Raw genomic sequence first — 56,545 nt, 5'->3', positions numbered from 1 at the left:
TGACGGGCGAAACGTGATGTCCTACGGCCCGCGCACGCTCGGCGAATGCAATGCCCCAGCCGCACGCGCACGCTCGGCGAACGTAATGCCCAGACCACAGGCTCGCACCTCGCGAACACGCAGGGCGGATATCGCATTGTGCTGCGGACCGGTGGCAGATGCTGGACCGATGGCGATTCTGCTTGCGCTGGTTTCGATGTGCTCGACGCTGGTCGGCGGGCTGGTGGCGGTGCGGATCGGCGACCGCAGACATCTGGTGCTCGGGTTGGCGGCGGGCGTCATGTTGGGGGTTGTCTTCTTCGACCTGCTGCCCGAGGCATTGGCGCAGCAGGGGCACAGCGCACTCGGGGTTCCGCCGGCGCTCATCGCCACTGTGGTCGGCTTCGTGACCATCCACGTGATCGAACGCGCGGTCGCCATCCATACCGGTCACGAACGCGAATTCGGTGCGCACAAGCACGGTTTCGAATCCGTCGGACTACTCGCAGCGGCCGGGCTGATCTTCCACAGCACCCTCGACGGCCTCGGCATCGGTCTGGGCTTCCAGGCCGGGGCCACCGTCGGCGTCGCGGTCGCCATCGCCGTCATCTGTCACGACTTCGCCGACGGCTTCAACACTTTCACCATCACCACCCTCTACGGCAGTGCCCGCAAGCGCGCCATCACCCTGCTCGCCCTGGATGCGATCGCACCGGTCGTCGGCGCGGTAATCGGCACCATCATCCGTCTTCCCGCCGAAACCGTCGGCCTCTACCTCGGCTACTTCGCCGGTTTCCTGCTCTACCTGGCCACCGCCGATATCCTCCCCGAAGCACACGCCGAACACCCCTCCCGCCTGACCCTCGCCTGCACCGTCACCGGCGCCACCTTCATGCTCGCGGTCGCCGCCCTGAGCCACTGAACCCCTCGCGTCGAACGCGCCACGGGATCAACGCCTTTCGAGTTGTGGCAGCACCTCATGGGCGAGCCAACTCATCGCGTCGGCGAATGCGGGAGCCGGTACCGGCAGCCAGACCGAGGCGGCAGCGGATAGCGCGCCGAGTTCGTCGGCAATGCTCGCGGCCGATGGTCTCGGGCCGCCGAGCAGCCGTCCGGGATCACGGTCGATGGCATCGAATCACCGGATCAACATCGGGAACCGGGCGGTTCATCCCGCACGCCGCGGTGGGGCAGCAATCAGTGGGCCAGCACGCGGAGCACGGCGTCGACCGATTGGTCGGCGAGGTGGTCGGTCAGCGGTAGGTGACCGAAGAGGGCTCGGTAGTAGATCGGGGCGACGAGGGCGTCCAGGACGAAATCCAGGTCGGTGTTCGGATCGATCTCGCCACGGCGGATCGCTGATCGCAGTGCGATAGCGGTGGTATGTCTGCGCGGTTCGAAGACCGTGGCCAGGAAATGCGCGCGTAGGTCCGGGTCATTGGCGAGATCGGCCACCAGCGCGGGCAATACGTGGCTCAGTGAGGTATCGCGCAGTGCCGCAACCAGATTCCGCACTGCGATGGTCAGGTCGGCGCGCAGGTCACCGGTATCGGGCGTTGGTTGCAGTCCCAGCAGGTCGGCCACGACATCGACAACCAGGTGTCGTTTCGATGGCCAGCGGCGGTAGATCGCGGGCCGGTGCAGACCGGCCCTGGACGCTACCCTGCCGATGGACAGTTCGGCATAGCCGTTCTCGTCCAATAGCTCTCGGGCCGCCGCGAGGATCGCGATATCGATTCGGTCTTCGCGGGCGCGGCCGGGCATCAGAACACCGGACGTGGCATCAGTACAACGCGCCAACCATCCGGATCGGGGAAGGTCAAGCCGCCATTGGCGGCCCAGTACGGATTCTCCGCGGGGACGGGCTGCACCCCGAATTCGCCGAGTCGCTGTGCCACGTCGAACATCTGCGATTCGTTCGAGAAGTACAGCACCAGTAGGTTTTCCGCACTGGGCGCCGTGCCGGGACTGCCGTCCACATGCGTGGTGAACTCCAGGTGATATCCGGTCCCGGGCAGTCCGAGCATTACTCCGTCATAGCCCGCGTGGTTTTCGAATCGGTAGAGCTCGCGCAGTCCTAACCCCTCGACGTAGAACCGCACGACCTCCGCCAGCCGATCGGTGGGCCGGGCAATACGAACCTGCGCCACCGGCAACGACTCGGGCCAAGCCTGATCAGCCATACCTCAAAGATACGGTACGAACCGTACCGATTTGAATATGTCGTCGATCACGCCCAGCGAAAAGCCGCCTCCATATCGCGAGATATGAAGGCGGCCTTCTTCTTCGGTGCTACTCCGCCTCGGCCGCCCGTCGCCTGACCCGGCGCGCCGCCGCGACCATATTGCGCAGCGAGGGCTCCAGCTGCCAGTAGTGGCGGGTCTTCAAACCGCCGTCCGGATTCGCCCACAGCCGTTCCGGCGTCACGGCTGCGGCTGCGGCGGTGAGCAATTCGTCGAGCTCGTCGATGTCGGGAATGCGCGCCGAACGGCTTTCGTAGACACCGGGACCGACACCGTGGCTCAGGCCGTGGCCCGAGGCGGAGTCCTCCTTGAGCGCCTTCAGCACCCATTCGATCGAGCGGGTGGCCACGATCGCGGTGACATCGGCATCGAGTTCCTCGATCGCATCGACCACCTCGGTGCGCCCGGAATAGCCGATATGCGTGTGGATCTGGGTCTCCGGCCTGACTCCGGAGGTGGCCAAGCGGAATGCCGCGACCGCCCAGCGCAGGTATTCGGCGCGCCCCGCCGGGCGCATGGGTAGCAGCTCGCGAATGGCGGGCTCGTCGACCTGGATGATCGAAATGCCGGCACGTTCGAGATCGACGACCTCATCGCGAATGGCCAGCGCGACCTGGTCGGCCGTTTCGAAGAGCGGCTGGTCCTGGCGCACGAACGAGCGGGCGATCATGGTGACCGGACCGGTGACCATGCCCTTGACCGGCCGATCGGTCAGCGACTGGGCGTAGCTGATCCACTCGACCGACATCGGCGCGGGCCGCGAGACATCGCCGTAGATGATCGGCGGTCGCACACAACGCGATCCGTACACCTGCACCCAACCGAAGTGCGTGGTCGCGAAGCCGTCGAGCAGCTCGGCGAAGTACTGGATCATGTCATTGCGCTCGTGTTCGCCGTGCACCAGCACATCGAGCCCGATGTCCTCCTGCAGGCGGATCGTGGCCTCGATTTCGGCCTCGATCTTCTTGCGGTATTCGTCGTAGGACAGTTTGCCCTGGCCGAGGTCGTAGCGGGCCTGGCGGATCCTGGCGGTCTGTGGGAACGAACCCAGTGTGGTCGCGGGCACCAGCGGCAGATTCAGCTTGCGCTGCTGGGCTTCGCGACGCACCTCGTAGGGTTCGCGGGTCCGCATATCGGGTGTGATCGCGTAAACCCGTTGCCGCACCGCGTGTTTCTGCTTGAAGTGCACCTCGGTCGGCCGTTTGCGCCACTTGTCCGACGGCCCCTCGGTGAGCGCCTTGGCCAGCGAAACCACCTCGCCCACCTTCTGCTGCGCGAAGGCGAGGCGGTCGGCGACATGGCCCTCGATGTCGTATTCGGCGAGCACGTCATAGGGCACGTGCAGCAGCGTCGTACCGGTGGACACCACCAGATCGGGGCACACCTCGGCCAGCTCGTTGAGGTATTCCAGCGTCACGTAGCGATCCGCGCGCCAGACATTGAGGCCGCTGATCACGCCCGCGTACAGGCGCTTGCGCCGAATGCCGGGAACCGCGGCGAGCTCTTCGGGCTGGATCCGATAGCTGGCCAGATCCAGTCCGATGGCCTCGACATTGGTCTCGGCCAGAATCCGCAGCGCCTCACCGAAATCGCCGTACTGCCCGGTGACCAGCATGCGCGGACGCAGCGCCGCCGTCGAAAGCCGTTGGTAGGCCCGCTCGAAAGCAGCCAGCTCGGCCGGGGTGCGCTCACTGGTGAAGCACGGCTCGTCCAGCTGCACACAGGTGGACCCGCGCTTGGCGAGGATCTCGAACAGCTCCTCGTACACCGGAAGCAGCTTGTCGAGCAGGCTCAGCGTGTCGAAACCACCTGCCTCACCGGGGATATGGCCCGCCTTGGACAGCAGCAGCAGCGACACCGGACCAACGACCACCGGGCGCAGCTCGATATCGCGAGCCTTCGCGCGGTCCCATTCGTCGAGCAAAGCCTCCGGGTGCAGCGAGAATTCGGTGTTCTCATCGAGTTCCGGCTGGCGGTAGTGGTAGTTGGTGCCGAACAACCGCACCAGCTCCAGCGGCGGCAGATCCGGGCGGCCGCGCGCCATCAGGAAGTAGAAGTCCAGCGGGTGCAATTCGTCCTGGAACGGCTTGAACCGCGCGGGCACCGCACCGAACAGCAGCGCATTGTCGAGAATGTGGTCGTAGAAGGAGAAGGTATTGCCCGGCACCTGGGTCAGACCGGTGGCGGCGAGACCGTTGTACTGCCGCTCCTGGATATCGCGCCCGACCGCGAGCAACTCGTCACGGGAGATCCCGCCGTGCCAGTAGCCCTCGAGCGCCCGCTTGAGTTCCCGATGCGGCCCGATCCTCGGGTAACCGAGAATGCTCGACCCGTAACCATCCTGAACGTTGACCATGAGCGGGGTACTCCCTTTCGATCACCTGCGCGGAGTCCTCGACCCAGACCCCGCAGCAGCGCTGCGCTCTCGGTGTTCAAAGCCGAGCCGCTGGTCGCGACCCGGCACTTCTTGCAGCTTATGCCGCATATTGCCTTGGCTCCGCTGAACCAGGGAGCCGGGTGATCCTCCGCATTCGAGTACCACCATGGAGCGAGTCTTACGAGCGACATTCGCGGCCGGCCCGTTTCCGAGCACTCGAAGCGCAGGCGCCGCAGGCGCGAGTCTCGAATGCTCGGAAACGAGCCTTGGGAGCCGCGAGCACGCGGCGCGGCACATCAAAAAACACAGCCGCGAATGCCCATCAACTCAAACCTTGTACTGGTAGAAGCCCGCGCCGGTCTTCTTGCCGAGCAGTCCGGCCTCGACCATGCGCATCAGCAGCGGCGGCGCCGAGTACAGCGGCTCCTTGAACTCCTGGTACATGGAGTCGGCAATGGACTTCACGGTGTCGAGGCCGACCAGGTCGGTCAGTGCCAGCGGCCCCATCGGGTGGGCGCAGCCGAGCACCATCGCCTTGTCGACGTCTTCCTTGGTGGCGAAGCCGGATTCGACCATCCGGATGGCCGAGAGCAGGTACGGCACCAGCAGCGCGTTCACCACGAAGCCGGAGCGGTCGGCCGAGCGCACGACCTGCTTGCCGAGCACATCGCTGGCGAAGGCCTCGGCGCGCGCGGACACCGCCGCGCTGGTCTTCAGCGTGGTGACCAGCTCGACCAGCGGCAGCACCGGCACCGGGTTGAAGAAGTGCATGCCGACCACGCGCTCCGGATTGGCGGTGGCAACCGCGATCTTCATGATCGGGATGGAGGAGGTGTTGGAGGCCAGCACCGCGTCCGGATCGGTGACGACCTTGTCGAGTTCGGCGAAGATCGCGGTCTTCACCTTCTCGTCCTCGAGCACCGCCTCGACCACCAGCTGGCGGTCGGCGAAATCGCCGAGGTCGGAGGTGAACCGCAGCCGCCACGCGGCCTGTTCGCGTTCGCGCTCGGTGATCTTGCCGCTGCTCACGCCACGGTCCAGCGAACGCAGGATGCGAGCGCGGCCCGCCGCGGCTAGTTCCCGAGTCTGCTCGTAGACGAGCACGTCGATATGCGCCCTGGCACACACCTCCGCGATTCCCGCACCCATCTGTCCGGCACCGATGATGCCGACGCGCTGAATCTTCTCGCTGCTCACGTCCCGCTCCTGCTGTTTTTGTCTGGCTGTCGGGTGGCTGGTGGCGAAGGACGCTCGGGTATGAGCGGCCTTCGATGGTCCAAGGTATAGGGATGCCCTCCCCGCTGGGGCTGTTCAGCGGGGAGGGCGGTACACCCCTAAAGGGGGCTATCGGCCTGCATTACTGCGGGCTGGTCGAGCTCAGTGGAACTGACCCTCTTCGGTGGAACCCTTCAGGGCCGCCGTCGAGGTGTTCGGGTCCACGGTGGTGGCGATGGTGTCGAAGTAACCGGCACCGACCTCACGCTGGTGCTTGATGGCGGTGAAGCCACGCTCGGCGGCGGCCTTGAACTCGCGCTCCTGCAGGTCGACGAAGGCGGTCATACCCTCGCGGGCGTAGCCGTAGGCCAGGTCGAACATGCCGTAGTTGAGCGAGTGGAAGCCGGCCAGGGTGATGAACTGGAACTTGAAGCCCATGGCACCCAGCTCACGCTGGAACTTCGCGATGGTCGCGTCGTCCAGGTGCGCCTTCCAGTTGAAGGACGGCGAGCAGTTGTAGGCCAGCAGCTGGTCCGGGAACTCGCCACGGACGGACTCGGCGAACTTGCGGGCGACCTCGAGGTCCGGCACGCCGGTCTCCATCCAGATGAGGTCGGCGTAGGGGGCGTAGGCCTTGGCACGCGCGATGCAGGGCTCGATGCCGTTCTGCACACCGAAGAAGCCCTCGGCGGTGCGGGTGCCGTCCAGGAACTCACGGTCGCGCTCGTCCACGTCCGAGGTGATCAGGGTGGCGGCCTCGGCGTCGGTGCGCGCGATGATGACCGAAGGCACGTCGGCGACGTCGGCCGCGAGGCGCGCGGAGGTCAGGGTGCGGATGTGCTGCTGGGTCGGGATCAGCACCTTGCCGCCCAGGTGACCACACTTCTTCTCGGAGGCCAGCTGGTCCTCCCAGTGCACACCGGCGGCACCGGCGGCGATCATGGCCTTCTGCAGTTCGTAGGCGTTCAGCGCGCCACCGAAACCGGCCTCGGCGTCGGCGACGATGGGGGCCAGCCAGTTCTGGACCGAGGTGTCGCCCTCGACCTTGGCGATCTCGTCGGCACGCAGCAGCGCGTTGTTGATGCGACGCACCACGGACGGCACCGAGTTGGCCGGGTACAGCGACTGGTCCGGGTAGGTGTGGCCGGACAGGTTCGCGTCACCGGCGACCTGCCAACCGGACAGGTAGATGGCCTTCAGACCGGCGCGGACCTGCTGGACCGCCTGGTTGCCGGTGAGGGCGCCGAGGGAGTTGATGTAGTCCTCGTTGTTGACGAGGTCCCAGAGGATCTCCGAGCCACGACGGGCGAGGGTGGCCTCTTCGACGACAGTGCCCTGCAGCTTCGACACCTGCTCGGCGGTGTAGTTGCGGGTGATGCCCTTCCAGCGCGGGTTGGTGTCCCAATCCTGCTGGATCTCGGCAGCGGTCTTCGGGGTGCCGACGTTCGACATCTCTGACTCCACTTCTTCGTTTCGGTGCCCCACGGTCGAGCATCACTCGAACTGCTGTGGCGGCAATTTGCAGGCTTGCTAGGCCCATGGGGTGTACTTCCACACGATGGCACACCAGGAAATAGCCGTCTACCTGTTGCAAGTGTGAATCCGAGCTAGGTTTCAACAGGTCTTTGCTAACTTTGCGAAATTAGCCTGTAAATTGCACGCGTGAAACCTACCCGCCGGTAGCGCTGACATGCGGTTTTAGCGTAACGCCCGTACTGTTAGCGACCGCGCCGGGTACGGCCATCCGACGCGCCCGGCATTCCGTGCTGTGAGGACCTTCACACGCACTTATGTGGCCGCCGCCACCTCCCAACGAGTGACCGAGCGCACGATCGGGCAGACTGGTGCGACATCCGAACTCTCGGGAGGCATCCAGTTCATAGGAGTGTCATGCGGAAACTGTGGTTCACCACGGCGATCGCCATCGCATGCGGCGCGAGCCTGCTGCGACTGCCCACGGCGGGCGCCGACCAGGCCGATCCCGGCGCCGTCGTATCCGTCGCACCACTTGCCGCGGTCGCCACGCTGCCCGGTTCGGTGAACTCCAGCCGCATCCTGTACTCGACCACCACCGTGAACGATGCGCCGACGGTGGCCGGCGCCGCGGTCTACTTCCCGCCCGGTCCGGCCCCCGAAGGTGGTTGGCCGGTGATCGCGTGGGCACACGGCACGGTCGGGCTCGGCGACAACTGCGCCTACAGCATTGCCGGACCCAGCGCCCTCGAACGGGACTGGGCGTATCTGGGGACCTGGCTGGCGCAGGGCTACGCGATCGTGGCCGCGGACTACGCCGGACTCGGCACGCCCGGCGAACATCCCTATCTGAACGGACGCGTGGAGGCGCACAACGTCGTCGACGCGGTCGAGGCCGCCACCGGGCAGTACCCGTCGCTGGCGAAGAAATGGGTGGTCGTCGGACAGTCACAGGGCGGCGGCGCGGCGGTGTCCACCGCGCGGCACGCGACCGAATTCGGCGGGCCGGAGCTCGACTACCGCGGCGCGGTCGGCACCGGTGTGCCCGCGTATATCGAGGATGTTCTGCAACTGCTCGGGCCGGGTGTGCCGCCGCTCGCGCTGAACCCGTTCAGCACCGCATACGTGCTCTACATCCTGAACGGATTGCGCACGACGCACCCCGAGCTGGATATCGAGTCCTTCCTGACCGACTCCGGACGCGCATGGCTCGCCCGGGCGCGCGAGGCGTGCATCCTCCCGCTGCGCGATGAACTCGGTGCCAGCGGCGTAGTGATCGGCGATCTGTTCGCACGGCCGCTCGCACAGATTCCGAACGTGCACGGACTCCTGTACGACTACCTTGGCCTGCCCGAATCCGGTTACGACAAGCCGCTGTTCCTGGGGCAGGGGCTGCGCGATACGGATGTGATCACGCCGGAGACGCTGCGGTTCGCGGCGGTGCTCGCGGCCAATCGGCAGCCGGTCACAGTGCGCATCTATCCGGAGGATCACGACGGGACGGTCAATGCGTCGCTGCGGGATTCGCTGCCGTTCGTCCACGGTCTGTTCGCCTGACACGGCTGTGCCGAATGGCCCGAGCTGCCCTGATTCCGCGGAATCCATGGGCACTCGGGCCGAAATCAGTTGGTGCGCACCGGTGGGTGGGTGTGGTGCCAGTGCTCGGCTATGTCTATGCGGCGGGTGATCCAGACGTCGTTGTGGGATTGGACATGATCCAAGAAGTGCTCGAGGGCAGCAGTGCGGGCCGGGCGGCCGACAATGCGGCAGTGCAGGCCGATCGAGAGCATTTTCGGGCTGCCCTCGGCACCTTCGCGGTAGAGGATGTCGAACGCGTCGCGGAGGTGGGCGAAGAATTGGTCCCCGCTGGGGAAGCCCGCCGCTGAGGCGAAGCGCATGTCGTTGGTGTCGAGGGTGTACGGGACCACCAGGTGGTTGCGGCCGTGCACGGTCACCCAGTACGGGAGGTCGTCGGCGTAGGAGTCGGAGTCGTAGACGAAACCGCCGTGCTCGACCACCAGTTCCCTGGTGTGCGGGGAGTCGCGGCCGGTGTACCAGCCGAGCGGGGCCGCGCCGGTCAGCTCGGTGAGGATGCGCACGGCCTCGGCCATATGCGCGCGCTCGGTGTCGCGGTCGGTGAGTTGGTAGGACTGCCAGCGCAGACCGTGGCTGGCGATTTCGTGGCCGAGTTCCTGAAAAGCGGCCACCGCCTCCGGATTTCGCTGCATGGCACGGGCGACAGCGAAAATGGTCAGTGGTAGATCGCGACGTTCGAAGGCGCGCAGGACCCGCCAGAGTCCGGCCCGGGAACCGTATTCATAGAGCGATTCCATGCTCATGTGGCGGTTCGGAAAGGCCTGTGCCGGAGTCATTTCCGAGAGGAAGGTCTCCGAATGCGGGTCGCCGTCGAGGACGCTGTTCTCCGCGCCCTCTTCGTAATTGAGGACGAATTGGACGGCGATCTTCGCATCGCCCGGCCATTTCGGATCCGGTGGCGTCGGTCCGTATCCGACGAAGTCGCGCTGATTCATGCCGGTGTCGCTCATCCCCCGAGCTCTCCGTACAGGCGCAGCCGCGCGAGACCGCCGTCGGGATAGATATCCAGGCGGACCTCCTCCACCGAGGCCGCCACCGGCGAAATCGCGAATCGGTGCCGGGTATCGGGCAGCAGTTCGGTGCGCGGCAGCAATTCGAGTTCGGTGCCGTCATTGGTGTGTCCGGTGAGCCGGGCGGCGCCGGGGCTGTTGCCGAGGAAGTACGCGGTGTCGATCTCGGCGAGCCGGATGAGCCCGGGACCGGCGAGCCGGATGCGCACCCAGTCATTGCCGTCGTCGCGGCGGCGGGCGGTTTCCCAGCCGTCGCCCATCTTCCTGGCCAGTCCGGGGTAGAGCAGTTGGTTCGGCGAACTGTAGAAGCGGTTGGAGCAGTCCAGGACCAGGGCGCCGTTCTCCAGCGCGGCCAGATCGAGTGGGCCGAGACCGAGCAGCCGCGGATCGGGCCTGCCCTCGCCGTGCACGCGCAGCCGGGCCACGCCGCCGTCCGGGTGCATGGTGAGTTTCACATGGGTCCACCGCTTTTCGTTCTCGATGACGACGGGATTGCGGCTGTCACCGGATACCGGAGCATGGTCGATCAGGGTCACCCAATCATCGCGGTCGGCAATGGCTTGCGCGGACGGATAGCCCTCGATCTCGAGTGCGGCGACCGAAACCGCCGGCGGATAGTTGCCTTTGAACCAGGCGGTGTCCACCACGATGCCGCGGATCACGCCTGACACGCCGAGGCGCACGATGGCGGAATCGTCGCCGGGGCGGCCGCGGTGCCTGCGGGTTTCCCAGCCGTCGTAGATCTGGCCCTTGTGGCCGAAGGTCGACGGCCGGTATTCCGACGGGCCCGGATTGATCAAATTCTCCTTTTCCGCGAAGAATTCATCGTTGGCCCAGATCACCGATCCGCCGAGCGGGCGGACGGCCAGATCGGGCAGTAGCGTGAAATCGTCTACGTCGACCGGGTCGCGCCCACCCGTCGCTTGGCCACCGCCGCTCATCGAATCGCTTCGCGATATTGCACTCATCGCACCTCCTGTTTCGCGAGGGAATCCCGCATCCGATTCGTGCCGCGCGCGACGTAACACCGACTGTCGCGCATTCGGTACCGATTGCCGCGGGCCGCCGAATGTTCAGTGCCGCACGAGGTCACCGTGCGGCCCACCAACAGCCGATCGTCGTATGGCCGCATTTCACACCGGTTCCTGCGGAATCGGCGCACGCGCGACCAGTGCGCGCAATACCTGCGGGGTCAATGCCGGTGCAAGCGAACGCAATTCGTCGGCGGTACGAGCACCGCAGTGCACGCCGCGCAATACCGTCGCGGCCAGGGCCTCCGCGGTGGCCGGCTCGTCCAGCACGCCACCGGAACGCCGATCGAGATAGGCCACCAGCCGCGGGACCGCGACATCGATGGCCTGCCGGAAGAACTCGTAGGTGGCCAGCCAGCGGGTGACCAGATGGCCGGGGTGCATATCCCAGCCCTGGTAGTAACCGAGGCGTAGGGCCCGGCCGACCAGCCGATGGTGGTTGCGCAGTGCGGCTTCCGGTTCGCCGTCCGGCACGATCTGGGTGGAGCCGTCACAGACCCACACGCCCGTTTGGGCCGCGGCGACCTGCATGACCGACTTCGCGTAGTCCGCGGCCGGATGGTCGAGCGCCTGATCCGGTGCGGCGATCCCGCATGCCGCCGTGTAGTCGTAGGTGCCGAAATGCAATGCACTGCAGCGCCCCTCGGACAGACCTAGCATCTTGGCGATCGGCGCGCTGCCATCGGCGGCGATGATCGCCTGCGGGCTCTCGATCTGCAGTTCGAAACGCAGCGTGCCCGCATCGAGTCCGAAACCGCGCTCGAATCCCTCGCACAATGCCACCAGTGCCGAAGCCTGTTCCGCCGCCCGGATTTTCGGCACGGTGAAGACGAAACCCGCTGGTACGCCGCCCGCCGCAGCCAATACCAGCTCCAGGGTGCGCAGCGCGCGGTCGCGTTCGGAGCCCGCCAGACCCTTCATCCGGATGCCCAGACTCGTCGGCCCACCGGGCAGCTTCGCCCACTCCGCGAGCACCGTGCCGGCAGTGGTCGCGGCCTCGTCCTCCTCGGTGTCGGCCCGGAATCCGTAGCCGTCCTCGAAGTCGATGCGGAGATCCTGGATCGGGTGCCGCTCGAGTTGTGCGCGCACGGTGGGCAATGCGTCGGTGTGGTCGAGTTCGGCGAGCAGATCGTAGTGGCGATCGAGGAGTTCGGTCGCCACCGCACCCCATTCCGCGGGGGTGTCGGCCGTAGCGCGGTCGGCGGGCACATAGGCGGTGTGAATCGGCTGGACCCGGCCGTCGGGGCCCGGATAGCGGATGCGCAGATCGGCGTCGACCGCGTCGAGCATCGCGTCGATCTCGGCGCGGACATGCTCGGGTAGGTGTGTCGGATTTGCGCCGCTCCCGGCCCCTCCGTGATTACGCACGCTGTCTCCTCCGAGCCTGACGCTCACGTCGCGGGTTGGATTTGCGCCGCTCCCGGCACCTCCGTGATTACGCACGCTGCCTACTCCGGGCCTGACGCTCACGTCGCGGGGAACTCACCCGTGATCTCCTTCCTGAAGGGCTCGCCAGATCCGGTCGGCCGTCATCGGCAAACGGGTCTGTCGTACCCCGACAGCATCGCGGATGGCATTCGCCAGTGCGGGGGCGACCGGGTTGTACGGCGATTCACTCATCGACTTGGCACCGAGAGGGCCCAGGTCATCAGCGGTTTCGGCGAAGTAGACCGCGGTGCGCGGCAGGTCGGCGAGCTGCGGGATGTGGTAATGCCGCAGCGTCTGCGTGGTTACCACCCCCTGATCGGAGCGCATGTCCTCGTAGAGCGCGGAGCCGATGGCCTGCGCGACCCCGCCCTCCACCTGGCCGCGGCACTGCACCGGATTGAGCACCGTGCCCGCATCGGCGGCCTGGACCGAATGCAGGATGCGCACCTCGCCGGTCTCCGGCCGCACGGCGACCCGGAATGCCTGCACATTGAAGCTGACCGAACGCGGGCTGCCCGCATGTTCGCCGTTTCCGGACAACTCGCCGTCGGCCAGCAGTTCCGCGACACCGATCAGCCGGTCACCACAGCGCACGTCCGTCGATTCCAGGACGCATTCCGCCTCGGGGCGATCGGTCAGTTTCGCCGCCCGGACCAGGATCTGTTCGCGCAAGGCCACCGCCGCCGCATAGCAGGCCTTGCCGGCGACCGTAATGCCGGTCGAGCCGAAGGCTCCGGTGTCGTGGCCGACGACATCGGTATCCGCCTGGCGAATCACGATGCGGCGCACATCGGTATGCAGTGCCGTTGCCGCGAGCTGGGCGTGCACCGTTGTCGTTCCGCTGCCGAATTCCACTGTGCCGACGCGGATCTCGTAGCATCCGTCGGGTAGCAGTGTGGCGGTCGCCTCGGCGCGGTGGCCACGCGGCGGGATGGTGGCGATCATGGCCAGTGCCATGCCGGTGCCGACCCGCCAGTCCGGGCCCGGTGCGGGAACCCCATTGCCGCGCAGTATGGCCCGCTCTGCCAGGTCGAGGCATTGATCGAGACCGTAGCTGCCGAATGCCAGATCGCCCTGGTCGACTTCGGCGCCGACGAACTCATCGCCGGGTACCACCACATTGCGTCGGCGGAATTCGAACGGATCGATGCCGAGTGCGCGGGCCAGGTCGTCCATGGCCGATTCGACACCGAAGATGATCTGTCCAAGGCCGTAGCCGCGGAAGGCGCCGGAGGGAACATTGTTGGTATAGACCGCTTTTGCCTGAACGCGCTTATTGGCGCAACGGTAGACCTCGACCGATTCGCCGACGCCGTGGAACATGACGCCCGCACTGTGATTGCCGTACGCACCGGCATCGGCGAGCACATCGATCGAGAGCGCGGTCAGCACGCCGTCGGCATCCGCGCCCGCGGTGACCGCGACCCGCATCGGATGACGGCAGGTGGCGCTGGTGAATTCGTCGGACCGGGTGAATTCGTACTGGACGGGTCGTCCGGTGCGCAGCACCGCCAGCGCGATCAGATCCTCGGCCAGCATCTCCTGTTTGGCCCCGAACCCGCCGCCGACCCGCTTGGCGAAGACCCGCACGCGATCCCGCGGCAGCCCGAACAGATGGCACAGCTCGTCGCGAACCAGGAACGGCACCTGGGTGCTGCATCGGATGACCAGCCTGCCGTCCGCGTCCAACCAGCCGATGCCGCCGTGGGTTTCCAGATGTACGTGCTGACCGCGCGGCGAATGCCAGATACCGCTGACCACCTGCGCCGCCGCGGCCAGACCCGCTGCCACATCGCCGACCTCGCCGTCCACCTCGGCGATCAGATTCCGCTCGGTATCGGCGATGCGAGCCGAATCCGGCTTTCCACCGTGCAGTTTCGGCGCTTCGGGAAGCAGTGCCCCGGCCGGATCGAATACCGCGGGCAGGATGTCGTACTCGACCGCCAGCGCACGGCAGCCCGCACGGGCGATATCCATGCTCTCCGCCACCACGGCGGCAACCCGCTGGCCGACGAATCGCATCGTGCGATCGAGCAGGTAGGTGTCGTCGGGATCGTCGGCGCGAAGTTCATGGCGCCCGGTCGAAAACGCGATATCCGGCGCATCGGCGTAGGTGAGCACGGCGTGCACGCCGGGCAGTTCCTCGGCCGCGGTGGTGTCGATGGAGACGATCCGCGCGTGCGGATGTGGGCTAGGTAGGACCGCGATATGCAGTGGGGCAATGGGCGGGGCATCCGCGGTGGTCGGTGCGTCCTGCGGCGAGACGTCGAAGGTGAACGGTTCAGTGCCCGTGACGATCCGAGGTCCAGCGGGTGCGCCGACGCCGGTGCCTGCCCGTCCGAACGCAGTGTGCTCCGCGGCCTCGGGAATCGTGCCGGTCAGCGCATCGGCGATCGGGCGATAGCCGGTGCAGCGGCACAGGTTGCCCTTCATGAGTTCGGGCAGCGCTCCCGCATCCGGGTGCGCCGGTCCGCCGCAACCGAGGCCAGCGGCGGTGACCACCATGCCCGCGGTGCAGAAGCCGCATTGGAAGGCGGCCGAATCCACGAATCGCTGTTGGATCGGATGCGGCTCCTCGGCGGTGCCCAGGCCGGAGGCGGTGGTGATGGTGCGATCGGCGGCGCGGTAGGCGGGAAGGATGCAGGAGTGCACCGGCACACCGTCGAGCTGCACGGTGCAGGCGCCGCAGTCCCCCGCATCGCAGCCCTTCTTCACCGCGAAGACGCCCTGCTCGCGCAGCAGCGTGCGCAGGCATTGGCCCGGTCGCGGATCGGCCTGCACAATTCTGCCGTCTACCTCGAATTTCATTGCGAATCACCGGCTTCGCCGCGTAGCTCGGCGGCCACCTCCCGCGCCAGCACACCGCTGACGTGACGGCGCCAGTCCGGTGCGCCGTGCGGATCGTCGAACCACAGCGTCGGATCGATGGCCTCGATCGCAGCCGATACTTCGTGATCACCGGGTGTCGCAGCGAAATCCAGCACAACGGGTCGGCCGGTGGCGGCGGTGATGGTGATCGCACATCGGCCATACTGCTCACGAAGCCCCATCACGACTGCCCCCGAACGACCGAGCGGGGCCAGCGCGATCTTCCGGAAGGCGGTGTGCGCGTGGAGGGTTCGAGTCGGAATGGTGATCGATCGCAATACCGCACCGGCTGTGAGCACATTACGTCCCGGCCCGAGCGTGAACTCCCGCAGCGGAATCCGCCGATCGCGGCCGTCCGGCGACCACACCAGCGCGACGCCGTCCAACGCCACCAGCGCACCCAGCACCGCACCCGCGGGCAAGGACAAACACACATTCCCGCCAACCGTCGCGGTTCGCCAAATCTTGTGCGATGCGAGCAACGCCCGGCACGCCTGCGCGAACAGTGCCGTCCCCGGCCAGTCCGCCCGCAACACCTCCACCCCCAGTTCCCGCCCCGGCATCGCCCCAGCGAACTCCGCCAACGTGCAGGTAGCCGCGATCTCCAGCCCCGCGCCCGTCTCCGTCAGCGCGGGCCAGCCGAACCCGGTGATATCGACCAGCCGATCCAACCCCGCCTGCGGCTCGGAGAACAAAAACGTCCCCCCGGCGAGCACCCCACATGCCTCACCAACAAAAGCCAGGTCAGCCCGCTCCCGAGCCACCACCACATCCCGAATCGTGTCCAGATCCACGCCACACCTCGCTCCACCGTTTCCCTGTCGCCAACCCTAGGAGCCGAGCGTTGCGTCGATATTTCACAACGCCCACCGCGGATTGCGCGGGGGTAACCACACCATCCTCCCTCGAGAACTATGCACAGGTCAGGGGTGGTCGATCTGGTGGATACGCGTCTGCGGCGGGGGCGCGTTTCGTCAGCGTCCGACGACTTCCCATCGGGCATTCTCAGCCGCGGGCGAAGGCGTTAACGCAGACGATCGAGTGCGGCACGCCGCACTCGATCGTCTGCTGTCGTGCTCATGTGGTTCGGTGTTCCGGTTCATGGTCGCCAAAGCGTCGGGGACCGGGCACGGCGGCGAGTTCGGTTACCGCCGTTGCAGCGACACCGCCGCCGGATGCCCGACACCGAGCAGGACTGCTGACAGGGTTGCAGGACACCGGTCAGGGCACGTTCCTCGTGACCGGCAAACTGGTCACCGACGCGGAAGCGTTGGAAATCATGCGGATTCCCGGAGATGAGGCCGCCGTCGAGGTGGAGATCGGACGAGAGGTGATACCGGATGCGGCTGTACCAGCGTGATGGGCTCGCGGAACTGTTCGCGGGCGCGAAGCATCGCGCGTTTCATCTAGAGACCCGCGACGAGTACCTGTCCTCGTCGGAACATTCCGCGATGACCGAGTTTCTCGCCGACGAGACGACCGACCCAGGCGGTCCATGGTTCGAACCGTGGGCGGCGCTGGTGTCTGCGACCACCGAGCGCGGCGTCGCCGTCGAGCGCGCCCGCATCGTGACCACTCCGCACGGCGCATACACGCGGTACCTGCTCGCGCTCACACCGCACAACATCACTGCGGGCGAAGAGGTTAGGTGGTTGCCGCGGCACGGGGCGACACCGGCCGACGCCGCAGCCGATGACTATTGGTTGATCGACGACGACCTAGTCGCCTATAGCGTGTTCGACGAAAATGAGTGGTGGTCCGGCGTCGCCGCGACCACCGACCCCGTGATTGTCAGATACGCCTGCGCGGTGCGCGATCGGGTGTGGGCGACGGCGACGCCGCATGAGCAGTATCAGCAGTGATCGGAGTCGAACAGGCCAGGCAGGCGCTCGGGGCGCGCCTTCGTGAACTACGCAAGGAGGCGCGCCTATCCGGTGCCCGCCTGGCCGACCTTGCCGGGTGGCCACCCAGCAAGGTTTCCAAGATCGAGCACGGTCGCCAGATCCCAACCGAGCAAGACCTCGCCGATTGGTGCCAGCTAACCGGCTCCGAGCTTGCTCTGCCCGACCTCGTCGCCACAGTGCGCAATGTCAATGCCGCGTACCTCGAATGGAAACGCATCGTTGCGGGTGGTCACGCCCGCCGACAGCGGCAAAGTATCGAGCTCGAGGGCGTGACGCGCCTGGTGCGCGGGTTCGATCCGTTGATTCCAACCGGGTTGCTGCAGACTCGCGCGTACGCCGAGACGATCCTGCGTCGCTGCATTGATTTCGTCGGCGGCACCAACGATCTCGCTGAAGCGGTCGAAGCACGTATGCAACGACAGCGCGTGCTACGCGAGGGCGTGCACCAGTTCCATTTCCTGATCGGCGAACCCGCCCTGTACACCGGCGTCGGTGACGACGCGGTACGCATCGAGCAGCTCGAGCACCTGCTCGAGTTGATGAGCCTTACCCGCCTGGTTCTCGGCGTGGTGCCAAAGACGGCCGAGTTCCTGTACACGGTCACCAACTTCGTCATGTACGACCGGCGCCGGGTTCACGTCGAGACCGCGACGGCGCAGCTAACCATCACGCAGCCGCGCGAGCTGGCCTACTACGACAAGGCGTTCGCCGCGCTTACCGAGCGCGCCGTCTATGCCAATGCCGCGCGAGATCTGATCACAGCGGCAATGGCGCCACCGTCCGGCGTCTCAGCGTAGGGGAGCGCACACTCGCGGACTCCGTCCACGAAACCCGATACTCTCGGGCCCGTCCAAACCCGGCGAAACCTGGTGTATCCCGAGTAACCGCAGGATACGGGCGCAGCGCGGTGCCGCAGGCCGACCGGCACTCCGGCCGCGGCCAGATCGGCGGTGCACACGATACCGGCACCGATCCGGGCATTCGACGTGGGGCAATGCGCCACAACGCATCAGCACCATAGGGGTGTGTATCCCGATCTCGACGTCGGAAATTGCGCCCACTGCCGTCGACCATCGCTTCTCGTACTCATGCGTTGCGGGAGAACCGATTTCGAAGCGTCGAGCACGACCCGACGATCACCCACACTCCACGTGCGCCGCTTCCCATTTACGACCTGCGCAGCGCATCCGGCGTCCACATCTGTGCGGAATCGGTACCGCCGCGCTGCCTATTGCCCGCCCGGTCCACGATCACGAACGCGACGGTCACGCAGACGGCGAGGTACATCGCCGCGGTCAGCGTGATTCCGACCGGGCCGAAGAGCGCGGCCCACACGCCTTCTCCGCGCACCCAGTAGCCGATATCGTTCAGGGTGTATACGACCGGCAGCGCGATCGCACAAAGCACCCCCAGCGCGCGCACGTAGTCGGGGTACGTTTCCGGGCCGATGAGCATGGCAGCCTGATCCGCATACAGCGTCGCCCGACGCGCGGGATCGCCCAGATCGGCGAGCGTCGCGTATTCGGCCTGGTCCGGGACCTCACCGAGTTCGACACGAGCTTCGATGTAAGCAGCGATCATCGCGCGTAACTTCTGCTCGACGGCAGGACGATGCTTATCGGATACCCGCCGCACGACGACGGCGACGTAGCGGTCGGTCAAGGTGGTGGTCACAATTCTCGTCCCTCCGAGTCGGCGCGCCCAGCACCGCAACGGCATTCGATCGAGTCGGTGTGCCGTCGCGGCAATGGTTCCAACTGTGTCCAATGTTCAGGTGACGCAGGCGGTTTCGGCTCCGCTCAGCTGACCTGGGTGCCACCGAAGCCGAACGCGAAGCTGTGGCCCTTGGACCGGCAGCTGAGTTCGGCACGGGCGCCGGAGCCGACACAGGTGGCTCCGCCGTAGCTGATGGTGGCGTTGCCGGGATACGGGTTGGTGGAGGTTGAAAAGTTACGCGCCTTCATTCTTCCTCCGCACAGGTATCGACTTCAGTGACATCAGAAACAATCGAAATTGCCAATCGCACAAGCACTCTCGACGCAGCACGGATCAGGCACCGCGCTCGCTACCGGAGACACCAGCTCAGACCTTCAGTCCTTTTTTGGTGACATAGACGGTGTGGAAGGTCCACAGCCCGGCAAGGACTACCAGCCATTGCAGGCTGCTCACCAGCGGCACCGAATCGATGGGCAGCGTGTAGGCGAGCGCGACACGCAGCAGCGCGTCCGCGGTGAAGGTCGCGCCCCAGACCGCGGTCAGCACCCGCAGCTGGCTGCGGAATTCGGAGTCGTTGTGCCAGCGGGCATCCCACTGTCGGTAACCTTCCTCGCCGATCTTCACGGTGACGATCGCGCGGGAAGTCGTGCGGATGAAGGGCTGCTGGGTGAACAGAGTGGCCAAGATCCACAGACCGAGCACTCCGAAGATCCAGCTGTCACGCACCATCAGCGTCCGGGGGTCGCCGGTCACCAGTGACATCACCGCACCCACCACGATCATGGTGAGCGTGAACAGCGCCACCGCGTCGACGCGGCGCTGCCGAATCGCCTGGTAGGCGAGGAACGGCACGGTGAGCACGGCGGGCGCGATCAGCGCCAGCCACGGATTCACCCCGGCCGCGCGCAACCCGTAGTAGCCGCCGATCGGCAGCACCAGTTCCACGATCAGCTGCCGCGCGATCAGGCGGCGCACAGCGGCGTTCTTCTGCCGCGACGTGCGATCCACCGCAATCGACTGCGGCTGGTTCCGCTCGGCTCCGGTCGTGATCACGATTGCCTCCGTGTGGCGTAATCGAATAGGTCGGCGAGTTCGCGTGCGCAGGCCGCGGCATCGAAGTCGGGGTCGACACCGGCTCGGGTAATCGCCGCCTCCCGCGCGCCCCGGATGGCCAGCACCATGAAGGTGGGATCGAAGTCGCGAAATTCCCCGGCCCGCTGGGCTTCTCGCATCCACCCCTCCTCGGCGCGGGTGATCTCCGCGAGATGCTCGACCAGGCCAAACTTTTGCGGGTCGTCGGGACGGATGTTGGCGACGATGCTTGCCAGCGCCCGCTGATGTCGGGGGTACTCGCCGAGCAGTGCCAAGTTGGCCACGAACCAGGCGCGCAGCTGAGCGGTATACCCGGTCTCGGCGTCGAGCTTGGCGACGACGAATTCCGTATTCACGCGGACGATTTCGGTGGCCACCGCGCGGATCAGATCATCCTTGCCCTCGAAGTGGTAGGAGATCATGCCGGTGCTACTCAGCCCCGCCTGCTTGGCGATCTTCGCAAACGACGCATTCGGATAGCCGACCTCGGCGATCACCTCGATCGCGGCCTCGACGATCTGCGCGCGGCGCGCGGTCTCGGTGAAGGTCCGCTCTCTGTGCTTACCCGAGCCGTCCATTGCTTGCACAAGCAAAACGATAGCGCGGCTTGCTCAGGTGAGCAAGAATTGATGTAGATGAGCAATGGGTGCCCTTGATGTGCGCAGTACGCTCACGCAGCACCCGCACCAGGTCGGCGGCTGAGAGGTGGACCGAGGCCGAATCTGCGATGCCCAGCTACGACGCGGCGTCGCCGCGGTCGCCAGGATCCGACCACAACAATCCATAGGTCGATACGAAGCCGTCACGCCGTGCGCATGGCTGAATACCGCCCCGCCAATAGCCCACGACGCCGATCACAACGTGCACCAGGCTCGCTCGATACGAAACGAACGCGACCGCCCGTGACGGCGCTATCCCGCCTTCGCCACCAGCGCCGCCTGGGCGCGAGCGACCTCGCCGCCGACCTTCTCCTCGTCGACGGTGCGCACCTCGCCATCGCGAACGACCGTGCGCCCGTTGACGATCAATGCGGCCAGCGGCGGCGCGGAGCCGAGGATCAATGCGGTCACCGGATCGTCGATGCCCGCGTGCGCGGGCGTATCGAGCCGCCACAGCGCGAGATCGGCGAGCTTGCCCGGTTCGATCGAACCGATCTCGGCAGCGCGCCCGAGCAGCCGAGCACCACCGATGGTGGCCAGTTCCAAAGCCGTTCGTGTACTGATCGCCCGCGGTCCGCCCTTGGCGCGGGCATAGAGCAGCGCGCCGCGCGGCTCCTCGATCATCGAACCGGATTCATTGCTCGCCGAGCCGTCCACCCCGAGTCCGACCGGCACACCGGCCGCGACCAGATCGGCGGTGCGCGCGATACCGGCACCGATCCGGCCATTCGACGTGGGGCAATGTGCCACTCCGGTACCCGTTTTCGCCATCGTGCCGATGGCTTCGTCATCGAGGTGGATGCCGTGCGCGTACCAGACATCCGAACCGAGCCAGCCCAGCTGCTCCATGTACTGCGCCGGTGTGCAGCCGAATTTCTCCGCGCAGAACTCCTGCTCGTCGATCGTCTCGGCCAGATGGGTATGCAGGCGCACCCCGAGATCGCGTGCCAGCGAAGCCGATTCACGCAATAGCTCCGTCGTCACCGAGAACGGCGAACAGGGCGCGAGCGCGATCCGCAGCATCGAGTCGTACGACGTATCGTGCCAGCGCGCAACGGCATCCGCGCTCGCGGCCAGAATCGCGTCGAGGGTTTCCACCACTTGGTCGGGCGGCAGCCCACCCGAGCTCTGCCCGAGATCCATCGAGCCGCGGCACGGCTGGAACCGCAATCCGACCTCCGCGGCCGCGGCGATCTCCGCGCCGAGCAGGTCGCCGCCCGCGCGCGGGAAAACGTAGTGGTGATCGGTGGTCGTGGTACATCCGGTGCGCGCCAGCGTCGCGAGGGCACCGGTCGCGGCGACGCGAACCGCGTCTTCATCGATGCCGGCCCAGATCGGGTAGAGCGTGGTGAGCCATTCGAACAGGGTGTTGTCCGGCGCCAGACCACGGGTGATCCACTGGTAGAGATGGTGGTGGGTATTCACCAGACCCGGCGTGAGCAGGCAGCCACGGCCATCGATCCGGTGCACATCCGCGCCGAGATCGGGCGCGTCGCCCGCGCCGACCGCCGTGATCCGATTGTCGACCACCGTGACATGCCCGCGGCGGTATTCGGTGCCGTTCGGATCGACGGTAGCCACGGCGCACCCGTCGATGACCGTCGTTGTCGTCATGCGCCTACGGTATCCATGCCGGTCCGGCTTCCGGGGCATCTTCGCGTCGCACGGTGGCGTGGATGAGTCCGTAGGGACGATCGTCGGCATGGTAGACCTCGCCGTGGTTCTCGATACCGAATCGGCCCAGGTCGTAGTCGAAGTGATGCTTATTGGGCGCGGCCAGCCGGATCTCGGCCAGCACCGGATAGGCGGCCAGCGCGGCCCTGCCCATCTCGAACAGCGTCTGCTGCAAGGCTTTTGAATGCAGCGTCGCGAAGATCTCGACCATCCGCTGCCGAACACCCGCGTACACCGCGTCCCAGTCCACCCCGGTGGTGCTGGCGAAGCGCCACTGCGCAATGAGAGAGGTCGCGAGCATCCGGTCGCGGGTCGGCGCGAGCACGGTGAATTCGTCGGTGAGGAAGTCGGCGAACTCCGAGCCGGTCGACTTGAGGATCACCAGATCCTTGACCCCGCCGATAACCCAGGCCCGCTGCTGGTCGCCCTTACCGGCCACGGTGACCGCCGCGGTCCGGACCTCGGGGCCTTGCCGCACCCAGGTGTGGTCGTGCTCGCTGCCGTCGACGGTGACCCGCTGCCAGGCATATTCATCGACCTCGATGCGCGCACTGTGCACCGGATCGATCTCATCGACGAAATGCGCGGCCAGCGCCAGCGCGTAGTCCTCGATCGGTTGCAGCCCAGGCTTTTTCGCGTACGCATACGCGGTCTGCTTCTGAGTATCGGTCGGCAGCACCTTCGACTGGTCGCCGGCGACATAGGCGTCGGCGAAATCGCCGCGCAGCACGGTGGATACGTTCACATCGCGGATCTCGTGGCGCGCATCGTCCCGGTAGATCCGGACGATTCGGTTCTCCGCCTTGCCGTATCGGTTGTCCGACAGCACGATCGGCCCGGTCAGCTCCATGGCTCAGCTCCCTCGATAGGTGGAAAAGGCGAAGGGCGACAACAACAACGGGACGTGGTAGTGCCGCTCCTCGATGACGACGAAGGTGACGCAGACCTCCGGATAGAACGATTCGATCCGGCGCGCGGCGAAGTAGGCGCCGGTATCGAACACCAGCCGGTAGGTGCCGGGCGGCAAGCCCGCGCCGAGCGTGGCGATGCGGCCATCGCCATCGGTGGTTCCCGAACCGAGCACCTCGGCGTCGCGATGGAGCACCACCGCGATACCGGCCGCGGGCGCACCCGCGACGGCATCGAGCACATGTGTACTCAGTGTGCTCATGGCTCCACCCCACTAGCGCTCGGTCCCGCCGCGACCATGCTCGTGGCTGTGCCCGTAGTTCGCGCGCTGCGCCCGCTCACGCCGGATCACCCAGCAACCGGCCCAGCCGAATCCGATTGATCTTCGCCAATTCCGTTCGCATAACCCGCCTTTCGGTCTCCGGATCATTGCCGAGCCGGGCGGTGAGCAATTCGAGCAGCTCCGCACCGGACTTACCGGTCGCGCACACCAGGTAGATGTGGCCGAACTTCTCCTCATAGGCCAGATTGCCCGCGGCGAGCCCGGCCCGCACCGCATCCTCGGCCCCGGCCACTCCGGCCTGCTCGCGCGCCGACGCCGCGGTATCGGGCCGGGCGCCGATGCGCGGATGTCCGTCGAGCGCGCGATCGATCTCGTCCTCGGACAATTCCGCGAGCACCGCATCGGCCGCGGCGCAGACCGCGTCGATATCGGCATATGGCCGTCCGGCGACCAGCGACCGGGACCAAAACGGCGACGAGCAACACCCGAGCACGATCGCGACGGCCGCCGACTCCGGCAGCCCATTGAACTCCGCGAGGCCGATTCGGTCGCCTGTCATCGGACCAGCATCGAATACCACCACCCCGGTCGCCAGTCGAACGAGATAGATCACTTCCGGCGTGTCGTTTACCCGCGATCGTCGATGTCACACCACCTTTCTGTAACCCATCGGCTACACGGCCGGACTACCGTCTCGATCATGGTGGTATCCGACGACACCGCGCCCGATCCGGTCTGCGCTGGCATCGTCCTGGCGGCGGGCGCCGGAACCCGGTACGGGATGCCCAAGGCGCTGGCCGAGGGCGGAGCCTGGCTGCGGTCGGCGGTGGCGGCGCTGCGCGATGGCGGCTGCGATCCGGTGATCGTGGTGCTCGGCGCGACCGGACCGGCGCCGACGGCCGTCGACCTTCCCGATGGCACCGATTACGTCTGGGCGGCGGACTGGGCGACCGGGCTCGGCGCCTCGCTGCGGACGGGCCTGCGGGCCGCGGCGCGCACGCACGCCGACTACGTGGCGATCATGCCGGTGGATACCCCCGATGTCGGCGCGGATGTCGTCGCCCGGGTCACCGCCGCCGCCTTCGCCGCGTCGACCGGCTTGGCCCGCGCTGTGTTCCACGCCACACCCGGACATCCCGTTGTCATCTCGAACAAGCATTGGACCTCGATTTATCAAGCAGCCGTAAGAGATTCCGGCGCGCGGACCTATTTGGCCGGTAATAACGATATGGTGTGCGTCACGTGCGACGATTTGGCGACAGGCGACGATCGTGACTTCCCGGCCACGCCGCACGCGTGAGCGGAGCTGAGCAGATGCGCGACATTGTCGACGACCTATTGCGGGTTTGGCATTCCGGCCGGACCGGCGGACTCGCCACCATCGTGCGCACTGTGGGTTCCGGACCGTTACCGGTGGGCACATCGATCCTGGTGGATGCCAATGGCGCGATCTACGGCTCGGTCTTGGGCGGCACCGTCGAGGCGACCGTGATCAATGCGGCCACCGAGGCCGCGCGCACCGGTAGACGTGGATTGCAGCGCTTCGGGGTGCCGCCGGGCGAGCCCGGGCTGGACTCCGGCGGCATGGTCGATGTTTTCGTGGAACCGTTCTCCCGCCGCGACTTTCCGGAATTCCCCACCGTCGCTGCGGAAATCGCCGCGCACCGCCGGGTCACGGTATTCACCGTGGTGTGGAATCCGGACCCGGATCTGATCGGGCAGCACCTGGTCACCCCGAAACGGCATGCGACCGAACTCGTCGCACTACCGGAATCCGATGTATTCGTCGCCTCGTTCCCGCCGCCACCGCGAATGATCATCTTCGGCGCCAATGCCTTTGCCGCGGCACTCACCGTGCAGGCCAAATTGCTCGGCTACCGCGTCACCATTTGCGACTCCCGCGACACCTTCGCAACCCCCGATGCCTTTCCCGGCGCCGAGGTGGTCGTCGACTGGCCGCACCGGTATCTGAATACGCTCGCGGCGGCTGGCGAGATCGATAACAGCACCGCGATCGTCGTACTCGGACACGATCCGAAATTCGAGATCCCACTGCTCACCGTGGCGCTGCGCCTACCCGAGCTGGGCTATCTGGCCGCAAACGGATCGTGGTCGGCACACATCCGGCGTATCGAAGACCTGCAGGCAGGCGGCTTCGACGACGCGACACTCGCCCGCCTGCACTCCCCTGCCGGTCTCGATATCGGGGCGCGCACCGCCGCCGAGGTAGCCGTGTCCATCACCGCCGAACTGCTTGCTGCCCGGTCTTATGAGACCGGGCAGCAGGCCACCGAAAAAGCCGATGCCGTACCGGAATTCGGCGCATATCCGGCCAATGCCTCAATAGCGCTCTAACCGCGAAGCACTACTTCAGACCGGGATTCTCCGCGTACACCTCGCGCAGCACCGACAGGTCGAACAGCTGGTCGGCCTTGATGTCGATCTTGGCACTGCGCAGCGCGGCGATATTCTGCTCGATCAGCTGATCGGTCATGGTCAGCAGACCGTTGGCGGTCGAATCCGCCGATACCACCAGGCCGTTCTGCGCGGTCGCCTCCTTGGTCTGCTCGGATAGATCGAGCTTCTGATCCTTGCCGTACACCTCGACCGCGAGCCGGGCGGATTCGGCCGGATTCGCGACCGCGTCCTTCCAGCCCTTGATCTCGGCGATCAGGAAGGCCTTCAGCTTGTCGCGCTCCTTATCGATGGTGGACTGCTTGACCGTCAGGGTCTCGGCGACCAGCGGCAGGTTGTAGTCGGCGAAGAGGAAGTTCGTATTCTCGAATCCCTTGGCGGTCAAGGTGATCGGCTCATTGGTCACATAGCTCACCCAGCCGTCGACTTCGCCGTTGGCCAGTGGTGTCGGATCGTATTGCGCGGGCACGATGGTGACATCGCTCGGCTTCATACCGTTGGCGCTCAGCAGGGCATTGAAGATCAGCTGGTTGGTGTCCTGCACACCGATCTTGCGGCCCTTCATATCCTGCGGGGTCTTGATCGGCTTGGCGGCGGAGCTGACGATGCAGAAGGGGTTCTTCTGATACGTGGTCCCGACGATCTTGGCGGGCAGGCCCTCCAGGATGGCGGGCGCGGTGGTCTGTGGCGCCGAGGTGCCGAGCCAGACCTTGCCGGTGTCCAGGCCCGCCTCGACCGAGGTGCTCGCGGCGCCACCGGCGACCAGATTCACCGAGCCGAAGCCGGCCTCCTTGTAGTAGCCCTTGGAATCGGCGAAGTACTCGCCCGCGAATTCGATGTTCTTCAGCCAGGACAGCTGGATCGCGACGGAACCGTACTTGGATCCGTCCGCCACCGACCCGCCGGAGGAGTCTTTCGAATCATCGCCACATGCGGCCAATAGGCTCGCACCGCCTAATGCGGCGCCAGCCAGCGCGGAGTAACGAAACAGGGATCGCCGGTTCAGGTTCGGCCCGAACGAAGAGCGTTGCACGGGTGTCATGGGCCGAATCTAAGGGGATTCCGTTTCAATTTCTTTACTTTGACGTTCCGAGCGCTGATTTGCGAAAAACTAACCGGTCAGCGGCGGCCCGCCTCGGGGCCGAAGCGGGCGAGCACCAGATTCTCGATGACGCCGACGATCGCGTACAACAGCACCGAGACGATGGTCACGATCACGATCGAGGCCCACAGTTTGTTGTACTGGAATGTCGGGATGGCGCGAATCAGGCTGGCCCCGAGCCCGGTTCCGCTGCCAAGCCACTCCCCGAGCAGCGCGCCGATCAGCGCGCCCGGCACCGAGATCCGCGCCGCCGCGAAGACCGAGGGCAATGCGGCGGGGACGGCGACCATGCGCAGCCCGGTCCAGCGGGACCCGCCGTAGGCGGCCACCAGATCCATGGCCTGACGCGGTGCGTTGCGCAGTCCGGCCATGATCATCACCAGCGCCGGAAAGAACACCACGATCGCCGCGAGCACCGTCACACCGGCCAGCCCGCGCCCGAATACCAGCACAATGATCGGCGTCAGCGCCACCAGCGGCACCGACCGCAACAGCATGGCGACCGGCATGAACGTCTGCTCGACCACCGAGAACGAGACGAACAGCGCGGCGACCACGAGCGCCGCCAGCATGCCGACGCCGAATCCGATGGCCGCATCGCGCAGGGTGATCTGCAGATCGTCGAAGATGGCCTGTCGTGCGGCATGCGCGCCCGCGGAGTCGAACAGGTACTTCCAGACATCGGTCGGCGTCTTGCCGACCCGCGGCCCGACCTGCGGGAATGCCTTCAGGAAGACGTACCAGATCACCAGCATGAGCAGTAGCGCGGTGGCCAAGGGGAACAGGAAGCGGCCGAGGCGGATCAGCACATCGAACGTCCCGGCGGCGGCACTGCGCTGGGGCCGCGTGCTCTCCGCAACGGCCGGGGTCACTTTGTCCATCGGCGCAAGTTCGTCAGCCATGGCACTCCTCCGAACTGGCCCCATAGCGGAGCGGGGTCTCGCACTCTTCTGCCCGCCGGGCACCTCCTGGCCCGACGCGCGCCGACTCACCGCCCGAATTCATCGGGCGACTGCGCGCGCGGGGCGCCAATTGTGCGCGGCTCATCTCGCCTCCTGCGCGGTCCACGGGGTGACCAATCGGGCGACCAGCGCGACGATCGCGTAGCCGAGCCCCGCGAGTGCGGCGGCGGCCAGTGCCATCCCCCAGGTCCGAGGCACGTTATATGCGGTTTGCGCGGCGGTCAGTGCGACGCCGATGCCGCTGTCCACGCCGCCGAGGTACTCACCGATGATCGCGCCCAGCACGGCCGAGGGCGCGGCAATCTTCAACGCCGCGAACATATTCGGCAGCGCCGCAATCGCCTGCACCCGGTAGAGCTGTTGCCAACGACCGCCGCCGTACGCTCGCACCAGATCGAGGCTGGCGACATCGGCCGAGCGCAGTCCGGTGACGGTTCCGACCATGGTGGTGAAGAAGCAGTACATCGCCGCGAGGAAGACCGTCGGGGTGCGCCCGCCGAAGACCACCAGGATGATCGGACCGAGCGCGAGCAACGGGATGCAGTAACTGAGGATGGCCAACTGGGTCGCCAGCGGTTCGATCCACGGGACCAACACGATGAGGAACGCGAGCCCGATGGCCAGCGCATTGCCCCACACGAATCCCTTGAACGCGCCCAGCGCGGTGATCCGGAAGTTGGGGCCGTAGAGATCCCAGCCGTCGGTGTACATGGTGTGTAGGACGGTCCACGGACTGGGGATCGTGCCGCCGGCGACCTCCATCGCGGCCAGCAGCCACCACACCGCGACCAAGCCGAGGACGCCGACCAGTCCACCGATCCTTTTCATGACGCGCCCCCTTGTCGGCGGGGGCATACCACCGCGCGCGGCGGCTGAGGTCGACCGACCCGCTGCCACCCTGGGCGTGCGTGGGCCAGGCATCTGGTCAGGTCATGTGATCGCGGTTCTCGGTTGTCATTCATGCCCGCACCTCACGGACCGTTCCGAGCGGGCGCTATGTGATTTGCTCATGCGACACCGCCCTTGCCGGACTTGCCGAACAACAACTCCGACAGATAGTCGTGCAACTTGTGGAATTCCGGGGTGCGCATCATCTCGGGCGTGCGCGGGCGCGGCAGATCGATCTTCACCAACTCCAGCACCCGGCCCGGCCGCGGGCTCATCACCGCGACGACATCGGAGAGGAATACCGCCTCCGCGATGCCGTGCGTGACCATCAGTGTGGTCGCGGGTTTCTCGGTCCAGATCCGCAGCAGTTCCAGATTGAGCCGCTGCCTGGTCATATCGTCGAGTGCACCGAAGGGCTCGTCGAGCAACAGCACGGTCGGCTTCACGACCAGGGCGCGCGCAATCGAAACACGTTGGCGCATACCGCCGGACAGCTGCGCCGGTTTGGCCTTTTCGAACCCCTCCAGCCCGACCAGCTCGACCAGATCCGCGATCAGCCCCGGATCCGGGGAGATGCCCGCGACCTGCAATGGCAACTTGATATTGGATTCGACCGACCGCCACGGCAGCAGCGCCGAATCCTGGAAGGCGATGCCGAGTTCATGGCGGCTGCGCAGCTGGGCGGGGGTCTCACCGTCGATGAGTGCCTTGCCCGCGGTCGGGGTCTCCAGTCCGGCCAGGATGCGCAGCACCGTCGATTTGCCACAGCCCGACGGGCCCAGCAAGGACAGGAACGCACCCTGTTCGGTATGCAGATCCACCGTGTCCAGTGCCTGCACCGTCTTCCTGCCGACCCGGAATGTCTTCGTCAAACCACTGATGTGGATGCCCGTCCCCCCGGTGGGCTCCTCGGTACCGCTCGCCATCATGACCAAAACACTAGGAGCAGGTCGTTGCACGGATATTGCAAATCGCCACCCCAGATTGCGCAATCGTTACGTGGACCGGTCCGCCGCACCTAGAACGCCCTACTCGTGTGGCGTTCGCCGTCATTCCGGTCGACAGGGCCGATCACTCGACGCCGCCGCCACAAGTGCTGGCACCACCGGATAGCAGCACCGTGCGAGCGCGCGGACGGCTCACTGTGCGAGATAGGCAAAGACAGCTCGCCCCGGGAATACGACCCGAGATCGTGAGCAACGACGATGCGTTGACCGACGCCGCGACTGCACGGCGCGTGGCTCGCAAACCTTTTTCAGACCTCGCACACCGACTCGCTGCGCGAAACGCCGTCGCCCGAACAGAAAGTATGCGTCAAGCCCGGTGCTGGATTCGGGTGGGCGCTTCGGGCAGACACCCGGCGATGGGCGGGTATTTCGATCGAGGTGCGTCGAATTCGCGGGTTGGGATGAGATGTCGACCGACTCGGGTTACAGCGTGGGTGAACGCATTCGCTGCGCTGCTGGACGCCAAGTTGGATATCGCGGGGTCGGAGATTCTTTGGCGCGAGGTTGTCGGCAACGGCTTCGGGCTGGCGGCGGCTGTTGGCGGGATGCGGCGGCGGGTGTGGGCGTGGCCGATCGGGGTCGCGGGCAATGCGTTGCTGTTCACTGTTTTCGTCGGTGGAGTCTTCAATACTCCGCAGCATCTGAATATGGCGGGGCAGGCCGGGCGGCAGTTGATGTTCATCGCGGTCAGTGTGTACGGGTGGTGGAGTTGGTATCGGCACGCGCGCGCCGAAACCGGACTCGAACACCGTGGTGTCGTGCCGCGCTGGGCCAGCGGGCGCGAACGCCTGCTGCTGGTGGCCGCGATGCTGGTCGGCACGGCCGCGTTCGCCCAGCTGTTCGCGCTGATCGGTTCCTACGGGCCATGGGCGGAGGCCTGGATCTTCACCGGATCGGTCCTGGCGACCTACGGCATGGCACGCGGGCTCGCTGAATTCTGGCTCATCTGGATCGCCGTTGATCTCGTCGGCGTACCGCTGCTGCTGAAGGCGGGCTACTACCCGTCCGCGACCCTCTACCTGGTCTATGCGGGCTTCGTTGCCTGGGGGTTCGTGGTCTGGGTGCGGACCATGCGCACACCAACGACACCCGTGGCAACCGAACTCGCTCCGGCCCGAAATTAGTTTCGCAACCTCCGATGAATCGGCGCCGCGGCGCCGGTATGTATCCGCACAACCCATCGGAGGAGTGCATTCACGATGAAAATGACTGTTGGACAGCGCTGGGTACTGGCGCTGACATCACTGGCGGCACTGATGATCACGCTCGACGCACTGGTCGTCACCACCGCATTGCCTGCGATACAGCGCGAACTGCATGCATCGATCGCGCAGTTGGAATGGACCATCAATGCCTATGGCCTGAGTTTCGCGGTGTTGCTGATGGCGGGCGCCGCGCTCGGTGAACGGTACGGCCGCCGACGCGTGCTGATGGTCGGGCTGGTGCTCTTCGGCGCGGCATCCGTCGGGTGCGCGCTGGCGCCGAGCCTGGGCTGGTTGATCGCGGCGCGGGCCGCACAGGGCATCGGCGCGGCGGTGGTGATGCCGGTGGCGATGTCACTGCTATCGGCGGCATTCGGGCCCGAACAGCGGACGCGGGCGCTCGGATTGTTCGCGGCCGTAACCGGTTTGGCCACGCTCGGCGGACCACTCGTCGGCGGCGCGGTGGTGCAGGGGCTGGCCTGGCAGTGGATCTTCTGGCTGAACGTTCCGCTCGGCGCGGTGCTGGTGCCGCTGATCGCCACCCGGCTGAGCGAAAGTTCCGGTGCGGCACGCGCATTGGACTATCGGGGTATCGCGTTGGTGAGCGTCGCGGCATTCGGACTGGTCTGGGGTCTGGTCCGGGGCAATGAGTCCGGCTGGGCCAGTGGCGAAGTCATCGGCGCGTTCGTGGCGGGAGCGGTGGCGCTGGCCGGGTTCGCGCGATGGGAGCTGCGTTCTCCCGCGCCGCTGATTCCGATGCGTTTCTTCGGATCCCGTGCGTTCTCGGCGGGCAATACGGTGGGATTCCTGCTGTTCGCATCGATCTTCGGCGGCGCGTTCTTCTTCGCCCAGTTCCTACAGTTGGTGCAGCACAATGGGCCACTGGGTGCGGGTCTGCGGTTGGCGCCATGGACGGTGACGCTATTCCTGGTCGCACCCATCGCGGGTAAGCAGGTCAACAGATTCGGCGAGCGACCGCTCGTTGTCACCGGATTGCTCATGCAGGCCATCGGATACGGCTGGATCGCCCTCACCGCCTCCCCCGAACTGCCGTATCCCGAGCTGATTCCGCCGTTCGTGATCTCCGGTATCGGCGTATCGATGGCGATCCCGGCGGCCCAGAGTGCCGTGCTCCGCGCCGTCCCGCTACCCGCCATCGGCGCCGCCTCCGGCACCTTCAATACCCTGCGCCAACTCGGCGGAGCCTTCGGCATTGCCGTGCCCGCAGCGGTTTTCGCGACCATCGGCGGGCTGGATTCGGAGCAGGCGTTCAGCGACGGTTTCGTCGGCGCTGTCGGCACCGCCGCCGCGCTCGCCTTGGCCGGGGCCGCGATCGGCCTACTGATTCCCCGCGGCGCGCCGACCCCGCAGGACATCCCCGCCAACACCGCCGACCGGATCGGAGCAGCCTCGTGACCAGCACCGATCACGGCGCATCCGCGGTAGGTTATGCCCCCATGACGGTCGGTGCGGATTTCGCGGCGCGCACAGCGTCATTGCGGCCCGAGCTGCTGGCGCACTGCTATCGGATGCTCGGCTCGATCCATGATGCCGAGGATCTGGTGCAGGAGACGATGCTGCGGGCCTGGCGCTCGACCGACCGCTATGACGAACAGCGCGCCTCGCTGCGCACCTGGCTGTACCGGATCGCCACCAATGCCTGCCTGACCGCGCTCGAACAGCGCGGCAGGCGGGCCCTGCCCACCGGACTGGTCGGTCCGAGCGACACCCTGATCACCAAACCGCAGAAACATCCCGAAATCCCCTGGGTGGAGCCGATTCCCGACGCCCTATTGGGAACTTCGGCCGACGATCCGGCGACCGTGGTCGCCGCCCGCAGCGGCATCCGGCTGGCGTTCATCGCGGCGCTGCAATATCTGCCCGCCCGCCAGCGCGCGGTGCTGATCCTGCGTGACGTGCTCGCCTGGTCCGCGGCCGAGGTCGCCGACCTGCTCGAAACCTCCACCGCCGCCGTCAACAGCGCATTGCAGCGCGCCCGTGCCCAATTGGAGAAGGACGCCCCGATGATCGACCTGATGTCGGAATCCCTGAGCCCGGACGAACGCGCCATGATCGATCGGTACATGGCCACCTTCGGCAATGCCGAAATGGCCGAATTCGCCATGCTTTTGCGCGATGACGTGGTGCTCGAAATGCCGCCCGCCCTGCTCTGGTTCACCGGACGCGCGGATGTGGTCGCATTCTTCGCCGATAAATGCGGTTCGGCACCGAACCGCTGGCGCGGCATACCGACCTCGGCCAATACCCAGCCCGCCGTGGCCTACTACGAACGCGACGACAATGACGTCTACCGAGCACACTCCATCCACCTGCTCACCCTGCGCGAGGCCGCCATCGACCGGATCACCGTCTTCGTCGACGCCACCCTCTTCCCGCGGTTCGGACTGCCCGCGATCCTGTGAATGAGAAACCGGTTTCCAACTGGAAACTCGTTGATGTATGGTCGGCTCATGCAAGAAGCACAGACACCGCAGCAGGCGCTGGACATTGCCGCCGCTACCACTCGGCAGGCGCATGAGGCCGCCGCTTTGCCCAGTTGGGGACCTTTCGCGGCCGGTGTGTTCGCAGGACTGTTTGTCACGCTGCTCGGTTTGGCCAACGCACTCGGATTCGACGACCCGATCGCATGGACGGCCGCAATCGGCGCAATCGCCTCGTACGCGGTGCATTACGCAATTGCACGGTGGCTGCGCCGAGTTCGGCGTGCGCGCGGGCTCATTCCGGTCCCGCTGGCGGAGTGGAAGTTCATCGTGGCGCTGCTTGTGGTGCTGCTCATTCCGGACCTCGGCATCGGAAATCCGAGCCTGGCCGCATGGCTACAACTGCCGTGCGGATTGATCATGGGCGGATGGATCTGGTTCGCGCAGGCACGACCACAGACCGCACCGTGGAAGACGCGACGCTGGATCGCACCATGGAAGAGCTGAATGAGCTGTTCGCCTCCCTGCCGCGCCTGAAACTCGCCGCATTCCTCGATGGCTGCACCGAAGCCGAATTCATGGTCGTCACCGATCTCTGCGAGCTGAACAAATCCACCCTCTCCAAGGCGATGACCGTCCTGGAGACCGCCGGATACGTCACCATCACCAAGGGCTACGTGGGGCGCAAACCGAAAACCTGGCTCGCCCTCACCTACAAGGGCCGCACCGCCTACCATGCCCACCTCGATGCTCTCACCGCTCTCACTCGCAAGGCCAGCGAGACCACCTCCGAGTCCTGACCGAAATTCCAGACACTCGCACGGGAGCGGTTCGGGTGCTGATCGGTCGGGCAATGGGGCGGCGGCAACCCCGATCCTCCAGTGGCGGACCGTAATTCGCCGCCGCCGACCCATCGATCGCCGTTTACGCGCAGCAGCGCATCAGGGAGATAGCCCCATTCCGGGTCAATCCCCGGCTGGATTCATACTGTTCTTCCTCAGCAAGGACGCGTCGCTCTCGGCGGGGTGCGTCGGTGAGCGTGGTTCAGTTCGGACTCGTGTTCATGATCGTCCTGCCGCTCGCGGTCATCGCGACGATCTTCTGCCCCTCCGACGACGACGAACGAAATATCAACGCCAGGAGCAATTTTCAAGACCGACCGCTCGCCGAGCTTAGTCATATGGTTGACAAAGCCGGGGCGACGACCATTCGACTACGCTCGACCGACTCCCGGACCTGGGGTCGATACGGCAGGAGCTATCTGGACGCGGCAATAGGTAGCCATGCGGGCGAATGTGTTGTGTGTATTTACGCGGGCACCACGCCGACCCGATGAGCCAACCGGCCGAGGTCGCCGGTAGTCAGGTCCCGCCGCGCCGAGCGCATCATGTGCCCGACGAGTTCGCGGACGTGGACCATGTTCCGAACGTGCTGGGGTGCGGCATGTTCGGCACGCAGAAGCGCGTACAGCGAGTCGCGGTAGTTGCGCTGCATGGCGTGCGCGCGGCCTATTTCCACAAAGTACTGAGCCCGGCGGCCCTCATTCGGCAGATCGGCCGGAGAAAGTTGCGGGGCGAGCGCGAGCACCTGGCCTGGTTCGCGCTTCTCCATCGCTGCCGACATCCGCCATAGCGTCACATTCGCCGGGCCGAAGGTCTCGTTGCGCGCCTCGGACGTGTTCGGCCGGGCCTCGGCGAGCCTGCCCGCTTGTTCGGCCGCTTCGGCAAGGTGTGGTTCCGGGTCGCTGCCCATCGTGGCGGCGACGAGCGACGCCTGTAGGTGCAGCATCCCGTACGTCTCGATTTCGCCGACCGTGTGGACATCGGCGGCGATCTTCTCGGCGGTTCCCATGGTCGTCGCCAGTGCGGAGGGAAGCGCGCCGGTGCGCGACAGCATTATCTGACCTTGACTGAACGCGGCGGCGGCGAGTGGGGCGGCCTGTCCAACGTGCGTGGCGGCGCGCTCGGCTTCCTGTGCGGCGATCCAGGCGAGCGCGTGATATCCGCGCGCTCGTAGCGCGGAGGCGACACCGTAGGCGACCGTGCCGAACACGTCCCACGCTTGCGCTGCGCGGGCGCTGTTGGCGTCCCGGATGTGGCGGTAGCCATCGGTAAGCATCGGGACGAGCATCGGGCCGAGCGTGGCGTAATCGCAGTTGTTACGAATTTTGGTGGCCGTATGTGCGAGTGCGGTCAACTCGTCGAGGCTGCGCGGCGGCCGGGTGTCGGTCACGTTGCCCCGTGACCACAACACGGTCTCGATCTCCGGGACCACCATATGGAACCCGGCGGTGGCCGGGTCGAGCTTCTCTTGGTCGTGGCCGGTGAGGTCGCCGACGGTGACCCCGAGCGCCGATGCGAGCGCGAGCAGCGTCCGGCGTGAGTCGATCGGCCGTTCGCCGTTCTCGTACTTGGCAATAGCGCCGCGAGACAACCCGGCCCGGTCGGCAAGTACCTGCTGCGACATCCCGCGCCGGGCGCGGATGGCGCGAACCTGACGGCCTACATAACGACTGTCATCTGACTGGAAGTCGCTCATATCCCCACTGTCCCACAGCGGGACGTGTTGCGGCAGTTGCGCTGTCAAGGTTCCTGTTCAGCCCCGCCGCTGGGTCGATGCGATGTCCCCGGCGGCGGGAGCTCGCCAAATGACCAGGGGATGAAGGGCAGGGGAATGGATGCGCTCGGATGGATGGACCCGTGTTCGCCGACACTGCAATGGGACGCGGCTCAGGTGCGCCGTTTGGCGCGGCGGTTGGGGTACACGCTGTGCTGGGCCGACGCGGGTTCGGTGCTGGGGCTGGTCGAGCAGGTCACCGCGTCGGGGATCGATGTGGTGCTGTTGCCGTCGTCGGCGCATGTGGACGCGGCGACGCTGGATCGGGTGATGGCGGTTGCCGACGTCGAATGCGCCTGCCCGCGTGCGTCATTCGGCCGCTGGTCCGCGCTCGGCGGCCTGCGCCGGTGAGCGCGGACCAGATCGGGCTCGTATTCGTGATCGGCTTACCGCTGGCGGTCGTCGTCGCAATGATCTTCTGGCCGTCCGACTACGACAACTGAAAAGCCGTGGCAGCGCCCGGGGGCCCGGCCGACTCACAGTCCCCGATGTTCCGAAGGTGCGGCATCGGGGGGCCGGATCGTCGGTGGGCCCTGAGAGGATGCCCGCGAACGTTGTCGAATATGGGAGAAGTGCATGACGGACAAGACTTTACGGGTCATCAGCGAGCTCATGGGTTCGGTGCCGCCGACGGGTTCATTTGCTGCGCGTCGGACGGGGTCGGCGGAGAACCTGGTCATCGAGGTAGCTGGGGTGGGGCCGATCCGGTTGCCGGTGACGCCGACTCAGGCGCGGCGACTGTGCGAGGTCGCGCGGCCGGCGCGGTATGGTCTGCGCGAGCAGACCCTATTGGACGCGAATGTGCGCGACACATGGGAGGTTCCGCGGGACCGGGTAACGGTCGACGAGCGGCAGTGGCGCGAGACGTTACTGCCCATGCTGGACATACTGCGGGCCGAGCTAGGTCTGGCGCCGGACTGCGAGTTGTCGGCGGAGCTGCATTCGATGCTGGTGTATGAGTCGGGACAATTCTTTCAGCGCCATCAGGATTCGGAGAAGGCCGACGGCATGATCGGCACGTTGGTGGTGACTCTGCCTTCGGCGTTCACCGGTGGGGAGCTGGTGATCGAGCAGCAGGGGACGAAGGTCACCGACCAGGGTTCGCCGGAGGAGCTGTCCTTCGTCGCGTTCTATGGCGACTGCGAGCATGAGGTGCTGCCGGTCACCGACGGTTTCCGGATCACGCTGACCTACAACCTGGTGGCGAAGGGGCGTACCGGCCCGGACGCCGCCGCTTTCGCCGTGCATCCGTCGGTCGCGCTACTGGCCGAGCAGTTACGCGCGCATATCACCACGCCGGTGGAATTGCCGGCGTGGCGTTCGCACCGCGAACCGGCGAAACGCCCACCTCATCAACTCGTCTACCTGCTGGATCATCAGTATTCCCAGCACGGATTCGGGTGGGATCAGCTCAAGGGCGGCGATGCTGCCCGTGCTGGGATGATGCTCGCGGCGGCCGACATCGCGGGATACGACACGTCGTTGGCGCTCGCGGAGGTCGAGGACACCTACGAGGAGGATTACACCTCGTGGATGGGGATCTATCGTCAGCGTTGGGAGCGCGTTGAGGACGGGTGGAAATGCGTCGAAAGCGCTGACATGGACTTCGATGAAGACGGGGAAATGGTGGGGCCTGTGCCCGATGACCCCGCGAGCCTTCCGGTGCGCTCGAGCCTTCCTTTGGTCCCGGGATCGGAAGATCTCGGCGAGCTGCGCTGGTCGGCCATCACATTGACGTGGCTGATCGACCGGTCAGGGGCGGCCGGTGAGCCCGCTGTGCGGCAGGTCTGGGATGAGGAGTTGTGTACGGGCGAATCGAAGTCGACGCTGGAGCCGTTCGCGTCGGAACTCGAGGGTTACATGGGCAATGAAGGAAACACCGCCAATTTCTGGTATAGGCGCGCGGCGATCATCATCCGGCCCCGTCAATAGAACGGCCCGGCAAGCAATCCCCGGCGTCATCCTTCGACGCGAGACGACCTGTCAGCCACGGGCTGACGAGTCGGCGGGCGGCCGCTGCCGCTGTTCGGCCGGAGCGTGGTCCGCTGGACACTCCAGATCCTTCAGTCCGAGGATGATCACCCAGCCGACGTCGCCGGGCTGGTACCAGCGTCCCGGCGTATGCAGCAGCTCTAGTACCTGGTCGAGCGACGGTGGCGATGTCACCTAGGCGCACACGGCTCGGTGGACGTCAGAGGCGATGACATCGCTGCCGGGTTCGATGACACCGACAACCGACTGCGGTTTGCCCAAGCCGCACCCCAAGCGCACTCACACGATGTCGACCCGAACCCCCGCCGCCCGAATCAGCGCCACCGCATCCGGATTCGCGTCGGTATCGGTAACCAGCACATCGACCTGCTCGATGCCGCAGATGCGGGCCAGTGCCGAACGTTCGAGCTTGTCGGCGGTCGCGACGACCATTACCTGACCCGAGCGCCGCACCATCTCGGTCGTCACCCCGGCTTCGTCGATATGGCGACACTGCGCACCGCCCTCCGCGGATATCGCGTTCACCCCGAGGATCAGTGCGTCCAAACGCAATTCGGCCAGTGCGCGTTCGGCCAGCGGGCCGTGCAGCTCATAGGATTCGCGCCGGGCCACACCGCCGAGCACGATGGTGCGCATATGCGGTCGCAGGACCATTTCCCCGGCGATATTGAGTGCGTTGGTGACGATGGTCAGCTGATCTCCGCTGGCATTCGCCAGATCGGCCCGTCCGGCCAGTGCGCGCGCCACCGCCGTGGTCGTGGTGCCGCCGTTCATTCCGACCACCGCGCTCGGTTCGATAAGTCCCGCAGCGTGTTCGGCGATCCGCTGCTTGGCCGCACCGCCGCCCTGCCGATAGCGGGCGGGCAGTTCGTAGGCGATCGACGTCGCGACAACGCCGCCGTGGGTTCTGGTCGCCAACTGCTGTTCGGCGAGCGCGGTGAAATCGCGGCGCACCGTTGCCGGTGATACGCCGAGGCGCTCGGCGGCCTCCTCTACCGAGAGCCGCCCGGAATCGGCGAGCAGTTCCAGCAGCCGGTTCCACCGCTGCGGCCGATCCGTCGCTCCGGTCATGAGATGGCCGTTGCGTGGAGACCCCAGGTTTCAGCCGTGGGGAGGAAGTGTGTTGAGTTCGCGCCCGACATGGCCGGTGTCGAAAACGATCCTGAAGCAGATGATTTCACTGTTTCACACCCTAACTTGTTAATGTGTGAGGCATGGGGGAGACGGTGGTGAAGCGGGCCTACAAGTACCGCTTCTACCCGACCGAGCAGCAGGAGCGGGAGCTTGTGCGCACGTTCGGATGTGTCCGCTTGGTCTACAACAAGGCATTGGAAGCCAGGACTACCGCGTGGCACGCCGAGCAGCGCTGCGTCAACTACAACGAAACCTCCGCGATGCTCACTGCGTGGAAGAAAACTGATGACCTGAAGTTCTTGGGTGAGGTGTCGTCGGTGCCGTTGCAGCAGGCGCTGCGGCACCTGCAGCGCGCGTTCGCCAGTTTCTTCGACAAGCGGGCGAAGTATCCGCGTTTCAAGTCGAGGAAGAAGTCTCGCCGGTCGGCCGAATATACGCGGTCGGCATTCAAATTCCGTGACGGGAAACTCACCCTCGCGAAGATGGCCGATCCACTGAATATCGTGTGGTCTCGGCCGTTGCCGGAAGGTGCGGAACCGTCCACGGTTACTGTGTCTCGTGACAGCGCGGGCCGCTGGTTCGTGTCGGTGCTCACCGAGACCGCGGTAACGCACCATCCGCTGACCGATAGCGTCGTTGGTGTGGATGTCGGGATCACCTCGCTGCTGGCGTTGTCGACCGGTGAGAAGATCACCAATCCCGAACATCAGCGGCGAGAACACGCGCGACTGGTGAAAGCTCAACGCGCCCTTGCCCGCAAGACCAAGGGATCGTTCAACCGGGATAAGGCTCGCCGGAAGGTGGCGCGTATCCACGCCCGTGTCACCGACCGCCGCAGGGACTACCTGCACAAACTCAGTACTCGGCTCGTTCGTGAGAACCAAACGATCGTGATCGAGGATCTGAACGTGGCCGGGATGTTGCGCAATCACAGCCTGGCGCGTGCCATCTCCGATGCCTCGTGGTCGGAGTTGCGTTCCATGCTGGAATACAAAGCCGCCTGGTACGGGCGTGCAGTGATCGCCGTGGACAGATGGTTCCCGTCGAGCAAAACCTGCTCGACGTGTGGGTCGCTGAACGACGCTATGGCGTTGCATGTGCGGGAATGGGTGTGCCGATGCGGGGTGGGCCATGACCGCGACATCAATGCCGCGAGGAATATTTTGGCCGCCGGGCTGGCGGTTGCTGCCTGTGGAGGCGGTGTAAGACCAACCCGACAGTCCTCGGCGCGGCAGTCGCCCGTGAAGCAGGAAACCCGACCTGTGAAGGTTGGAATCCCCAGCCGTTAGGTATGGGGAGGAAGTCAACTCACACCCTCCCGGCCCGTTTTTTATGCACGCGAACAATGTGACCACAAGCTTGCCGTAGAGATTCGGCGGCCGTATTGCTGAGCCGGACACCTGCATCACCGCGCTCGCAGCCCATCGAGCATGATCTCGACCACCCGACGGACCGCCTCTCCATACGATTCCCCCGCTCGGGTATAGATCTGCAGGGTCATCAGCGCCGCGATCTCGCCCGGCTCGATATCGGCGCGCATCACGCCGTCCGCCTGCGCCTGCCTGGTCATCTGCGAAATCAGCTCGACAATCCGCCCTCGCACCTCGTGCAATCGCGGATCCGCCTGAATCTCGGCATGCAAATTGGGTTCTATCGCCGAGGCCAGCCCCCCGACCCGCCGCTGCGCACAGTCGTGCAGAAACCGGGAAAGCGCGGGCCATGCCGCACTCTCCTCGGCCAACGCGGTGGCCGCCGACTGCGCCAGATCCGCGAGGTAGGACTGCGCGGTCTCGGCGATCAGCGCATCCCGGTCGGGAAAGTGCCGGTACAGCGTGCCGACACCGACACCGGCCCGGTCGGCGATCTCCTTCATGGGCACATCGACGCCCTGTTCTCGGAACGTCACCAGCGTCGCGGCGATGATCTGGTCCCGATTGTTCCTGGCATCGGCCCTCTTCAGCGCGGCCGTGGCCCTCACCTCCCAACTAAGTGGACGAAATCCTTCCGCTTACTGTACGCTCTCCATTAACCGGACGAAATTCGTCCACTTAACCGAAAGGTGATGTCATGAACAAGACGGTGCTGATCTCCGGCGCGGGTATCGGCGGATCGACGCTGGCGTACTGGCTGGCCGAGCGCGGCTGCCGGGTGACCGTGGTCGAGCGGGCCACGGGCCAGCGCTCGAGTGGGAATCCGGTCGATGTGAAGGGGCCCGCCATCGATGTGGTCGAGCGGATGGGCATCATGGCGCGCCTGCGAGCCGCGAGTTCGGCTGTGTCCCAGATGAATTTCGTCAATGCCAGCGGCCGCCGGGTCGCGCGCGTCGATCTGAAGGCATTCCAAGGATCGGCGGGCGACCGCGAAGTCGAGGTCCCCCGGGCCGATCTCGCCGCGATCCTGCTCGACGCCAGCAGCGACAATGCCGAATTCCTGTGGGGCGACACGATCACCGGACTGAGCCAGCACGCCGACGGCGTTGATGTCACCTTCGAACACGCCCAACCCCGCCGCTTCGACTTCGTCATCGGCGCGGACGGTCTGCATTCCGCGGTGCGGCGCTTGACCTTCGGCGACGAGTCCGAATTCGTCCGGCATATGGGCATATACATCGCGACGGTGCGGATCGATGAGCCATTCGGCAGTGACCGGGAGGTGCTCATCTACAACACACCGGGACGGGCACTGTCCGTGCATCCGACGAACGGGCGGGCGATGGCGGCATTCATGTTCCGACACAAGGGCGTACCGGGATTCGACCACCGCGATAGCGAACTGCACAAGCGGCTCGTCATCGAGGCATTCACCGATCAGGGCTGGCGCGTACCCGAATTGCTCGACCGGGTGCGCGATACCGATGACCTCTTCTTCGACTCCGTCAGCAAGGGCGAGCTGTCGCGGTGGTCGGATGGACGCATCGCACTGCTCGGGGATGCCGCGTCCTGCGTATCCCTGTTCGGCGACGGCTCCACTCTCGCGATCGCCGGTGCGTACACCTTGGCCGAGGAACTGGGGGCCACACCAGGGGAGCACGAGGCCGCGTTCCGGCGCTACGAGACCAGGCACCGGGTGTTGGTCGATCCCAAACTCAACGGTGTCACCACCGCGGCATCGATGCTCATTCCGGCGACGAAAGCCGGTATCGCACTGCGCAATACCGCGACTCGGGTCATCCCGGCCGTCACGGCGATTCGCAATAGGATGCGACAGATCGCGTGAACGGACCCGGCACCGATGAATTGCGCGAGCATGAGGAATTGCAGATGGTGCCACCGTTGACCGGCGTGCCGTCGATCCGGTCCGAGACGACGGGCAATGGGAATTGCGACGGAGCGACCGGGCGCCGAATCAGGTCAGGCCGAGACCGGAATTCACGAAATGCGCTATCTCCTCGCATATTTCATCCAGCGATACCTCGGCATCGGGCAGGGTGGTCCGCGCCAACTCCTGGGCCAGCGAATTCACCGCCCCGATCACCGCGAGTGCGAACAGATCGAAGCGCCGTTGCTTGATCTCGCCCCGCTCTACAGCGCGTTCTGCCTCGCTGATCAGCAATGATGACAGCAGACGGCGCTGCTGTCCGCGCCAGTCCTCAACCGCCGGACTGACACCGACAACCTCGACATAACACACTCGCGCCGACCGTCGATCCGCACAGGTCACCTCGAGATAGGTACGGAAACTATCGCCGATCCGGGCGGAAAGCGGTTGTCCCGCCGTCCGCGCCATACTTTCCAGCGACCGTTCGACCGCATGCGAGGTAATGCGATTGACCAGTGCGATCAATAGCGCCTCGCGACTGCCCATATCTTCGTAGAAACTGCGCGTCGAGACATTCGCGACGGTACACAACCGCTCGATCGAGGTGGCCGCATATCCTTGGGTACCGAACAATTCCAGCGCGGCATCGATAAGTCGCGCCTGCCGCTGGGCCACCCGCTGCTCCTTGGATAGCCCGCCGTAGCTGCGGCCCTCCCTTGGTTCGTCATCCTGCCGTGCCACGGATTCGATGCTACCGGGCGGAAGCGCCTACCCCGGGCCGCGGACATCCGGATGAACGCGGCAGAGCAGTTGCCACGCATCGACATTCAGCTGCACCAGCCCTACCCCGACTCGGACAGCTGGCTCGCAACACGAAAAGGCGGGTGGCACACGGCCACCCGCCGTTTCCGGGCGATTACTTGACGCTGCCCGCGGTCAGCCCCGCGACCAGGCGCTTCTCGATGAATGCGAACAGGATGACCACCGGAACGATGCCCACGGTCGAGATCGAGAAGACGTACTGCCAGGCCGTGTCGTACTGCCCGACGAATTTGGTCAGCGCCACCGACAGCGGCTGATTCTCCGGAGTGGTCAGCACCACCAGGCTCGCCGCGAACTCGTTCCAGCAGGCCACCACGACGAAGATCGTCGCGGTGACAATGCCCGGCCACACCAGCGGCAGACTCACCCGGACCAGGATCTGCCAGCGACTCAGACCGTCGAGCTGGGCGGCCTCCTCGATCTCCACCGGTACGGCGGCGAAGAAGCTGTGCAGGATCCACACCGCGAACGAGAGGTTGAATGCCGCGTTCACCAGGATCATCGCCAGCCAGGTGTCATTGATGCCGAGGGTGAAGAACTCCCGGATCAGGCCGGTCACCAGCACCGTCGGCTGCAACATCTGGGTCACCAGCACCAGCGCGAGGAATACCGCCCGGCCCGGAAACTTGTGCCGCGCCGTGTAATACGCGGCCGGAATCGCGACGACCAGCACCAGCGCGGTGGCACATACCGAGATGATGATGGTGCTCGCCAGATTGAACGGCAGCGGCGTCTCCGGGGTGTTCCACATGGTGGCGTAGTTGTCCGGATGCCATGTCTCGGGCAGATAGGTCGGTGGGATGCGCAGGATTTCCGCGCGGCTCTTGAGCGAGCCGAGCACCATCACCACGAACGGGGTCAGGAAGATGACGGCCAGCACCACCCCGACCGCGGTGAGTTCCCAGCGCCGCCGCCGCGTCCGCCCGCTCGGCGCCTCGACAACCGTGGTGTCCGGCGGGATTTCCACACCGTCGATGTGTATATCCGCCTGCGTGGTCATCGGCTCACCTCGCCTCGGTAGGTACACGTCAAGCCTGGGTAGGCGTACATCGACCGGGGAAGCGGAGCGCCCCCGGTCGAATTCCAGCGTCGGATGCTCATCAATCCACCTGCTGCGTCGGCTTGATGATCTTCACGTAGATCGCGATGATGACCACGATCAGACCGAAGTTGAGCACGCTCATGGCGGCGGCGGTATCGAGCTGTTGATTCTGCCGAATCAGCTTGAAGGTCAACGTCGTTGTCGTATCCGCACCGAAGCCCGCGATGCTGCCGGTGATCACTTGGAGAATGGGCAGCGAGTTGAACACATTGATGATGTTGATAATGGTCGCCACCGCGATCGCCGGACGCAGTTGCGGCAGGGTGAGATACCGGTAGCGCTGCCAGGCGCTGGCACCGTCGACCCGGCCCGCCTCATCGATCTCGGCCGGAATCGATTGCAGCCCAGCCAGAATCGTGTAGGTGGTGAACGGAATCGAGACGAAGACCGCGACACCGATCGCCACCAGGAATGCGGGCGTCGGCTGTTTGGTGAAGCCGTAGCCGCGATCCAGCAGCCCGATATCGACCAGGAACCGGTTGGCGATGCCGACATCCGGATCGAGCATGTAATAGAAGATGGTCGTGGTCATGACCACCGAGGCCGCCCACGGCACCAGGATCGCCATGCGCACCGCGGTGCGTCCCGGGAAATCCTTGTTCAGGAACTGCGCGAGCCCGGCCGAGAGCACCAGGGTGATCAGCACCACGCTGACCACCCAGACCACGGTATGCGCCAGCACCGATCCCAATTCGCTGATATCGAACAGGTTTCGGTAGTTGGCCAGCCCGGCCGGACCGCGATCCTGCCCGTAGGCGCTCAGGTCCCGGGTGCTGGTCCAGACCATATAGCCGACCGGGAACGCGACAATGGCCGCGATCAGCACCAGGGCGGGCCCGATCCACGGGGCCGCCCGCAGCGTCGAATTCTTCGCTATCCGCACCCGAACCGCTCCACTCGATTCGCGGCCCACCCGGGCCTCTGCGTGGTCAAGCGCGCCACGCTACTTCGTTGCTTCCTGAATACGCTGCAACACCTGGCTCGGGTCCACACCCTGGGCGATGGTGCCCATCTGCTGATGCATGGCGCCCTGCGCCGCGGCCCACTTCGGGTTGTTGCTCGGATAGAACTTGGCCACCGGCAGGGTCGCCGCGAAGGCCTTGGTCACCGGGTCGTCGGCGAGCACCGTGGTGGCACTGGTGGTGATCGGGATGAAGTGCTCGTTCTTGACGAAGTTGGAGTACACATTCGCCGAGTAGAAGAAGTCGAGGAACTTCTTGATCGTCTCGGCCTTCTTGCCGTCCTTCTTGAAGGCCATCAGGTGATCGGCCACCCCCAGGGTGACGGGTGTGCCGTCCTTGGTCGGTGACGGCGCGGTGCCGTACTTCAGATCCGGATTCTTGTCGGCGATCTGGGCGATGGTCGGCGGCAGACCCTCGATCATGCCGATCTTGCCCTGGATGAAGGCATTGATGACGTCCTTGCGGTTGGTCGCACCCGGATTCGGCTGGGTGACCCCGGCATCGATGATCGCGCGCATGGCCTTGACACCCTCGAGGTTCTGCGGGGTGTCCACGGTGATCTTGTCGCCCTCGGACCAGTTGCCGCCCGCCCCGAAGGTCCACAGCGAGGTCTCGGCCTGCGATTCCTCACTGCCCAGCGGCAGGCCGTAGCCGGAGATGTCACCGCCGAGCGCCTGGATCTTCTTGGCGGCATCGGTCAGTTCGGCCCAGGTCTTGGGCGGCGTAGTCACCCCGGCCTTGGCGAAGAGGGCGGTGTTGTAGAACAGGGTGCGGGTCGAGGCGAACAGCGGCATGGCGTACTGCGTGCCGTTCAGCGAGGCGTTCTTGGCGAAGCCGGGCTGCACGTCGGCGAGCACGTTCGGCGAGACCACCTCGGACGCCGGGTAGAGCATGCCGTCACCGGCGAAGCTGGCATACGCGTCGATATTCAGCAGGTCCGGAGTGGTGGAGGTGGACTGCAGCTTGGTCTTCACCACATCGTTGATCGAATCCCACGACTCCAGCTGCAGGTTCACCTTGTAGTCGGGGTTCTGCTTCTGGAAGTCGCTGATGATGCGGTCCCAGAGCGCCTTGGTGCCGTTGGCGCCGTCGCTGTAGCTGGGGGCGAGGAAGTTGATCGTCTTCTCCGAGTCGGCCGAGTCTTTGGAGCCGAAGCCGCAGGAGGAGACGGCGAGCGCGAGGCCGGTAGCCATCGCGATCCCCGCGAGTACGCCGTGGAGGGATCTTTTCACGAGCAGAACCTTTCAAATTTTCACTCCGGGCGTGACTGAACCGCCGATGATGGAGCGAACGAATCGACTGCCCAACAATCTAGACCCCATAGTGATCACATGTGACTGATTCGCTCGTAAATTTGACATGAACGATCACATGGGGTGATTCTGTTGTCGTGCCGATCTCCGCTCACTCCACCCCCGTGACTCATCTGGCCGCCGAAGTCGCCACCCAGCCCGACGACTGGGTCCGCGCCGAGACCATTGCCGCCGAAAACCGCGCCGTACTCCCCCAACCGGGCGAGCGCGTCGCCGTCATCGGTTGCGGCACTTCGCTGTTCATGTCCCGCGCCATCGCGTCACTGCGCGAGGCCGCGGGCCAGGGCCTCACCGACGCCTGGCCCGCCAGCGAGGTCCGCGGCGGTCGCGATTACGACCGCTACCTCGTCATCTGTCGCTCCGGCACCACCACCGAGGTGGTCGATGCCATGCGGGCGATCCCGGACGACATTCCGCGCACCGTCATCTGCAGCAGTCCGGGCACCCCGGTGCTAGACCTCGGCGATGCGATCCTGATCGACGAGGTCGACGAACAGTCTGTGGTGCAGACCCGCTTCGCCACCACCACACTGGCCATCCTGCGCTGGCATTTGGGCGAGGACCTGCGTCCGGCCATCGAACAGGCGCGGGCCGTACTGGCCGAAGACCCCGCGCAGGCCTTGGCCGCGGTGCGCCGGGCCGAGCAGATCAGCTTCGTCGGGATGGGCTTCGCGGCCGCGATCGCCGAGGAGGCGGGGCTCAAACTGCGCGAATCCTGCCAGTCCTGGACCGAGTCCTACCTGCAGACCGAATACCGGCACGGACCGATCAGCATCTCCGCGCCGGGCCGGGCCGTCTGGGCCTTCGGGCCGCTGGTCCCGAATTTCGCGGCCGATGTGGCGGTCACCGGGGCCACCTTCGAACACCGCGATATCGACCCGATGGCCGATCTGGTCCGCGTCCACCAGCTCTGCGTGCTGCGCGCCGCCGACCAGGGTCTGGATCCGGACCATCCGCGCAACCTCAACCGTTCCGTCGTGCTGGATCAGTGATCGGCCGGTAAACGGGAACTACTGTGCCGAAGATGGGAACCGAACAGCCTCCGACCACCGTGCACCGCGACGATCTCGCGGACCGCACGGACGCGGTGCGCTCGGCGGTGCCGGACGCCGCAGCGACACCGGGATCGGTTGTGGTACCGCCGCAACCGGTCCCGGTGTTGGGCGAGGATCTACTGGTGCTCGGACTCGATGTCGGCGGCACCACCATGAAGGGCGAGATCACCGACGCCTCCGGTACGGCGCTGGCCGCCGGCGTCGTGGCCACACCGCAGGGTGCGGCGGCCTTCGAAACCATGGGCGCCCTCGGCGATCGGTTGCTGGCCGAGTTGACCGATGACCAGCGTGATCGCGTCGCGCGGGCGGCCGTACTACTGCCCGGCATCGTCGACCCGGTCCGCTCGATCGCGGTATTCAGCAGCAATGTCGGCTGGCGCGATGTGCACATCGGCGATCGGTTCACCCGCCGCTGGGGCATGCCGGTGCTGATCGAACACGATGTCGCGGCGGCCGGATGGGCCGAATGGCGCTATGGCGCCGGACGCGGGCACGACGATGTCTGCGTGGTCATTCTCGGCACCGGTATCAGCGGCACTCTGTCCGTCGGCGGCCGTCTGGTGCGCAGCGGCTACGGGCAGACCGGCGAATACGGCCATATCCCGGTTCGGCATGCGGACGGATTGCGCTGTCCCTGCGGCAATATCGGCTGCGTGGAAACCGTCGCGTCGGGCGGCGCCATCGCCCGCGCCTACGCGCGGCGCACCGGACACGAAACGGCGAGCGCGGCCGATGTCTTCGCACTGCTCGATACCGATTCCGATGCCAAAGCCGTAGTCGGCGAGGCGATCAGCGCGCTGGCCGATGGACTGCTCGGCCTCATCCACGCGGCCTGTCCGGAGTTGATCATCCTCGGCGGCGGACTGGCCGGAGCCGGAGCCGCCCTCACCGAACCACTGCAGCACACCATTGCCGAGCGCCTGCGCGTCGTACCGGCACCGCGGGTGGTGCTCGGCGAGTTCGGCGCTCGCGCGGGACTCATGGGTGCGGCCCTGTTCGCCAGGTCCGGAGCTCTGACGTGACCAGCGTCGAGACGAGCGCCGGTGGCCGCATGACGCTGGAGATCCGCGGACGGATCGTATCGGCGACCTCGAGTTTCGACGACGGCGTGGTGTCCGTGCGAGCCGGGCGGATCGACCGCGTCGCATCGCTCGCGGACTGGGTTGCCGCGCATCCGGATTCGAGCGTGCCACCGTTTTTGGGCACCGTGCTGCCCGGACTTGTCGACATTCACAACCACGGCGGATTCGGACATCGGTTCGACACCGTCGACGCCGATGAGGCGCGCGCGGCCGCCGAGTTCCATCACCGGCACGGATCGACCACGGTGCTGGCCAGCGTGGTCACCGGCGCCGCGGCGGATATGGTCGCGCAGGTCGCGACGCTGCGCGAACTGGCCGTCGACGGCACCATCGCCGGAATCCATGCCGAGGGACCGTTTCTGGCGGCGGCACGGTGTGGCGCGCAGGATCCCCGATATCTGCGCGATCCCGATCTCGAGCTGACCGATCGACTCCTCGCGGCCGCCGACGGTGCGCTGCGGATGATGACGCTCGCCCCGGAGCTGCCCGGATTCGACAAGGTGGCCCAACGTCTTTCCGATAGCGGCGTGGTGGTGTCACTGGGCCACAGTGATACCGATTTCACCCGCTTCCAGCAGGCCATGCGCCCCCATGGCTTCGGCACGCTGGTCACTCACCTGGCCAACGGAATGCCGCCGCTGCACCACCGAGACCCCGGTCCGGTGGCCGCGGCGCTGGTTGCCGCGGCGCGGCGGCAGGCCGTCGTGGAATTGATCGGCGACGGTGTACATATCGACCCTGGTTTCGGTGCATTGGTTTTCGCGACCGCACCCGGACAGGTCGCACTGATCACCGACGCGATGCAGGCCGCGGGCATGCCCGATGGCGAATATCGGCTCGGCCCGCAGGTTGTCCGGGTCACCGATGGCGTGGCCCGGGTGGCCACCGGATCCATCGCGGGCGGCACCGCTCACCTCCTGAAATGCCTCATCTGGGCGGTCGACGCCTGCGGTGTGCCGCTGCGCGACGCTGTGCTCGCCGCCACATCGGTACCGGCCGCCGCGGTGGGATCGACCGATGTGGGCGACCTCCGTGCCGACATGTTCGCCGACTTGGTGATAGTCGATGACAATCTCCAGTTGCGCCGGGTGCTCAGACGTGGACAGTGGTTGACGTGATCCTCACCGTGACAATGAATCCCGCCTATGACATGACCTACCGCGTGGAGCATTTCGAGCGCGGCCAGGCGCACCGGGTCCGCTCGGTCGAACAGCGCCTCGGCGGGAAGGGCATCAATGTGACGCGGGTGCTCAATCAGCTAGGAAAGTACGCTCGGGCAACGGGTTTCTCCGACCATGCCTTCGCCGCCGCCGCCGAACTGGAGATGCCGGTCGATTTCGTGCACGCACTGCCCTGGGTCCGGCGCACGGTGGTGATCAGCGAATCCGGCGACGGCACCGCGACCGCATTATGGGAGCCGGGCGCGCGGGTCTCGAATCCGCATGCCGCCGAACAGCTCTCGGTCCGGGTGGCCGGAATGCTGCCCGATATCAACGGCCTGGTCATCTCCGGATCACTGCCGGGCGGCATCGCGCCCGGCCTGCCCGCGGAAATCGCGCGCACCGCCATTACCGCGGGCGTGCCGACCATCTGTGATGTCGACGGCGAAGCACTGCGCCTGGCCGCCCAGGTCCCCGGCATCATCCTGATGCCGAATACCGAAGAGCTGGAACGTCTCACCGGACGCGTCCCGGTGACCCCGGATGAGGTCGCCACGGCCGCACGGCCGCTCATCGAACGTGGCGTGCGCGCCATTATCGCCACCCGCGGCGCGGAGGGCATGGTGGTGGTCACCGCCGAGGGCGCGTGGTCAGCCGTACTGCCCGAACCGCTCGCCGGAAATCCCACCGGTGCGGGCGATGCCGCGACCGCCGCGGTAATCGCGGCCCTCTCCGATGCGGATGGCCTGCCGGACTGGTCGGCCATCCTCGTCGATGCCGTGGCCACCTCCGCGGCCGCGGTCGTCATTCCGGTCGCCGGTGAGATCGACCGCTGCCTGCGCACCCGCATCGCACCCACGGTAGTCGTCGAACGACTAACCACCCCGCAGGAGAAACCCGCATGACAGCCAGACCCGTCCCGGACCTGATCACCGCCGCCCGCCCCGGCGGCCTTGGCGCCTTCAATGTGATCACGCTCGAGCACGCCGAGGCCATCGCGGCAGCCGCCGAAGCGGCGAAACGGCCGGTGCTGCTCCAACTTTCGGAAAATACCGTGCACTACCACGGCGCCCTGGCCCCGATCGCACTCGCGTGCCTGCGCATCGCCGCCGACAGCACCGCCGATATCGCCGTACATCTGGACCACGCCACCTCGTTCGAACTCATCCGCACAGCTGTCGAACTCGGCATCCGCTCGGTCATGTACGACGGATCCACCCTCGACTACGCCGAAAATGTCTCCGCCACAGCGGATATCACCCGCTGGTGCCATGACCGCGAGGTCTTCGTCGAGGCCGAACTCGGCGAGGTGGGCGGCAAGGACGGCGCACATGCCCCAGGGGTGCGCACCGATCCGGACGAGGCGGTCGAATTCGTCGCGACCACCGGCGTGGACGCCCTGGCCGTCGCGGTCGGCTCCTCGCACGCCATGCATACCCGCACCGCCGAATTGGATAATGACCTGATCGCCAGGCTGGCCGCGAAGGTGCCGGTCCCGCTGGTACTGCACGGCTCCTCCGGTGTCCCCGACGCGGGACTGCGCACCGCCGTCGAGCACGGCATGACCAAAATCAATATCGCCACCCGGCTGAATGTCCTTGCCACCGAGGCGATTCGGACCACCCTCGCCGATGGTCCCACGATCGTCGATCCCCGCAAGTACCTGAAACCGGCACGCGCAGCGATCCGGTCAGAGGTCGAGCATCTGCTGCACGTGCTCGCCGGATAGACCTCACCACTCGGGGGGAAGTACGGGCAGCCATCGGCGGTCAGTAATGATAGGCTGAATTGCTCTTAGTTTAGCTAAAGGTTTGCTGTCCGTTCGAGCTGTATCACCTGATGAAGGAATAACAACTCCATGGCTGTCATCCTGCAATCAGGAGAACAGCGCGCTGTTGGTGTGGGGACGCAGCAGAAGGCCCCGCACAAGTTATCGCTCAGTGCCGCAATCGTATTCGCATCCCTGTCCATCGGCGCCTGGCTGGTGTTTCTACGGCCGAACTGGCAGATGTACTGGCACCAAATAGATCTACAAGTCTATATGTGGGGCGGTACCGTCGCAGCGACGCATCCGACGTTGCTGTACGACGGCCGCGGCCCACTCGGCCTGCCCTTCCTCTACCCCGTATTCGCCGCGTGGATCTGTGCCGAACTCTCCCGCTTTCCGATCAACTACATCGGGACCGGCGTCACGATTCTGACGATGACGTCGCTGTTCGTGAGCGTATGGAGCGCCGCGCGGCTGCAGCAGCATCGGCGCGGACCGGGTCTGCTCGCGATAAGCATCGCGGGCACCGGGGCCGCGATCTGGTTGGAGCCGGTCCAGCAGACCCTTCGATTCGGCCAGCTCAGCGCCATCCTCATGGCATTGGTGCTGGCAGATCTGGCCATCCCCAAGGAAAGCCGGTATCGGGGCATCCTCATCGGCATCGCCACAGGGTTGAAGCTGACACCCGCGGTCTTCATCGTCTACTTGTTCATAACCCGCCAGTACCGCGCCGCCGCAACGGCCGCCGCGACCTTCGCCGCAACGGTCGCGATCGGCTTCTGGTACCGGCCGACCCAGGCGCTGCAGTTCTGGACGACGACCACGACCTCGCAGAACCGAATCGGCTTCGCCTATGTGCAGAATCAGTCGATCAATGGCATGTTCGGCCGTCTGGAATGGTCGAGCTGGGACGACACCACATCCTCGTTCGTCTGCGCCGGTCTGCTCGCACTCGCCGGAATCGCGGCGGCGCGCATCGCCCACCTGCGCGGTGACGAATTGCTCGGTGCGCTGCTCGCGGCCACGGTCATGCTGCTGGTCTCGCCGATTTCCTGGACCCATTACTGGGTATGGATCGTGCCCGCGCTGCTGTGGGTGATCCACGCGCTGCGCCATCGCTCGCTCACCATCCGGATCGGCATTCCCGCGGTCATCTATCTGTTCGTCTTCGCGTGGCCGCTACAGGTCGATCGGGTCGGATCATGGGATCCGGAGCTGCCACTGCTGCCCCAGGGGCTGATCTGGCTGGTACCGCAGACCGATGGTCGGGAATTCCGTTGGACGCCATGGCAATTCCTGCTCGGCGACTCCTACACCCTGCTCGCCACCATCGCGCTCGTCGCCGCGATCGTCTGGCTGCTCCCGCTGAAACCGCGGTCACCGCAAGCCTCCGACGAGGTTATTGCGGACCGGCGGCGCGAGCGAGGGATCGACGCCGCCGGTCAGCGGAAAGACGGTCCGAGCAGTGAACCGCCGGGGTCGAACGAATTGGAAGCCGTGGGGTAAGGCTCTGTCCGCGGAGCCCGCTTCCGTTCGCCGACATAGTCATACTGCTCGGACAACCTCGAGATAATTGACGTTCCAGCTGTGAATCGCCTGGGAAATGGTCAGTTGCCGCTGCCGGTGGACGGACGGGCCTGACGCTGCCGCTCGCATTCCTCGTGGTTGGCATCGGGGCGGTCCGGTCCCTGCACGCTGCAGCCCAGTCGGTCGTATCCCGCCGCGTCACGGCCCCAGCGGTCGTAACCCCACAGGTCGTAGCCCAAGCGGTCGTAGCCGAAGCGATCATGGCCCGCACGGTCGTAACCCCATGTGTCATAGCCGCTGCTGTCGTAGCCGAAACGGTCATAGCCGAAACGGTCGTAGCCCGAGCGGTCATAGCCCGAGTGGTCATAGCCTGAGTGGTCATAGCCTGAGTGGTCGAAACCGGAGCGGTCGTAGCCATCGGGACCGTAGCCGTCCGAACCGTAGCCGTCGGACGGCGGGGTCGGCAGCGGAGCCGGGCTCGGCGTGGCGGGCTGCGTCGGTGCGGGTTGGGTCGGCGCCGGAGCCTGAGTGGGAATCGGAGCCTGAGTGGGAATCGGAGCCTGAGTGGGAATCGGGGCGGGAGTTGGCGCCGCTGTCGGGGCGCCGGTGTCCGGCGTTGCGAACGCGGGCGCGATTGCCGTTGCGGGAGCGATTGCCAATGTCCCGGCGACAACGGTCTGCATCAGCAGCCGCTGTACCGTGCGTGAACTCCTCGTCCATCGCACCATGATCGACCTCCTTCTCGAATCGGAGCGCGGCGTCGCGCTCCGATCGGACTATCGGTCGATCGTCCGGTATTGCTACCTGTCATGAGACCAATGCCACAGCGAATGTCGTTCCACCCGAATGAAACTCGACAGTGACAGTCCGCTCACGAGAAGCTATTACGTTACCGGACAATGGGATTCGGTATCCGGCCAGTCGTTGGCCATGAGCACACCCCGACGGCCCTCATGCGCGATCTTGGTGATCATCTCCCGGTAACGGCGTTGCCAGCGGCCAGCCGCCTGCCGCCAGATGTGAAGCGACCCTGGCGATATCGTGCGCGTCCGGCTGTTCCATCGCCATCCGCGCGATCGCCGCTTCGATATCGGCGTGGCTGATCAGGCTGTCCGGATTGGAGTCCACCAACTCCTCGGCGATCGCGACCACCTCGTAATCGGTCAGATGCCGGTGCAGCACCGCGAACAGGGCGACATAGTCCGACCGCGGAATCCCCTGCGGATATCCGGCCCGCAGCCAGCCGATGACCCGGCCGAGCAGATTCGGCCGCACCTGAGCGGATTTCGCTGGATCGGTCACCGCCACACCTCGCTGCACTCGGTCACGATGCACCCTTTCCTACTGTCCGAACAGATGAATACCGAATTTAGCGGCCAGGAACGCCTTCGCGGTGTAAAGAATTCCGGTGACAATAGCGGCGATGATCAGCGTGAAGCAGGCGTAGGCACCGGCGAGCGCGGGGTAGTTGCGTTGGGCGGCACGGCCGTCCACATCGGCGGCCGACCAGAGCCGCACCCCGACGGCGAAGACGATCGGCAGCCCCGCGCCGAGCAGCAGACCCGCGAGAGTCACCTTCCACAGCGCGTTCAAATTCGTGACGAGTGTGTGCACGGTGCGCCTCCTCAGACCTGAGCCGAACGGCTATCGGATGTGTTGGACTCCGTCGGGAACGACCCGGCGGGCGGCGCCGATCCATCGGCGGTCACCTCGTGTCGCCCGTCCCCAGCGACCGGCGCGGCTGCGGCGGTGTCCTTCGCAAGCTCGGCAGCGGCGTCGGGCGTGTCGGCCCCGGCCGCACCGCCGGGCCACTCGTTGACATTGCCGGTATGCACCGGATCGCGCCGCGACCGCAGATACATCAGCACCGACAGCACGATCAGCAGTGCGAACACCACCAGCACTCCGGGCAGCCCGCCGATGGTATGCGCGATGGCCCAGCACACCGCACCGACGACGCCTGCCAGCGGCAGCGTCAGCAGCCAGGCAACGGCCATCCGGCCCATCACGCTCCAGCGCACCTCCGCACCCTTGCCCAGTCCGGTACCGAGGATCGATCCGGTGGCGGTCTGCGTGGTCGACAGCGGCAGCCCGAAGTGCGCGGAGGTGAGGATGATGGCGGCGGAGGAGGATTCGGCGGCCAGCCCCTGCGGCGAATCGATCTCGACCAGCCCCTTGCCGAGGGTGCGGATGATCCGCCAGCCGCCGAGGTAGGTGCCCGCCGCAATGGCGACGGCGCAGGCCGCCATCACCCACAGCGGCATCTCGTCGTTCTTGTTCAGCGTGCCGTGCGCGACCAGGGCGAGGAAGATGACGCCCATCGTCTTCTGCGCGTCATTGGTGCCGTGTGCCAGCGAGACCAGCGAGGCCGAACCGATCTGCCCCCAGCGGAAACCCTCGTTGACCTTGTCGGGATCCGAACTCCTTGTAATCCGGTAGATGCCCCAGGTGCCGATCGCGGAGACCAGCGCGGCCACGATCGGTGCCAGCAGGGCGGGCAGCACGATCTTGGTCAGTACACCGTCCGCGCCGTGCGCCCAGATCACCCCGCCCCAGCCGAGTGCGGCGATGGTGGCACCGATGAGGCCGCCGAACAGCGCGTGCGAGGAACTCGACGGCAGACCGAACAGCCAGGTCAGCAGATTCCACAGAATGCCGCCGACCAGACCGGCGAACACGATGGTCAGCAGCGCCTCCCCCTGGACCGCGTCGAGCCGGACAATGCCCTTGGCCACCGTCGCGGCGACCGCCACGGATAGGAAAGCGCCGATCAGATTGAGAACTGCGGACACGGCGACCGCGACTCGTGGTCGCAGTGCGCCGGTGGCGATGGAGGTAGCCATCGCATTGGCGGTGTCGTGGAAGCCATTGGTGAAATCGAATGCGAGTGCCGTGACAATGACGATCAGGAGTACCAGGAGGTCCGCGGTCACCCCTCCAGTGTGCGGCACTCGCGATCAGGATTGCCACGCGGTTGCCGCCTATCGGGACCGATTCCGGGTCCGTTACCGTGGAGCCGGCCGCTACCCGCCGCAGTCCGAGCAGCCGACCGGTGTCGGCGTACCAGCGTGCACCTGGAACCGAACGCCATGGTCCGCATATTGATTCGGATAGGCCCGATTGCGACAGCAGCACACCATCACGGCAGCGATGCGCAATCGCGACTGCAGCGCACCATCACGACAGCAGCGCACCATCACGACAGCAGCGCACCATCACGACAGCAGCGCACCATCACGACAGCAGCGCACCATCACGACAGCAGCGCACCATCACGACA

General features: G+C 65.9%; 57 protein-coding genes and 1 pseudogene. 24 read left to right on the top strand and 34 right to left on the bottom strand.

The annotated features are described in order from the left end of the window. Window positions 1–169: 169 nt before the first annotated feature. Window positions 170–901: a ZIP family metal transporter gene (locus ABZ293_RS10910; RefSeq protein WP_355179421.1), complete on the top strand. Its 732-nt coding sequence runs from the start codon at window positions 170–172 to the stop codon at window positions 899–901. Window positions 902–1,176: 275 nt separating this feature from the next. On the opposite strand, the gene ABZ293_RS10905 is transcribed toward ABZ293_RS10910, so the two are convergent. The 5 genes from ABZ293_RS10905 to aceA form a co-directional block, all read right to left on the bottom strand. Continuing rightward, a complete protein-coding gene (locus tag ABZ293_RS10905; protein ID WP_354956841.1) occupies window positions 1,177–1,743 on the bottom strand; it encodes a TetR/AcrR family transcriptional regulator in 567 nt (188 codons plus the stop codon). Further along, complete coding sequence (locus ABZ293_RS10900; protein WP_354956839.1) at window positions 1,743–2,162, bottom strand: VOC family protein; 420 nt, start codon at window positions 2,160–2,162, stop codon at window positions 1,743–1,745. The genes ABZ293_RS10905 and ABZ293_RS10900 overlap by 1 nt, the downstream gene beginning before the upstream one ends. A 109-nt stretch (window positions 2,163–2,271) precedes the next feature. Further along, the gene (gene metE / locus ABZ293_RS10895) at window positions 2,272–4,578 is read right to left on the bottom strand and encodes a 5-methyltetrahydropteroyltriglutamate--homocysteine S-methyltransferase (RefSeq protein WP_355179419.1); all 2,307 of its coding nucleotides are present in this window, start codon (window positions 4,576–4,578) and stop codon (window positions 2,272–2,274) included. A 348-nt stretch (window positions 4,579–4,926) separates the two neighbouring features. Next, window positions 4,927–5,796 carry a 3-hydroxybutyryl-CoA dehydrogenase gene (locus ABZ293_RS10890; RefSeq protein ID WP_355179417.1) on the bottom strand — a complete coding sequence of 290 codons (870 nt, stop codon included), beginning with the start codon at window positions 5,794–5,796 and terminating at the stop codon, window positions 4,927–4,929. Window positions 5,797–5,976: 180 nt separating this feature from the next. Then, window positions 5,977–7,266: an isocitrate lyase gene (aceA, locus tag ABZ293_RS10885; RefSeq protein ID WP_355179415.1), complete on the bottom strand. Its 1,290-nt coding sequence runs from the start codon at window positions 7,264–7,266 to the stop codon at window positions 5,977–5,979. Window positions 7,267–7,704: 438 nt separating this feature from the next. Between aceA and ABZ293_RS10880 the strand changes: the two genes are divergently transcribed. Then, window positions 7,705–8,844: a lipase family protein gene (locus ABZ293_RS10880; RefSeq protein ID WP_355179413.1), complete on the top strand. Its 1,140-nt coding sequence runs from the start codon at window positions 7,705–7,707 to the stop codon at window positions 8,842–8,844. A 65-nt stretch (window positions 8,845–8,909) separates the two neighbouring features. Here the strand turns inward: ABZ293_RS10880 and puuE are convergent, their stop codons facing one another. The 5 genes from puuE to ABZ293_RS10855 all read right to left on the bottom strand — a co-directional run bounded on the left by puuE (window position 8,910) and on the right by ABZ293_RS10855 (window position 16,014). After that, window positions 8,910–9,818, bottom strand: coding sequence for an allantoinase PuuE (gene puuE, locus ABZ293_RS10875; RefSeq protein WP_355179628.1), 909 nt, complete (start codon window positions 9,816–9,818; stop codon window positions 8,910–8,912). A gap of 11 nt (window positions 9,819–9,829) precedes the next feature. Beyond that, window positions 9,830–10,834, bottom strand: coding sequence for an allantoicase (gene alc, locus ABZ293_RS10870; RefSeq protein ID WP_355179626.1), 1,005 nt, complete (start codon window positions 10,832–10,834; stop codon window positions 9,830–9,832). A 192-nt stretch (window positions 10,835–11,026) separates the two neighbouring features. Further along, window positions 11,027–12,214, bottom strand: coding sequence for an aldolase/citrate lyase family protein (locus tag ABZ293_RS10865; RefSeq protein ID WP_355179624.1), 1,188 nt, complete (start codon window positions 12,212–12,214; stop codon window positions 11,027–11,029). Window positions 12,215–12,406: 192 nt separating this feature from the next. After that, window positions 12,407–15,160, bottom strand: a complete 2,754-nt coding sequence (locus tag ABZ293_RS10860) for a molybdopterin cofactor-binding domain-containing protein (RefSeq protein WP_355179411.1) — start codon at window positions 15,158–15,160, stop codon at window positions 12,407–12,409. Continuing rightward, window positions 15,157–16,014, bottom strand: a complete 858-nt coding sequence (locus tag ABZ293_RS10855; RefSeq protein WP_355179409.1) for an FAD binding domain-containing protein — start codon at window positions 16,012–16,014, stop codon at window positions 15,157–15,159. Before ABZ293_RS10855 ends, ABZ293_RS10860 begins: the two co-directional genes overlap by 4 nt. Before the next feature lie 413 nt (window positions 16,015–16,427). Between ABZ293_RS10855 and ABZ293_RS10850 the strand changes: the two genes are divergently transcribed. The 4 genes and pseudogenes from ABZ293_RS10850 to ABZ293_RS10835 all read left to right on the top strand — a co-directional run bounded on the left by ABZ293_RS10850 (window position 16,428) and on the right by ABZ293_RS10835 (window position 17,921). Then, window positions 16,428–16,580 (top strand): hypothetical protein, encoded by a 153-nt coding sequence (locus ABZ293_RS10850; protein ID WP_355179407.1) that lies wholly within the window; start codon window positions 16,428–16,430, stop codon window positions 16,578–16,580. Beyond that, the gene (locus ABZ293_RS10845; protein ID WP_355179405.1) at window positions 16,561–17,082 is read left to right on the top strand and encodes a DUF6879 family protein; all 522 of its coding nucleotides are present in this window, start codon (window positions 16,561–16,563) and stop codon (window positions 17,080–17,082) included. The genes ABZ293_RS10850 and ABZ293_RS10845 overlap by 20 nt, the downstream gene beginning before the upstream one ends. Then, window positions 17,079–17,264 (top strand): annotated as a pseudogene (locus ABZ293_RS10840) (helix-turn-helix transcriptional regulator); the annotation flags it as partial. The gene ABZ293_RS10845 and the pseudogene ABZ293_RS10840, both read left to right, overlap by 4 nt. 36 nt (window positions 17,265–17,300) lie before the next feature. Next, complete coding sequence (locus ABZ293_RS10835; protein WP_355179622.1) at window positions 17,301–17,921, top strand: DUF5753 domain-containing protein; 621 nt, start codon at window positions 17,301–17,303, stop codon at window positions 17,919–17,921. 370 nt (window positions 17,922–18,291) lie between these two features. Here the strand turns inward: ABZ293_RS10835 and ABZ293_RS10830 are convergent, their stop codons facing one another. The 8 genes from ABZ293_RS10830 to uraD form a co-directional block, all read right to left on the bottom strand. Continuing rightward, a complete protein-coding gene (locus tag ABZ293_RS10830; protein WP_355179403.1) occupies window positions 18,292–18,798 on the bottom strand; it encodes a hypothetical protein in 507 nt (168 codons plus the stop codon). A gap of 125 nt (window positions 18,799–18,923) precedes the next feature. Next, entirely contained in the window at window positions 18,924–19,088 is a 165-nt protein-coding gene (locus ABZ293_RS10825) for a hypothetical protein (protein ID WP_355179401.1), read from the bottom strand. Between the two features lie 118 nt (window positions 19,089–19,206). After that, window positions 19,207–19,893, bottom strand: a complete 687-nt coding sequence (locus ABZ293_RS10820; RefSeq protein ID WP_355179399.1) for a VC0807 family protein — start codon at window positions 19,891–19,893, stop codon at window positions 19,207–19,209. Next, on the bottom strand, window positions 19,890–20,510 hold the full coding sequence (locus ABZ293_RS10815) for a TetR/AcrR family transcriptional regulator (protein WP_355179620.1): 621 nt from the start codon (window positions 20,508–20,510) through the stop codon (window positions 19,890–19,892). The genes ABZ293_RS10820 and ABZ293_RS10815 overlap by 4 nt, the downstream gene beginning before the upstream one ends. A 333-nt stretch (window positions 20,511–20,843) precedes the next feature. Next, window positions 20,844–22,205 carry an 8-oxoguanine deaminase gene (locus ABZ293_RS10810; protein ID WP_355179397.1) on the bottom strand — a complete coding sequence of 454 codons (1,362 nt, stop codon included), beginning with the start codon at window positions 22,203–22,205 and terminating at the stop codon, window positions 20,844–20,846. Window positions 22,206–22,209: 4 nt separating this feature from the next. Then, on the bottom strand, window positions 22,210–23,115 hold the full coding sequence (pucL, locus tag ABZ293_RS10805; protein ID WP_355179395.1) for a factor-independent urate hydroxylase: 906 nt from the start codon (window positions 23,113–23,115) through the stop codon (window positions 22,210–22,212). A 3-nt stretch (window positions 23,116–23,118) separates the two neighbouring features. Then, the gene (gene uraH / locus ABZ293_RS10800) at window positions 23,119–23,436 is read right to left on the bottom strand and encodes a hydroxyisourate hydrolase (protein ID WP_354957761.1); all 318 of its coding nucleotides are present in this window, start codon (window positions 23,434–23,436) and stop codon (window positions 23,119–23,121) included. Between the two features lie 76 nt (window positions 23,437–23,512). Continuing rightward, window positions 23,513–24,016 (bottom strand): 2-oxo-4-hydroxy-4-carboxy-5-ureidoimidazoline decarboxylase, encoded by a 504-nt coding sequence (uraD, locus tag ABZ293_RS10795; RefSeq protein WP_355179393.1) that lies wholly within the window; start codon window positions 24,014–24,016, stop codon window positions 23,513–23,515. A gap of 141 nt (window positions 24,017–24,157) precedes the next feature. Here uraD and ABZ293_RS10790 point away from each other — a divergent pair, with 141 nt between their 5' ends. Further along, a complete protein-coding gene (locus ABZ293_RS10790) occupies window positions 24,158–24,757 on the top strand; it encodes a nucleotidyltransferase family protein (protein ID WP_355179391.1) in 600 nt (199 codons plus the stop codon). Window positions 24,758–24,771: 14 nt separating this feature from the next. Continuing rightward, window positions 24,772–25,812: an XdhC family protein gene (locus ABZ293_RS10785; protein ID WP_355179389.1), complete on the top strand. Its 1,041-nt coding sequence runs from the start codon at window positions 24,772–24,774 to the stop codon at window positions 25,810–25,812. A gap of 10 nt (window positions 25,813–25,822) precedes the next feature. Here the strand turns inward: ABZ293_RS10785 and ABZ293_RS10780 are convergent, their stop codons facing one another. The 4 genes from ABZ293_RS10780 to ABZ293_RS10765 form a co-directional block, all read right to left on the bottom strand. Then, window positions 25,823–26,914, bottom strand: coding sequence for an ABC transporter substrate-binding protein (locus ABZ293_RS10780; RefSeq protein WP_355179387.1), 1,092 nt, complete (start codon window positions 26,912–26,914; stop codon window positions 25,823–25,825). Window positions 26,915–26,991: 77 nt separating this feature from the next. Beyond that, window positions 26,992–27,729: an ABC transporter permease subunit gene (locus tag ABZ293_RS10775; protein ID WP_355179618.1), complete on the bottom strand. Its 738-nt coding sequence runs from the start codon at window positions 27,727–27,729 to the stop codon at window positions 26,992–26,994. A 288-nt stretch (window positions 27,730–28,017) separates the two neighbouring features. Then, window positions 28,018–28,764 (bottom strand): ABC transporter permease subunit, encoded by a 747-nt coding sequence (locus tag ABZ293_RS10770; protein ID WP_355179385.1) that lies wholly within the window; start codon window positions 28,762–28,764, stop codon window positions 28,018–28,020. A 179-nt stretch (window positions 28,765–28,943) separates the two neighbouring features. Further along, window positions 28,944–29,753 carry an ABC transporter ATP-binding protein gene (locus tag ABZ293_RS10765; protein ID WP_354957766.1) on the bottom strand — a complete coding sequence of 270 codons (810 nt, stop codon included), beginning with the start codon at window positions 29,751–29,753 and terminating at the stop codon, window positions 28,944–28,946. Window positions 29,754–30,265: 512 nt separating this feature from the next. On the opposite strand from ABZ293_RS10765, the gene pnuC reads away from it, so the two are divergent. From pnuC to ABZ293_RS10735, 6 genes are all read left to right on the top strand, one after another. Then, entirely contained in the window at window positions 30,266–30,955 is a 690-nt protein-coding gene (pnuC, locus tag ABZ293_RS10760; protein ID WP_355179383.1) for a nicotinamide riboside transporter PnuC, read from the top strand. A gap of 75 nt (window positions 30,956–31,030) precedes the next feature. After that, window positions 31,031–32,449, top strand: coding sequence for a DHA2 family efflux MFS transporter permease subunit (locus ABZ293_RS10755; protein WP_355179381.1), 1,419 nt, complete (start codon window positions 31,031–31,033; stop codon window positions 32,447–32,449). Beyond that, window positions 32,446–33,456 carry a sigma-70 family RNA polymerase sigma factor gene (locus tag ABZ293_RS10750; RefSeq protein WP_355179379.1) on the top strand — a complete coding sequence of 337 codons (1,011 nt, stop codon included), beginning with the start codon at window positions 32,446–32,448 and terminating at the stop codon, window positions 33,454–33,456. The genes ABZ293_RS10755 and ABZ293_RS10750 overlap by 4 nt, the downstream gene beginning before the upstream one ends. A gap of 48 nt (window positions 33,457–33,504) precedes the next feature. Then, complete coding sequence (locus ABZ293_RS10745) at window positions 33,505–33,981, top strand: hypothetical protein (protein ID WP_355179377.1); 477 nt, start codon at window positions 33,505–33,507, stop codon at window positions 33,979–33,981. Then, a complete protein-coding gene (locus tag ABZ293_RS10740; RefSeq protein ID WP_355179375.1) occupies window positions 33,969–34,274 on the top strand; it encodes a transcriptional regulator in 306 nt (101 codons plus the stop codon). Before ABZ293_RS10745 ends, ABZ293_RS10740 begins: the two co-directional genes overlap by 13 nt. A gap of 233 nt (window positions 34,275–34,507) precedes the next feature. Further along, on the top strand, window positions 34,508–34,810 hold the full coding sequence (locus tag ABZ293_RS10735; RefSeq protein ID WP_355179373.1) for a hypothetical protein: 303 nt from the start codon (window positions 34,508–34,510) through the stop codon (window positions 34,808–34,810). On the opposite strand, the gene ABZ293_RS10730 is transcribed toward ABZ293_RS10735, so the two are convergent. After that, the gene (locus ABZ293_RS10730) at window positions 34,783–36,012 is read right to left on the bottom strand and encodes a helix-turn-helix transcriptional regulator (RefSeq protein ID WP_355179371.1); all 1,230 of its coding nucleotides are present in this window, start codon (window positions 36,010–36,012) and stop codon (window positions 34,783–34,785) included. The genes ABZ293_RS10735 and ABZ293_RS10730 overlap by 28 nt on opposite strands. A gap of 120 nt (window positions 36,013–36,132) precedes the next feature. Here ABZ293_RS10730 and ABZ293_RS10725 point away from each other — a divergent pair, with 120 nt between their 5' ends. After that, window positions 36,133–36,441 carry a hypothetical protein gene (locus ABZ293_RS10725; protein WP_355179369.1) on the top strand — a complete coding sequence of 103 codons (309 nt, stop codon included), beginning with the start codon at window positions 36,133–36,135 and terminating at the stop codon, window positions 36,439–36,441. A 261-nt stretch (window positions 36,442–36,702) separates the two neighbouring features. After that, window positions 36,703–38,022: a 2OG-Fe(II) oxygenase gene (locus ABZ293_RS10720; RefSeq protein ID WP_355179367.1), complete on the top strand. Its 1,320-nt coding sequence runs from the start codon at window positions 36,703–36,705 to the stop codon at window positions 38,020–38,022. A gap of 51 nt (window positions 38,023–38,073) precedes the next feature. Here ABZ293_RS10720 and ABZ293_RS10715 read toward each other — a convergent pair whose 3' ends face one another. Both ABZ293_RS10715 and ABZ293_RS10710 read right to left on the bottom strand, forming a co-directional pair. Beyond that, window positions 38,074–38,256: a hypothetical protein gene (locus ABZ293_RS10715; RefSeq protein ID WP_355179365.1), complete on the bottom strand. Its 183-nt coding sequence runs from the start codon at window positions 38,254–38,256 to the stop codon at window positions 38,074–38,076. A gap of 105 nt (window positions 38,257–38,361) precedes the next feature. Continuing rightward, entirely contained in the window at window positions 38,362–39,153 is a 792-nt protein-coding gene (locus ABZ293_RS10710; protein ID WP_355179363.1) for a DeoR/GlpR family DNA-binding transcription regulator, read from the bottom strand. Between the two features lie 143 nt (window positions 39,154–39,296). Between ABZ293_RS10710 and ABZ293_RS10705 the strand changes: the two genes are divergently transcribed. After that, window positions 39,297–40,505 (top strand): RNA-guided endonuclease TnpB family protein, encoded by a 1,209-nt coding sequence (locus ABZ293_RS10705; protein ID WP_355179361.1) that lies wholly within the window; start codon window positions 39,297–39,299, stop codon window positions 40,503–40,505. A gap of 116 nt (window positions 40,506–40,621) precedes the next feature. Here the strand turns inward: ABZ293_RS10705 and ABZ293_RS10700 are convergent, their stop codons facing one another. Beyond that, entirely contained in the window at window positions 40,622–41,194 is a 573-nt protein-coding gene (locus ABZ293_RS10700) for a helix-turn-helix domain-containing protein (RefSeq protein WP_355179359.1), read from the bottom strand. Window positions 41,195–41,283: 89 nt separating this feature from the next. Between ABZ293_RS10700 and ABZ293_RS10695 the strand changes: the two genes are divergently transcribed. After that, entirely contained in the window at window positions 41,284–42,432 is a 1,149-nt protein-coding gene (locus tag ABZ293_RS10695; protein ID WP_355179357.1) for an FAD-dependent monooxygenase, read from the top strand. A gap of 129 nt (window positions 42,433–42,561) precedes the next feature. Here the strand turns inward: ABZ293_RS10695 and ABZ293_RS10690 are convergent, their stop codons facing one another. The 4 genes from ABZ293_RS10690 to ABZ293_RS10675 form a co-directional block, all read right to left on the bottom strand. Then, window positions 42,562–43,215 (bottom strand): TetR/AcrR family transcriptional regulator, encoded by a 654-nt coding sequence (locus ABZ293_RS10690; RefSeq protein WP_355179355.1) that lies wholly within the window; start codon window positions 43,213–43,215, stop codon window positions 42,562–42,564. A 175-nt stretch (window positions 43,216–43,390) separates the two neighbouring features. Then, a complete protein-coding gene (locus ABZ293_RS10685; protein ID WP_354957779.1) occupies window positions 43,391–44,296 on the bottom strand; it encodes a carbohydrate ABC transporter permease in 906 nt (301 codons plus the stop codon). Between the two features lie 100 nt (window positions 44,297–44,396). Beyond that, window positions 44,397–45,281 carry a sugar ABC transporter permease gene (locus tag ABZ293_RS10680; RefSeq protein WP_354957780.1) on the bottom strand — a complete coding sequence of 295 codons (885 nt, stop codon included), beginning with the start codon at window positions 45,279–45,281 and terminating at the stop codon, window positions 44,397–44,399. Window positions 45,282–45,341: 60 nt separating this feature from the next. Continuing rightward, on the bottom strand, window positions 45,342–46,592 hold the full coding sequence (locus tag ABZ293_RS10675) for an extracellular solute-binding protein (protein ID WP_355179353.1): 1,251 nt from the start codon (window positions 46,590–46,592) through the stop codon (window positions 45,342–45,344). A 158-nt stretch (window positions 46,593–46,750) separates the two neighbouring features. Between ABZ293_RS10675 and ABZ293_RS10670 the strand changes: the two genes are divergently transcribed. The 6 genes from ABZ293_RS10670 (at window position 46,751) to ABZ293_RS10645 (ending at window position 53,244) form a co-directional block, all read left to right on the top strand. Next, window positions 46,751–47,665 carry a sugar isomerase gene (locus tag ABZ293_RS10670; protein ID WP_354957782.1) on the top strand — a complete coding sequence of 305 codons (915 nt, stop codon included), beginning with the start codon at window positions 46,751–46,753 and terminating at the stop codon, window positions 47,663–47,665. 32 nt (window positions 47,666–47,697) lie between these two features. Continuing rightward, entirely contained in the window at window positions 47,698–48,750 is a 1,053-nt protein-coding gene (locus ABZ293_RS10665) for an ROK family protein (RefSeq protein ID WP_355179351.1), read from the top strand. Then, window positions 48,747–49,928, top strand: coding sequence for an amidohydrolase family protein (locus tag ABZ293_RS10660; RefSeq protein WP_355179349.1), 1,182 nt, complete (start codon window positions 48,747–48,749; stop codon window positions 49,926–49,928). Before ABZ293_RS10665 ends, ABZ293_RS10660 begins: the two co-directional genes overlap by 4 nt. Next, the gene (locus ABZ293_RS10655; protein WP_355179347.1) at window positions 49,925–50,875 is read left to right on the top strand and encodes a hexose kinase; all 951 of its coding nucleotides are present in this window, start codon (window positions 49,925–49,927) and stop codon (window positions 50,873–50,875) included. Before ABZ293_RS10660 ends, ABZ293_RS10655 begins: the two co-directional genes overlap by 4 nt. Then, window positions 50,872–51,699 (top strand): class II fructose-bisphosphate aldolase, encoded by an 828-nt coding sequence (locus ABZ293_RS10650; RefSeq protein ID WP_355179345.1) that lies wholly within the window; start codon window positions 50,872–50,874, stop codon window positions 51,697–51,699. Before ABZ293_RS10655 ends, ABZ293_RS10650 begins: the two co-directional genes overlap by 4 nt. Before the next feature lie 129 nt (window positions 51,700–51,828). Beyond that, entirely contained in the window at window positions 51,829–53,244 is a 1,416-nt protein-coding gene (locus ABZ293_RS10645) for a glycosyltransferase 87 family protein (protein ID WP_355179343.1), read from the top strand. 101 nt (window positions 53,245–53,345) lie between these two features. On the opposite strand, the gene ABZ293_RS10640 is transcribed toward ABZ293_RS10645, so the two are convergent. From ABZ293_RS10640 to ABZ293_RS10625, 4 genes are all read right to left on the bottom strand, one after another. Then, on the bottom strand, window positions 53,346–53,993 hold the full coding sequence (locus ABZ293_RS10640) for a hypothetical protein (protein ID WP_355179341.1): 648 nt from the start codon (window positions 53,991–53,993) through the stop codon (window positions 53,346–53,348). 223 nt (window positions 53,994–54,216) lie between these two features. Continuing rightward, the gene (locus tag ABZ293_RS10635) at window positions 54,217–54,567 is read right to left on the bottom strand and encodes a DUF3349 domain-containing protein (RefSeq protein ID WP_354957789.1); all 351 of its coding nucleotides are present in this window, start codon (window positions 54,565–54,567) and stop codon (window positions 54,217–54,219) included. A gap of 39 nt (window positions 54,568–54,606) precedes the next feature. After that, window positions 54,607–54,879, bottom strand: a complete 273-nt coding sequence (locus ABZ293_RS10630) for a hypothetical protein (protein WP_355179339.1) — start codon at window positions 54,877–54,879, stop codon at window positions 54,607–54,609. Window positions 54,880–54,890: 11 nt separating this feature from the next. Then, window positions 54,891–56,198 (bottom strand): inorganic phosphate transporter, encoded by a 1,308-nt coding sequence (locus tag ABZ293_RS10625; RefSeq protein WP_355179337.1) that lies wholly within the window; start codon window positions 56,196–56,198, stop codon window positions 54,891–54,893. Window positions 56,199–56,545 lie beyond the last annotated feature (347 nt).

It is taken from the genome of Nocardia sp. NPDC005998 (assembly GCF_040614395.1).
Taxonomy (GTDB): domain Bacteria; phylum Actinomycetota; class Actinomycetes; order Mycobacteriales; family Mycobacteriaceae; genus Nocardia.
Note: the sequence above shows the minus strand (reverse complement) of the source record. Positions and strands in the feature narration are given on the sequence as shown.

What these genes read in the sequence shown, in the direction of transcription:
- ABZ293_RS10665 (WP_355179351.1), top strand. Translation starts at nt 47,698, where the DNA reads ATGGGAACCGAACAGCCTCCGACCACCGTGCACCGCGACGATCTCGCG.
- ABZ293_RS10765 (WP_354957766.1), bottom strand. Translation starts at nt 29,753, where the DNA reads ATGATGGCGAGCGGTACCGAGGAGCCCACCGGGGGGACGGGCATCCAC.
- ABZ293_RS10730 (WP_355179371.1), bottom strand. Translation starts at nt 36,012, where the DNA reads ATGAGCGACTTCCAGTCAGATGACAGTCGTTATGTAGGCCGTCAGGTT.
- ABZ293_RS10720 (WP_355179367.1), top strand. Translation starts at nt 36,703, where the DNA reads ATGGGTTCGGTGCCGCCGACGGGTTCATTTGCTGCGCGTCGGACGGGG.
- ABZ293_RS10905 (WP_354956841.1), bottom strand. Translation starts at nt 1,743, where the DNA reads ATGCCCGGCCGCGCCCGCGAAGACCGAATCGATATCGCGATCCTCGCG.
- ABZ293_RS10645 (WP_355179343.1), top strand. Translation starts at nt 51,829, where the DNA reads ATGGCTGTCATCCTGCAATCAGGAGAACAGCGCGCTGTTGGTGTGGGG.
- ABZ293_RS10775 (WP_355179618.1), bottom strand. Translation starts at nt 27,729, where the DNA reads ATGCTGGTGATCTGGTACGTCTTCCTGAAGGCATTCCCGCAGGTCGGG.
- aceA (WP_355179415.1), bottom strand. Translation starts at nt 7,266, where the DNA reads ATGTCGAACGTCGGCACCCCGAAGACCGCTGCCGAGATCCAGCAGGAT.
- puuE (WP_355179628.1), bottom strand. Translation starts at nt 9,818, where the DNA reads ATGAATCAGCGCGACTTCGTCGGATACGGACCGACGCCACCGGATCCG.
- ABZ293_RS10650 (WP_355179345.1), top strand. Translation starts at nt 50,872, where the DNA reads ATGACAGCCAGACCCGTCCCGGACCTGATCACCGCCGCCCGCCCCGGC.
- ABZ293_RS10755 (WP_355179381.1), top strand. Translation starts at nt 31,031, where the DNA reads ATGAAAATGACTGTTGGACAGCGCTGGGTACTGGCGCTGACATCACTG.
- uraD (WP_355179393.1), bottom strand. Translation starts at nt 24,016, where the DNA reads ATGACAGGCGACCGAATCGGCCTCGCGGAGTTCAATGGGCTGCCGGAG.
- ABZ293_RS10770 (WP_355179385.1), bottom strand. Translation starts at nt 28,764, where the DNA reads ATGAAAAGGATCGGTGGACTGGTCGGCGTCCTCGGCTTGGTCGCGGTG.
- ABZ293_RS10815 (WP_355179620.1), bottom strand. Translation starts at nt 20,510, where the DNA reads ATGGACGGCTCGGGTAAGCACAGAGAGCGGACCTTCACCGAGACCGCG.
- ABZ293_RS10865 (WP_355179624.1), bottom strand. Translation starts at nt 12,214, where the DNA reads ATGCTCGACGCGGTCGACGCCGATCTGCGCATCCGCTATCCGGGCCCC.
- ABZ293_RS10725 (WP_355179369.1), top strand. Translation starts at nt 36,133, where the DNA reads ATGAAGGGCAGGGGAATGGATGCGCTCGGATGGATGGACCCGTGTTCG.
- ABZ293_RS10900 (WP_354956839.1), bottom strand. Translation starts at nt 2,162, where the DNA reads ATGGCTGATCAGGCTTGGCCCGAGTCGTTGCCGGTGGCGCAGGTTCGT.
- ABZ293_RS10910 (WP_355179421.1), top strand. Translation starts at nt 170, where the DNA reads ATGGCGATTCTGCTTGCGCTGGTTTCGATGTGCTCGACGCTGGTCGGC.
- ABZ293_RS10745 (WP_355179377.1), top strand. Translation starts at nt 33,505, where the DNA reads ATGCAAGAAGCACAGACACCGCAGCAGGCGCTGGACATTGCCGCCGCT.
- ABZ293_RS10695 (WP_355179357.1), top strand. Translation starts at nt 41,284, where the DNA reads ATGAACAAGACGGTGCTGATCTCCGGCGCGGGTATCGGCGGATCGACG.
- ABZ293_RS10810 (WP_355179397.1), bottom strand. Translation starts at nt 22,205, where the DNA reads ATGACGACAACGACGGTCATCGACGGGTGCGCCGTGGCTACCGTCGAT.
- uraH (WP_354957761.1), bottom strand. Translation starts at nt 23,436, where the DNA reads ATGAGCACACTGAGTACACATGTGCTCGATGCCGTCGCGGGTGCGCCC.
- ABZ293_RS10780 (WP_355179387.1), bottom strand. Translation starts at nt 26,914, where the DNA reads ATGACACCCGTGCAACGCTCTTCGTTCGGGCCGAACCTGAACCGGCGA.
- metE (WP_355179419.1), bottom strand. Translation starts at nt 4,578, where the DNA reads ATGGTCAACGTTCAGGATGGTTACGGGTCGAGCATTCTCGGTTACCCG.
- ABZ293_RS10880 (WP_355179413.1), top strand. Translation starts at nt 7,705, where the DNA reads ATGCGGAAACTGTGGTTCACCACGGCGATCGCCATCGCATGCGGCGCG.
- alc (WP_355179626.1), bottom strand. Translation starts at nt 10,834, where the DNA reads ATGAGCGGCGGTGGCCAAGCGACGGGTGGGCGCGACCCGGTCGACGTA.
- ABZ293_RS10790 (WP_355179391.1), top strand. Translation starts at nt 24,158, where the DNA reads ATGGTGGTATCCGACGACACCGCGCCCGATCCGGTCTGCGCTGGCATC.
- pucL (WP_355179395.1), bottom strand. Translation starts at nt 23,115, where the DNA reads ATGGAGCTGACCGGGCCGATCGTGCTGTCGGACAACCGATACGGCAAG.
- ABZ293_RS10685 (WP_354957779.1), bottom strand. Translation starts at nt 44,296, where the DNA reads ATGACCACGCAGGCGGATATACACATCGACGGTGTGGAAATCCCGCCG.
- ABZ293_RS10740 (WP_355179375.1), top strand. Translation starts at nt 33,969, where the DNA reads ATGGAAGAGCTGAATGAGCTGTTCGCCTCCCTGCCGCGCCTGAAACTC.
- ABZ293_RS10710 (WP_355179363.1), bottom strand. Translation starts at nt 39,153, where the DNA reads ATGACCGGAGCGACGGATCGGCCGCAGCGGTGGAACCGGCTGCTGGAA.
- ABZ293_RS10860 (WP_355179411.1), bottom strand. Translation starts at nt 15,160, where the DNA reads ATGAAATTCGAGGTAGACGGCAGAATTGTGCAGGCCGATCCGCGACCG.
- ABZ293_RS10705 (WP_355179361.1), top strand. Translation starts at nt 39,297, where the DNA reads ATGGGGGAGACGGTGGTGAAGCGGGCCTACAAGTACCGCTTCTACCCG.
- ABZ293_RS10825 (WP_355179401.1), bottom strand. Translation starts at nt 19,088, where the DNA reads ATGAAGGCGCGTAACTTTTCAACCTCCACCAACCCGTATCCCGGCAAC.
- ABZ293_RS10785 (WP_355179389.1), top strand. Translation starts at nt 24,772, where the DNA reads ATGCGCGACATTGTCGACGACCTATTGCGGGTTTGGCATTCCGGCCGG.
- ABZ293_RS10640 (WP_355179341.1), bottom strand. Translation starts at nt 53,993, where the DNA reads ATGGTGCGATGGACGAGGAGTTCACGCACGGTACAGCGGCTGCTGATG.
- ABZ293_RS10845 (WP_355179405.1), top strand. Translation starts at nt 16,561, where the DNA reads ATGCGGCTGTACCAGCGTGATGGGCTCGCGGAACTGTTCGCGGGCGCG.